This window comes from Flavobacterium sp. J372, assembly GCF_024699965.1.
Taxonomy (GTDB): Bacteria; Bacteroidota; Bacteroidia; order Flavobacteriales; family Flavobacteriaceae; genus Flavobacterium.
Window position 1 is genome coordinate 57,672 of sequence record NZ_JAJOMZ010000004.1, and the last position, 57,671, is coordinate 115,342.

At 43.4% G+C, this 57,671-nt stretch carries 56 protein-coding genes, 2 tRNA genes and 3 pseudogenes (1 of these 61 only partly in view); 11 read left to right on the forward strand and 50 right to left on the reverse strand.

The genetic code is table 11. The features are described 5' to 3' along the window. Positions 1–3: 3 nt before the first annotated feature. Positions 4–1,107 carry a DUF4407 domain-containing protein gene (locus tag LRS05_RS00665; protein WP_257866548.1) on the forward strand — a complete coding sequence of 368 codons (1,104 nt, stop codon included), beginning with the start codon at positions 4–6 and terminating at the stop codon, positions 1,105–1,107. A 96-nt stretch (positions 1,108–1,203) separates the two neighbouring features. On the opposite strand, the gene LRS05_RS00670 is transcribed toward LRS05_RS00665, so the two are convergent. The 22 genes and pseudogenes from LRS05_RS00670 to mraZ form a co-directional block, all read right to left on the reverse strand. Beyond that, positions 1,204–1,950 carry a PH domain-containing protein gene (locus LRS05_RS00670; RefSeq protein WP_257866549.1) on the reverse strand — a complete coding sequence of 249 codons (747 nt, stop codon included), beginning with the start codon at positions 1,948–1,950 and terminating at the stop codon, positions 1,204–1,206. A 59-nt stretch (positions 1,951–2,009) separates the two neighbouring features. Further along, complete coding sequence (locus tag LRS05_RS00675) at positions 2,010–3,299, reverse strand: NAD(P)/FAD-dependent oxidoreductase (protein WP_257866550.1); 1,290 nt, start codon at positions 3,297–3,299, stop codon at positions 2,010–2,012. A 130-nt stretch (positions 3,300–3,429) separates the two neighbouring features. Next, the gene (locus LRS05_RS00680) at positions 3,430–4,323 is read right to left on the reverse strand and encodes an AraC family transcriptional regulator (protein ID WP_257866551.1); all 894 of its coding nucleotides are present in this window, start codon (positions 4,321–4,323) and stop codon (positions 3,430–3,432) included. A gap of 47 nt (positions 4,324–4,370) precedes the next feature. Next, positions 4,371–4,622: an aldo/keto reductase gene (locus LRS05_RS00685; RefSeq protein WP_257866552.1), complete on the reverse strand. Its 252-nt coding sequence runs from the start codon at positions 4,620–4,622 to the stop codon at positions 4,371–4,373. A gap of 10 nt (positions 4,623–4,632) precedes the next feature. Then, positions 4,633–5,370 carry an aldo/keto reductase gene (locus LRS05_RS00690; protein WP_257866553.1) on the reverse strand — a complete coding sequence of 246 codons (738 nt, stop codon included), beginning with the start codon at positions 5,368–5,370 and terminating at the stop codon, positions 4,633–4,635. A gap of 247 nt (positions 5,371–5,617) precedes the next feature. After that, a complete protein-coding gene (locus tag LRS05_RS00695; protein WP_308224786.1) occupies positions 5,618–5,911 on the reverse strand; it encodes a GIY-YIG nuclease family protein in 294 nt (97 codons plus the stop codon). After that, positions 5,903–5,974: transfer RNA gene (locus LRS05_RS00700), tRNA-Arg, on the reverse strand. Before LRS05_RS00700 ends, LRS05_RS00695 begins: the two co-directional genes overlap by 9 nt. 474 nt (positions 5,975–6,448) lie before the next feature. Next, complete coding sequence (locus LRS05_RS00705; RefSeq protein WP_257866554.1) at positions 6,449–6,898, reverse strand: GatB/YqeY domain-containing protein; 450 nt, start codon at positions 6,896–6,898, stop codon at positions 6,449–6,451. A gap of 93 nt (positions 6,899–6,991) precedes the next feature. Beyond that, complete coding sequence (ftsZ, locus tag LRS05_RS00710; protein ID WP_257866555.1) at positions 6,992–8,959, reverse strand: cell division protein FtsZ; 1,968 nt, start codon at positions 8,957–8,959, stop codon at positions 6,992–6,994. A gap of 12 nt (positions 8,960–8,971) precedes the next feature. Then, positions 8,972–10,397 (reverse strand): annotated as a pseudogene (gene ftsA / locus LRS05_RS00715) (cell division protein FtsA). Next, entirely contained in the window at positions 10,373–10,789 is a 417-nt protein-coding gene (locus LRS05_RS17155; protein WP_308224788.1) for a hypothetical protein, read from the reverse strand. The pseudogene ftsA and the gene LRS05_RS17155 overlap by 25 nt, the downstream one beginning before the upstream one ends. Continuing rightward, a complete protein-coding gene (locus LRS05_RS17160) occupies positions 10,732–11,124 on the reverse strand; it encodes a hypothetical protein (RefSeq protein ID WP_308224790.1) in 393 nt (130 codons plus the stop codon). The genes LRS05_RS17155 and LRS05_RS17160 overlap by 58 nt, the downstream gene beginning before the upstream one ends. Then, positions 11,111–12,463 carry a UDP-N-acetylmuramate--L-alanine ligase gene (gene murC, locus LRS05_RS00725; protein WP_257866556.1) on the reverse strand — a complete coding sequence of 451 codons (1,353 nt, stop codon included), beginning with the start codon at positions 12,461–12,463 and terminating at the stop codon, positions 11,111–11,113. Before murC ends, LRS05_RS17160 begins: the two co-directional genes overlap by 14 nt. Before the next feature lie 180 nt (positions 12,464–12,643). After that, the gene (gene murG, locus LRS05_RS00730; RefSeq protein ID WP_257866557.1) at positions 12,644–13,732 is read right to left on the reverse strand and encodes an undecaprenyldiphospho-muramoylpentapeptide beta-N-acetylglucosaminyltransferase; all 1,089 of its coding nucleotides are present in this window, start codon (positions 13,730–13,732) and stop codon (positions 12,644–12,646) included. A gap of 146 nt (positions 13,733–13,878) precedes the next feature. After that, positions 13,879–15,191, reverse strand: a pseudogene (locus tag LRS05_RS00735) (FtsW/RodA/SpoVE family cell cycle protein). A 48-nt stretch (positions 15,192–15,239) separates the two neighbouring features. After that, the gene (gene murD / locus LRS05_RS00740; RefSeq protein WP_257866558.1) at positions 15,240–16,577 is read right to left on the reverse strand and encodes a UDP-N-acetylmuramoyl-L-alanine--D-glutamate ligase; all 1,338 of its coding nucleotides are present in this window, start codon (positions 16,575–16,577) and stop codon (positions 15,240–15,242) included. A 1-nt stretch (position 16,578) separates the two neighbouring features. Further along, positions 16,579–17,802: a phospho-N-acetylmuramoyl-pentapeptide-transferase gene (gene mraY / locus LRS05_RS00745; protein ID WP_257866559.1), complete on the reverse strand. Its 1,224-nt coding sequence runs from the start codon at positions 17,800–17,802 to the stop codon at positions 16,579–16,581. Positions 17,803–17,807: 5 nt separating this feature from the next. Then, on the reverse strand, positions 17,808–19,268 hold the full coding sequence (locus tag LRS05_RS00750; protein ID WP_257866560.1) for a UDP-N-acetylmuramoyl-L-alanyl-D-glutamate--2,6-diaminopimelate ligase: 1,461 nt from the start codon (positions 19,266–19,268) through the stop codon (positions 17,808–17,810). Then, positions 19,269–21,281: a penicillin-binding protein gene (locus tag LRS05_RS00755; RefSeq protein WP_257866561.1), complete on the reverse strand. Its 2,013-nt coding sequence runs from the start codon at positions 21,279–21,281 to the stop codon at positions 19,269–19,271. It lies immediately after the preceding gene. Next, entirely contained in the window at positions 21,272–21,619 is a 348-nt protein-coding gene (locus LRS05_RS00760; RefSeq protein WP_257866562.1) for an FtsL-like putative cell division protein, read from the reverse strand. The genes LRS05_RS00755 and LRS05_RS00760 overlap by 10 nt, the downstream gene beginning before the upstream one ends. A 3-nt stretch (positions 21,620–21,622) precedes the next feature. Further along, positions 21,623–22,531, reverse strand: coding sequence for a 16S rRNA (cytosine(1402)-N(4))-methyltransferase RsmH (rsmH, locus tag LRS05_RS00765; protein ID WP_257866563.1), 909 nt, complete (start codon positions 22,529–22,531; stop codon positions 21,623–21,625). Continuing rightward, on the reverse strand, positions 22,506–22,979 hold the full coding sequence (gene mraZ / locus LRS05_RS00770) for a division/cell wall cluster transcriptional repressor MraZ (protein WP_257866564.1): 474 nt from the start codon (positions 22,977–22,979) through the stop codon (positions 22,506–22,508). The genes rsmH and mraZ overlap by 26 nt, the downstream gene beginning before the upstream one ends. A gap of 224 nt (positions 22,980–23,203) precedes the next feature. Between mraZ and LRS05_RS00775 the strand changes: the two genes are divergently transcribed. From LRS05_RS00775 to yihA, 4 genes are read left to right on the forward strand one after another with little or no spacing between them, the layout of a single operon-like run. Then, positions 23,204–23,965 carry an alpha/beta fold hydrolase gene (locus LRS05_RS00775; protein ID WP_257866565.1) on the forward strand — a complete coding sequence of 254 codons (762 nt, stop codon included), beginning with the start codon at positions 23,204–23,206 and terminating at the stop codon, positions 23,963–23,965. Between the two features lie 14 nt (positions 23,966–23,979). After that, complete coding sequence (locus LRS05_RS00780; protein WP_257866566.1) at positions 23,980–24,282, forward strand: nucleotidyltransferase family protein; 303 nt, start codon at positions 23,980–23,982, stop codon at positions 24,280–24,282. Then, entirely contained in the window at positions 24,279–24,623 is a 345-nt protein-coding gene (locus LRS05_RS00785; protein WP_257866567.1) for a DUF86 domain-containing protein, read from the forward strand. Before LRS05_RS00780 ends, LRS05_RS00785 begins: the two co-directional genes overlap by 4 nt. Beyond that, positions 24,613–25,233, forward strand: coding sequence for a ribosome biogenesis GTP-binding protein YihA/YsxC (yihA, locus tag LRS05_RS00790; RefSeq protein ID WP_257866568.1), 621 nt, complete (start codon positions 24,613–24,615; stop codon positions 25,231–25,233). The genes LRS05_RS00785 and yihA overlap by 11 nt, the downstream gene beginning before the upstream one ends. On the opposite strand, the gene LRS05_RS00795 is transcribed toward yihA, so the two are convergent. From LRS05_RS00795 to gldB, 3 genes are read right to left on the reverse strand one after another with little or no spacing between them, the layout of a single operon-like run. Next, complete coding sequence (locus LRS05_RS00795; protein WP_257866569.1) at positions 25,226–25,708, reverse strand: GNAT family N-acetyltransferase; 483 nt, start codon at positions 25,706–25,708, stop codon at positions 25,226–25,228. The two genes, yihA and LRS05_RS00795, sit on opposite strands and share 8 nt — an antisense overlap. Positions 25,709–25,710: 2 nt before the next feature. After that, positions 25,711–26,052 carry a gliding motility protein GldC gene (gene gldC / locus LRS05_RS00800; RefSeq protein WP_257866570.1) on the reverse strand — a complete coding sequence of 114 codons (342 nt, stop codon included), beginning with the start codon at positions 26,050–26,052 and terminating at the stop codon, positions 25,711–25,713. Next, positions 26,045–27,019: a gliding motility lipoprotein GldB gene (gene gldB / locus LRS05_RS00805; RefSeq protein ID WP_257866571.1), complete on the reverse strand. Its 975-nt coding sequence runs from the start codon at positions 27,017–27,019 to the stop codon at positions 26,045–26,047. Before gldB ends, gldC begins: the two co-directional genes overlap by 8 nt. Positions 27,020–27,119: 100 nt before the next feature. Here gldB and nadE point away from each other — a divergent pair, with 100 nt between their 5' ends. Both nadE and LRS05_RS00815 read left to right on the forward strand, forming a co-directional pair. Further along, complete coding sequence (gene nadE, locus LRS05_RS00810; protein WP_257866572.1) at positions 27,120–27,923, forward strand: NAD(+) synthase; 804 nt, start codon at positions 27,120–27,122, stop codon at positions 27,921–27,923. A gap of 76 nt (positions 27,924–27,999) precedes the next feature. After that, complete coding sequence (locus LRS05_RS00815) at positions 28,000–28,629, forward strand: response regulator transcription factor (RefSeq protein WP_257866573.1); 630 nt, start codon at positions 28,000–28,002, stop codon at positions 28,627–28,629. Positions 28,630–28,635: 6 nt separating this feature from the next. Here the strand turns inward: LRS05_RS00815 and dnaG are convergent, their stop codons facing one another. The 10 genes from dnaG to rlmN all read right to left on the reverse strand — a co-directional run bounded on the left by dnaG (position 28,636) and on the right by rlmN (position 39,046). Then, positions 28,636–30,627 (reverse strand): DNA primase, encoded by a 1,992-nt coding sequence (gene dnaG, locus LRS05_RS00820; protein WP_257866574.1) that lies wholly within the window; start codon positions 30,625–30,627, stop codon positions 28,636–28,638. A gap of 84 nt (positions 30,628–30,711) precedes the next feature. After that, positions 30,712–31,104, reverse strand: a complete 393-nt coding sequence (locus LRS05_RS00825) for a hypothetical protein (RefSeq protein ID WP_257866575.1) — start codon at positions 31,102–31,104, stop codon at positions 30,712–30,714. An 80-nt stretch (positions 31,105–31,184) separates the two neighbouring features. After that, the gene (locus LRS05_RS00830) at positions 31,185–32,237 is read right to left on the reverse strand and encodes an arabinogalactan endo-1,4-beta-galactosidase (protein WP_257866576.1); all 1,053 of its coding nucleotides are present in this window, start codon (positions 32,235–32,237) and stop codon (positions 31,185–31,187) included. 86 nt (positions 32,238–32,323) lie between these two features. After that, positions 32,324–33,364 (reverse strand): hypothetical protein, encoded by a 1,041-nt coding sequence (locus LRS05_RS00835; RefSeq protein ID WP_257866577.1) that lies wholly within the window; start codon positions 33,362–33,364, stop codon positions 32,324–32,326. 34 nt (positions 33,365–33,398) lie between these two features. Then, complete coding sequence (locus LRS05_RS00840; protein ID WP_257866578.1) at positions 33,399–34,112, reverse strand: hypothetical protein; 714 nt, start codon at positions 34,110–34,112, stop codon at positions 33,399–33,401. Beyond that, positions 34,099–34,659 carry an RNA polymerase sigma factor gene (locus tag LRS05_RS00845; RefSeq protein WP_257866579.1) on the reverse strand — a complete coding sequence of 187 codons (561 nt, stop codon included), beginning with the start codon at positions 34,657–34,659 and terminating at the stop codon, positions 34,099–34,101. The genes LRS05_RS00840 and LRS05_RS00845 overlap by 14 nt, the downstream gene beginning before the upstream one ends. 211 nt (positions 34,660–34,870) lie before the next feature. Continuing rightward, the gene (locus LRS05_RS00850; RefSeq protein WP_257866580.1) at positions 34,871–36,181 is read right to left on the reverse strand and encodes a T9SS type A sorting domain-containing protein; all 1,311 of its coding nucleotides are present in this window, start codon (positions 36,179–36,181) and stop codon (positions 34,871–34,873) included. A gap of 272 nt (positions 36,182–36,453) precedes the next feature. Beyond that, positions 36,454–37,431, reverse strand: a complete 978-nt coding sequence (locus tag LRS05_RS00855; protein ID WP_257866581.1) for a polyprenyl synthetase family protein — start codon at positions 37,429–37,431, stop codon at positions 36,454–36,456. 303 nt (positions 37,432–37,734) lie between these two features. Then, positions 37,735–38,004: a hypothetical protein gene (locus LRS05_RS00860; protein WP_257866582.1), complete on the reverse strand. Its 270-nt coding sequence runs from the start codon at positions 38,002–38,004 to the stop codon at positions 37,735–37,737. Further along, complete coding sequence (gene rlmN, locus LRS05_RS00865; RefSeq protein WP_257866583.1) at positions 37,997–39,046, reverse strand: 23S rRNA (adenine(2503)-C(2))-methyltransferase RlmN; 1,050 nt, start codon at positions 39,044–39,046, stop codon at positions 37,997–37,999. Before rlmN ends, LRS05_RS00860 begins: the two co-directional genes overlap by 8 nt. Positions 39,047–39,119: 73 nt before the next feature. Here rlmN and LRS05_RS00870 point away from each other — a divergent pair, with 73 nt between their 5' ends. Next, the gene (locus LRS05_RS00870) at positions 39,120–39,761 is read left to right on the forward strand and encodes an O-methyltransferase (RefSeq protein ID WP_257866584.1); all 642 of its coding nucleotides are present in this window, start codon (positions 39,120–39,122) and stop codon (positions 39,759–39,761) included. Here LRS05_RS00870 and LRS05_RS00875 read toward each other — a convergent pair. The 6 genes and pseudogenes from LRS05_RS00875 to LRS05_RS00900 form a co-directional block, all read right to left on the reverse strand. After that, positions 39,720–40,335, reverse strand: a pseudogene (locus LRS05_RS00875) (phosphatase PAP2 family protein). The gene LRS05_RS00870 and the pseudogene LRS05_RS00875 sit on opposite strands and share 42 nt — an antisense overlap. Beyond that, positions 40,335–40,628 carry a twin-arginine translocase TatA/TatE family subunit gene (locus LRS05_RS00880; protein WP_257866585.1) on the reverse strand — a complete coding sequence of 98 codons (294 nt, stop codon included), beginning with the start codon at positions 40,626–40,628 and terminating at the stop codon, positions 40,335–40,337. The pseudogene LRS05_RS00875 and the gene LRS05_RS00880 overlap by 1 nt, the downstream one beginning before the upstream one ends. Before the next feature lie 86 nt (positions 40,629–40,714). Next, entirely contained in the window at positions 40,715–42,985 is a 2,271-nt protein-coding gene (locus LRS05_RS00885; RefSeq protein WP_257866586.1) for a M1 family metallopeptidase, read from the reverse strand. A 3-nt stretch (positions 42,986–42,988) separates the two neighbouring features. Further along, positions 42,989–43,492: a DUF6702 family protein gene (locus LRS05_RS00890; RefSeq protein WP_257866587.1), complete on the reverse strand. Its 504-nt coding sequence runs from the start codon at positions 43,490–43,492 to the stop codon at positions 42,989–42,991. A gap of 34 nt (positions 43,493–43,526) precedes the next feature. Next, positions 43,527–44,711: a pyridoxal phosphate-dependent aminotransferase gene (locus LRS05_RS00895; RefSeq protein WP_257866588.1), complete on the reverse strand. Its 1,185-nt coding sequence runs from the start codon at positions 44,709–44,711 to the stop codon at positions 43,527–43,529. Between the two features lie 33 nt (positions 44,712–44,744). Beyond that, the gene (locus tag LRS05_RS00900) at positions 44,745–45,839 is read right to left on the reverse strand and encodes an acyl-CoA desaturase (protein WP_257866589.1); all 1,095 of its coding nucleotides are present in this window, start codon (positions 45,837–45,839) and stop codon (positions 44,745–44,747) included. Positions 45,840–45,940: 101 nt separating this feature from the next. Here LRS05_RS00900 and rsmG point away from each other — a divergent pair, with 101 nt between their 5' ends. Beyond that, positions 45,941–46,570 (forward strand): 16S rRNA (guanine(527)-N(7))-methyltransferase RsmG, encoded by a 630-nt coding sequence (rsmG, locus tag LRS05_RS00905; RefSeq protein WP_257869214.1) that lies wholly within the window; start codon positions 45,941–45,943, stop codon positions 46,568–46,570. A 125-nt stretch (positions 46,571–46,695) separates the two neighbouring features. Here rsmG and pruA read toward each other — a convergent pair whose 3' ends face one another. The 7 genes from pruA to LRS05_RS00940 all read right to left on the reverse strand — a co-directional run bounded on the left by pruA (position 46,696) and on the right by LRS05_RS00940 (position 56,030). Further along, the gene (pruA, locus tag LRS05_RS00910; protein ID WP_257866590.1) at positions 46,696–48,321 is read right to left on the reverse strand and encodes an L-glutamate gamma-semialdehyde dehydrogenase; all 1,626 of its coding nucleotides are present in this window, start codon (positions 48,319–48,321) and stop codon (positions 46,696–46,698) included. Positions 48,322–48,521: 200 nt separating this feature from the next. Further along, positions 48,522–48,908 (reverse strand): Co2+/Mg2+ efflux protein ApaG, encoded by a 387-nt coding sequence (apaG, locus tag LRS05_RS00915; RefSeq protein WP_257866591.1) that lies wholly within the window; start codon positions 48,906–48,908, stop codon positions 48,522–48,524. Between the two features lie 109 nt (positions 48,909–49,017). Next, the gene (locus LRS05_RS00920) at positions 49,018–50,277 is read right to left on the reverse strand and encodes a DUF5103 domain-containing protein (RefSeq protein WP_257866592.1); all 1,260 of its coding nucleotides are present in this window, start codon (positions 50,275–50,277) and stop codon (positions 49,018–49,020) included. A gap of 69 nt (positions 50,278–50,346) precedes the next feature. After that, entirely contained in the window at positions 50,347–51,111 is a 765-nt protein-coding gene (locus tag LRS05_RS00925) for a class I SAM-dependent methyltransferase (protein WP_257866593.1), read from the reverse strand. A 1-nt stretch (position 51,112) separates the two neighbouring features. Further along, entirely contained in the window at positions 51,113–51,934 is an 822-nt protein-coding gene (gene map / locus LRS05_RS00930) for a type I methionyl aminopeptidase (protein ID WP_257866594.1), read from the reverse strand. Between the two features lie 166 nt (positions 51,935–52,100). Then, positions 52,101–53,624, reverse strand: coding sequence for a 2,3-bisphosphoglycerate-independent phosphoglycerate mutase (gpmI, locus tag LRS05_RS00935; protein WP_257866595.1), 1,524 nt, complete (start codon positions 53,622–53,624; stop codon positions 52,101–52,103). 12 nt (positions 53,625–53,636) lie between these two features. Continuing rightward, positions 53,637–56,030 carry a carbohydrate binding family 9 domain-containing protein gene (locus LRS05_RS00940; protein WP_257866596.1) on the reverse strand — a complete coding sequence of 798 codons (2,394 nt, stop codon included), beginning with the start codon at positions 56,028–56,030 and terminating at the stop codon, positions 53,637–53,639. Positions 56,031–56,261: 231 nt separating this feature from the next. On the opposite strand from LRS05_RS00940, the gene LRS05_RS00945 reads away from it, so the two are divergent. Then, positions 56,262–56,963 (forward strand): murein L,D-transpeptidase catalytic domain family protein, encoded by a 702-nt coding sequence (locus tag LRS05_RS00945; protein ID WP_257866597.1) that lies wholly within the window; start codon positions 56,262–56,264, stop codon positions 56,961–56,963. On the opposite strand, the gene LRS05_RS00950 is transcribed toward LRS05_RS00945, so the two are convergent. Continuing rightward, positions 56,964–57,401, reverse strand: a complete 438-nt coding sequence (locus tag LRS05_RS00950; protein ID WP_257866598.1) for a GNAT family N-acetyltransferase — start codon at positions 57,399–57,401, stop codon at positions 56,964–56,966. 113 nt (positions 57,402–57,514) lie between these two features. Between LRS05_RS00950 and LRS05_RS00955 the strand changes: the two genes are divergently transcribed. Continuing rightward, positions 57,515–57,587 (forward strand) — tRNA-Gly (locus tag LRS05_RS00955). Positions 57,588–57,616: 29 nt separating this feature from the next. On the opposite strand, the gene pepE is transcribed toward LRS05_RS00955, so the two are convergent. Further along, positions 57,617–57,671: the end of a dipeptidase PepE gene (pepE, locus tag LRS05_RS00960; protein ID WP_257866599.1), read on the reverse strand. The gene runs 653 nt beyond the window's last position; the window shows 55 of its 708 coding nt (coding positions 654–708); its start codon lies off the right edge, out of view; its stop codon occupies positions 57,617–57,619.

A 57,671-nucleotide genomic window follows, 5' to 3' on the forward strand; every position in this document is an offset into this window, starting at 1 on the left:
ATCATGGTAAAACAATTTTTCATTACCTGCTCCGGGGCAGATAAGGATATTATCTACTCCTGCTCCAACGGTGAGCAAAACAAGTATGCCGGCATTGGTGCTACAGTTTTCTTCACAGCACTATTAGCCTGGATAGCTTCGGCTTATGCGCTTTATACTGTTTTCGACAATGTTTATCTCGCCACGTTTTTCGGTTTTATCTGGGGTGTACTAATATTTAATCTCGACAGGTTTATTGTATCAACTATCCGCAAGCGTGAGCGATTCGGGCAGGAATTGCTGCAGGCTACCCCGCGTATTGTCCTCGCCATGATAATAGCAATCGTTATCTCAAAGCCTTTAGAAATTAAGATTTTTCAAAAGGAAATTGATGCTGTGTTACTGAAAGAAAAGAATGAAATGGCAATGGCCAACAAAAAGCAGGTAGCCGACTACTACAAAGGCGACCTCGATAAAAATAAGGCTGAAACCAAAGACCTTAAAGATGCCATCGCTAAAAAGGAAAAAGAGGTAAGCGACTTATACAGCACGTACATTACCGAAGCGGAAGGCACAAAAGGCACTATGAAAATGGGTAAAGGCCCTGTTTATGAAGAAAAACGGCAGAAGCACGACGCAGCTTTGAAAGAACTGGATACCCTTCGCAAAAATAACCTTGCTAAAATTGCTGCGAAAGAAAAAGAAGCTGCAACGTTACAGGCAGGCCTCGATAAAAAAGTGAAAGACACCCAGCCTGTAATCGATGGGTTTGACGGGCTGATGGCGCGGATAAACGCCCTGAATAAATTGCCGTTTTTGCCTTCGCTGTTTATCATGCTGCTTTTCCTTGCCATTGAAACATCGCCTATAATCGCTAAACTTTTATCTCCTAAGGGTGAGTATGACTTTAAGCTTGAAGACACCGAGACTGCGCTTAAAACTAGCCTGGAGCAGAATAATTACCAACGTACATTACTTAAGAACACCGACGCAGGCATTTATGATGATGTGTATGCTGAAATACGCAGCGACAGGGAACTATACAATTACAAAAAGAAGAAAGCCATCGAGCTATTAGAAATGCAGGCCGACAGCTTTAGCGAAAAGCAAAAGAGCGCAATGCTTTAAGAAAAGCGCCTTAGTTACTAAGCTACTGAGGTTATCAACACCGTCGTGAGTGAAGCTGCTCAGAGGCTAAGCTGCTAAGGAACTCAGTAGCTTTAACTACAAATGAGCAAGAATCTCTTTCTTTAAAGTATCGTACTCTCCCTGAAGAATAAGCCCGTTATCCAGGAGTTTCTTGTAGTTCTGCAGTTTCTCAAACAATTCTTCTTTTGAAAGATTTGCCAGGCTGCTGTCTTTGGCAGGCACAGGTGTTGCTGACTGTTCTTCAGGCTGCGGAGGGAAGTATTGAGGCGCATCAAGGTGAGCCGGCATAATTTCTGCAAAATCGTTCACCTCTTCTGTCTCTACCTCTTCCACTTCATTAACTTCAGGAGTTGCCTGTGCAAACTGCGACTGTGACTGTGACTGAGCTGAAGGTTCAGCAAACTGTGACTGCGACTGAACAGTGCCTTCTTTCAGAAGTTCAAGCTGCTCTTTTGCAAAAGTATATATTTTGCGTGCCTGTGTTTTTGGCAGATAGTCAATAGAGATGGTAATATCGGTATTTGTCGTGAATGAAAATTCGGAGCCGAGAATGTTTTCTTTCACAAAGGTAGCGCCGACATTCTCCCAAGGGTAATCGGTAAAATCCATTGACAGGCCAAGGTTTTTAGGCTTGCACATGATGATGCGCTTGTTGGTAAGCACAATACTGTCAGGAAACACATTGATTGCCGGTTTCTTCTGCACACCGATGTAGCCTACCTCTTCATTCCGCATCAGCAGGTCATTCAGCTTATTGGTAATTTTTTCAATCGCTTTCGGGTCCTGCTCCTCGTTCAGGAAACTCTTTATATGTTCTTTCATTTTTGCAATGTTTGTGGTGTAAAGTTACAAAACAGTATTATTTCCTAATTATTGTAACGTCATTTTTGGTTAAACGCGTCGGCAATTTTCTCGGCAACATCCTTGCCGCTGGTTAGCGCAGCCTCAACCGTGCCTATTGCAGGGCCGTCATATAAATATTCTCCTGCGAAATAAACAGTGTCATCCACCGGCTTTAGAAGGGTCTTTCGGGCTTTGCTGCTCTCAAGTTTGTTGTATGAGTAAGAACCGAGTGTATAGGGATCTGATGTCCAGTTGGCTACATGCCAGGCAGTAAGCTTATTTTTCAGTTCTGCTGATGATATACCATATACTTTACTGAGCGAATCAAGCGTCAGCTGCAGGATTTCTTCATCTGGAGAATTTTTTCGTTGATTAGCAGGAAGCCCGCCCAGCCAGCCGGTAAGCTGTTTGCTGCCGGCCTGTGACCAAAACGTTGGCACAGCCTGGCTTGTGAAGAAAAAACGCGTTACAGGCTCTTTTCCTGAGTGATGAGTTACACCATTATTTTCCCAGAATACTTCATCAAAATCAAGCAGGATTTTTATAAGCCAGCCAAAGCCAATATCGTTGATGGCATTACTATGCGGCAAATCCGGTTGAAACTTTATAGTACCCGACTGAAGCACACCCAGGGGCAGCGCGATTACTGCTTTATCAGCTTCATAGGCGGTATTTTCAGCGGTGCTCACTTTTACGCTGCCCTGTTTCCATTCAATATTGGTGACTGTAGCATTCAGGACTATTTCATTTCCTGTGTTCCCGATTTCAGCAGCGAGATAATCAACCATTGCCCCATACCCACCTTCAATGAGTTGCTGCGCATCATCGTCTTCATTGTTCCATTCTTCACGCAAAGCAAAAGCAGAAGCATCACGCGGATTAGCCGTGTCATAACCTGCAATGTAGTTTTCTACCCTTTTACGCAATTCTGCATTCGCTTCGCCTGGGAAATATTTTTGCAAGAAATCGTGCATAGTCATGTCCTCCTGCAACTCATCCAGCTTTTCCAGAAATTCGCCCCAGCCTTTTACAAATTCTTCATTCTGAGTAAATCTTCCGCCCTTGTATTGCCACATCTCAAAACCTGACTTATAGTACTTAATACCGGCTTCGTCAAGCAGCCGCTTTGTTACCGGAAGGTCGCCATGAATGAATTCAGCGCCAAGTTCAGCGCGCTCTGATGAGCCGTCATTGTGAATTGTATGTATGCGCCCGCCCAGGCGATTACGTGCTTCAAGTACTGTAACCTTGTACCCGGCTTTTACAAGCTTGTAGCCTGCCATAAGGCCGGCAGCGCCGCCACCGATGATGAGAATTTCAGTTTTCATTCGTTACTATGTATGGCCTAAATTACTCATTTTACGAATTACAAATGTTAGTATTTTACTAAGTTTATAGCAATAAAAAACCGCTTACTCCCATAAGCGGTTTTTTGTTGCTAACTTATAAATACGATTATCAGTTAAACGCCTTACGGAATTCTAAAGGTGACAGATTGGTTTTTTTCTTAAACAATGTACTGAATGATTGCGCATGTTCAAACCCTAATGCATAAGCAATTTCACTCACCGATAAATTTGTAGTAGAAAGTTTCTCCTTTGCCTTATCAATAAGTTTCTGGTGTATGTGCTGCTGGGTATTCTGCCCTGTGTGCATCCGCAGCAAATCACTCAGGTAGTTAGGTGAAAGATTCATAAGCTCTGCCATACGCTGTACAGTTAGCAGTTCAGGGTTTGTAGTGTTATTGTCAAAATATTCATCAATCTGTTGTTCAAACTTTACCAGCAGCTGGTTGTTGTGGTTTTTACGTGTAATAAACTGCCGCTCGTAAAATCGGTTTGAATAGTTAAGCAAAAGCTCAATTTGCGACAATATAATTTCCTGGGTATATTTATCAATGTGCCTGCATTCCCTGTTAATCCTGTCTAAAATTGTCAGGAGATCATGCTCTTCTTCCGCAGAAAGGTGCAATGCTTCATTTACAGCATAAGAGAAAAAGTTATAATTGCTGATATTGGCTGCCAGTGGGTGGGCCATTAAAAAATCAGGGTGAAAAATGAGTAAATACCCTGACCCGCATTCTATATTGCCAACATCAAGATACTGGACCTGATTTGGCGCAGTAAAGCTGAGAACACCTTTATCATAATCATAATGCTGCTGGCCATACCGAATTTTACCAGTGGCCTCTCTTTTAAGGGCAACGCAGTAAAAGCTGTTCACAAATCCTTTCCATATATCATCATCCTGAAAAACGCACTCCGCAAGGTTAATTACGCTCACTAACGGATGCCGTGGCTCGGGCAACGAGATTAATTTGTGGAACTGTGAAATTGATTTAATAGTATTCATACATCTAATTTAAGCATAAATATAGAATGTTGCCGATGCACAACAACTTAGTCAATAAGCCCCATGCTGAACTCATCATACGGGTTGCCGGTATCTGTGCCAAGCGGCACAATGCTCTCCAGCTTTGCTATGTCAGCTTCAGTTAAATCAATATTTGCAGCCGCAATATTCTGCTCTAAATATTTTCTTCGTTTGGTGCCCGGTATAGGTAAAATATCCTTACCTATAATCCATGCAAGCGCCAATTGTGATGGAGTTACTTGTTTCTCCCCTGCCATTGCCTCAATAGCGTTAACCAACTCAATATTTTTATAAAAATGAGTTTCCTGAAAAACGTGGAATAGCCCGGCGAAAATCATTTTCAGGTAAGTCATCAATCGTACGGATTTGTCCTGATAAAAAACCCCGACCTAATGGCGAATATGCTACAAAACCAATACCCATTTCGCTTAAAGTATTTAAAATGCCCCGCTCTTCAACAGTTCGCTCAAACAGTGAATACTCACTTTGCACCGCTGTAATTGGGTGAACCGCATGAGCCCTTCGTATAGTTTCTGATGACACTTCCGATAGCCCTATGTAACCTACTTTGCCTTCTTTAACCAGTTCACTCATGGCTTCAACGGTTTCTTCAACAGGTGTGCTTTTATCAAGGCGATGCATATAGTACAAGTCAATAAAATCTGTATTGAGATTTTTTAGGGAACGCTCAACAGCCTTCTTTACATATTCCTTCTTGCCATTAATTGCCCAGGTTACCTTGTTATTATCATCTATTTCCCACCCGAATTTTGTAGCAATAATATATTTATCTCTCTTGCCATCTACCGCTTTAGCAATCAATTGCTCATTTTTAAAAGGGCCGTACAAATCTGCAGTGTCTAAAAAATTACCACCCATCTCAAGCGAACGATGAATCGTGGCAATAGCTTCCTGCTCGTCTGCCACTCCATACATATTTCCATCTTCAAAACCCGTCATACCCATACAGCCCAGACCCATAACGGGCACAACCAGACCTTCGCTTCCTAAATTTACTTTTTTCATTGTCATCGTATTGTTTTATATGACAAAGTTAGCCAGAGAGATTATTATGGATGTATGCAGACCCCTGATAGTTGTATGTAAATTACAGAATAACAGATCGCTAACGTGTTTGCATTGAGTATAAAAAAAGCACAGCAGATGCTGTGCTTTAGTGACTCCATCGGGATTCGAACCCAAATCTTCAGAACCGGAATCTGAAATTCCCCGCCCGAACGTACCTTTTCGGGACGGGCGGGTATCCATTGAACTATGAGGAGAGGTTCTGCTTTCGCCAACGCCTGCCGGCAGCAGATTTTAGATATTTCTCTCTGGCTCGTGCTGCGTCAAGTGTAGCAAATTCTTCCTGGTGTATAATTATCCAGGGCATATATGCTTTCGTTGAAGTTGTCTTACCCTCATTATGTTCTTGAAGACGTTTGACTGTGTCTTGTGACATCCCAACATAAAACCTATCACTGTTGAGGCTCTTTAAAATATACGTGAAATACATATTGCAATATAAATAAAAAGCACAGCAGATGCTGTGCTTTAGTGACTCCATCGGGATTCGAACCCAAATCTTCAGAACCGGAATCTGAAATTCTATCCATTGAACTATGGAGCCGATATTTTTTATTTAAACATTTTCCATTGCGACCTAGATGGGATTTGAACCCAAATCTTCAGAACCGGAATCTGAAATTCCCCGCCCGAACGTACCCTTCGGGACGGGCGGGTATCCATTGAACTATGGAGCCGATACTTTTTTATTTAAACATTTTCAATTGCGATCTCGAAGGGATTAAAACCCAATCTTCAGAACCGGAATCTGAAATTCCCCGCCCGAACGTACCCTTCGGGACGGGCGGGTATCCATTGAACTATGGAGCCGATACTTTTTATTTAAACATTTTCCATTGCGACTTAGATGGGATTTGAACCCAAATCTTCAGAACCGGAATCTGAAATTCCCCGCCCGAACGTACCCTTCGGGACGGGCGGGTATCCATTGAACTATGGAGCCGTTATCTCGATATTTAGATTGTTAGAATTTTCGACTGTAATGACTGGTCGAATAAGCTAACAATCGAGAAGTCGACTACGCCAAAACTCTCTTGACCACTGTCGAAATAGTCTTACCATCGGCGCTGCCGGCTAGTTCTTTACTGGCTATACCCATGACTTTGCCCATATCGGCCATACCTGCAAAGCCATTGTCGGCTACAATGCGCTTCACTACAGCCTCTACCTCTTCTTCGCTAAGCTGTGCCGGAAGGAATTTCTCGATTACGGCTGCTTGTTCAATCTCGGGGTCCGCCAGGTCCTGGCGCCCTTGCTGTATATATATATTGGCGCTGTCTTTACGCTGTTTCACCAGTCTTTGCAGCAGTTTTATCTCGTCTTCTTCAGATATTTCTTCTTTAGCGCCACTTTCGGTCTGGGCAAGCAAAATAGCCGACTTAATAGCCCTGAGCGACTCAAGCGTTACAGTATCTTTTGCCCTCATAGCGTCTTTCATGGCTTCCATGATCTTTGCTGATAAACTCATATCGAAGATTTTAAAATTGTGGTGCGAAGATAAAAAAATAACCCGAAAACATTACGTCTCCGGGTTACAAATCACATTTGGGTTAGTTAAGCTTTAGTCTACGTTGTCATGCAGAAACGAGTTGTTTGATCGCAACTGCAGGTCGTCATTACTGTCTGTGCCCAATGAAAAGCGCGACTTACTGTTGTCTGTACGCGAATCACTAAGGTCTATGCCCATTCTCTTGTAAGCGGGTTCTCTTTCTATTTCGTCAATTCTTGAAGCGCTGTTGTGGAATTTATAGTTAAATTCCTTCATCTTCCTGCGGCGCTCTTCTGCACGCATCCTTAAGGTCTCTTCAATAGTCATTTCAACCGGGTTGAACTCATCATGTGCAGCAGGCTGGCTATAAGCAGGCTTGGCAGGCTCCTCTTCCTTTTTAAGGGTAAAGTTCAGCTCAGGGCTTACAGGCTCCTGAACCGGGGCAGCAGGCTTAGAGTTTAGCAGTTCGTTCTCTTTCTCAAGGTAATCTTCAAGTGAGTAGCGTACCACACCGCCCTGGTTCACTTCTGTAACAGGGATTACCTGTACAGGTTCATTAACCTTCATATTACGAAGCTCATCCGTAAGGCTGAAAAGTACTTTCTCCTCACGCTTTACATTGTCAGCACTCAGGTCGAATGAAAAGGTGATTTGCTCTTCAACTTTTGGCGCTACAACAACATATTCTGCATCTATCACTTCAATTTCACGAACGTCTTTTACTACAGGCTGCGCAGGCTCTTCTTTAACCGGGGCAACTATTTCAAAGAATACGTCAAGGCTGTTGATGAACTCTGAAGTAGGAAGTGTGTCTACTTCAGCTATCGGCTTTTTTTCGATTACGTCCTCCTCAAGCGCAAAAACTATTTTTTCTTCTTTCGCTTCAGCAACAGGCTCTTCTGTAACCTGCGGTTTTGGCTGTTCTGCCACAGGCGCTGAAAAATCAAATGCCTGTACTATCGGCCTGCTTGTAGTAAGGTCGTGAGTAAGCTTCTGGCCTTCCTCAAGCGCGTGTATTATCTTTTTAGGTTCGGTGTTTACTATCTCATTCTGCTGCTCTACATTAAAGCCTGTAGCGATAATGGTTACGGCAATAGCATCTCCAAGCGACTCGTCTTCACCTACACCCATGATGATGTTGGCATTGTAGCCCGCCTCTGTCTGGATATGGTCATTAATCTCACCAATTTCGTCAATGGTGATCTCGCTGGTACCTGACACGATAAGCAACAGTACATTCTTCGCGCCTGTAATCTTATTATCGTTCAACAGCGGAGAGTCAAGAGCATCTACAATGGCGTCTTTGGCGCGGTTATCTCCCGATGCGATAGCCGAACCCATTATTGCCGTACCACTATTTGATAGTACTGTTTTAGCATCTTTAAGGTCGATGTTTTGTGTGTAGTGGTGCGTAATAACCTCTGCAATACCACGCGAAGCTGTTGCCAACACTTCATCCGCTTTAGAGAAACCGGCCTTAAAACCAAGGTTGCCATATACTTCACGAAGCTTATTATTGTTAATTACGATAAGCGAGTCTACCTGCTTGCGAAGCCGCTCTACACCCTGCAATGCCTGATCTGAACGTACCTTACCTTCAAACTGGAAGGGTATTGTAACGATACCAACGGTAAGGATATCCCTTTCTTTTGCAAGCTGTGCAATAACAGGCGCCGCACCGGTACCCGTACCACCACCCATACCTGCCGTGATGAACACCATCTTTGTATTCACGTCAAGCATCTTCTCAATCTCAGCAATGCTCTCTAACGCAGACTGCTGCCCTACCTCCGGGTTTGCACCCGCACCAAGGCCTTCAGTAAGGCTTACGCCCAGCTGTATCTTATTTGGCACAGGGCTGTTCTGCAATGCCTGGCTGTCGGTATTGCACACCACGAAGTCTACACCCTTTATCCCTTGCTTAAACATATGGTTTATAGCATTGCTGCCGCCACCTCCTACACCAATTACCTTGATCACGTTTGATTGATTCTTTGGTAAATCAAACGAGATGCTTCCAAATTCTGAATTGTTCATCATATCAATCGGGTTTTATTCTGCGTTATCTAAAAAATCTTTAATCTTGTCTATATACTTGTCGAAGAACGACCTCTTCACTTTTTTCTCGGTTGATTCCTGCATGTTTTGCGCCACAGGCTGCTCTACTGTTACAGGTTCGCGTTCTTCATAAGATGGTTCTTCATATACCGGCGCCTGTGTAACCGTTTCCGTAGGCTGTACCGGAATTTGTACTGGCTGCTGCCTTACAGGTTCTGCAGGCTTTTGTAATTCTACCAGCGGTGTTGCGCTCATGGTGTTGTTACGAAGGCTGTTCATCACAAGGCCAACTGCCGTGGCATAAAGCGGGCTTGATATTTCCTCATCGCTGTTACCTGCCAGGTGCTCATTAGGGTAACCTATACGGGTATCCATACCGGTTATGTACTCAACAAGCTGCTTTATGTGCTGCAATTGTGAGCCGCCGCCTGTAAGCACTATACCTGCTATAAGTTTCTTGCGAGGGGTCCTCATGGCCGTACGCTTTTATCTCGGCGAACACCTGCTCGATGATTTCCACTACGCGGGCATGAATTATTTTTGAAAGGTTCTTAAGCGAGATTTCTTTCGGCTCCCTGCCGCGTAGGCCCGGGATAGAAACGATCTCGTTATCCTTGTTTTCGCCCGGCCATGCCGAACCGAATTTCACCTTCAGCAATTCTGCCTGCTTTTCTATGATAGAGCATCCTTCCTTGATGTCTTCAGTTATAACATTTCCACCGAAAGGAATCACAGCTGTATGGCGGATGATGCCGTCTTTAAATATGGCAAGATCTGTGGTGCCGCCACCTATGTCGATAAGCGCCACACCGGCCTCTTTTTCTTCCTGGCTTAATACCGCATCTGCAGAAGCAAGCGGCTCAAGCGTAAGGCCCGAAAGGTCTAAACCTGAACTCTTGATGCACCTGCCCACATTGCGGATAGAAGAAGCCTGGCCTACTACCACGTGGAAGCTGCTTTCCAGCCTGCCGCCGTACATGCCTATCGGCTCTTTTATCTCGGCCTGCCCATCTATCTTAAACTCCTGCGGAAGCACGTGTATTATCTCTTCACCCGGAAGCATTGCCAGCTTGTGCACCTGGTTTATCAGCATGTCAATATCGGCATCGCCAATCACCTCTTCAGGGTTGCTGCGGCTTACATAGTCGCTGTGCTGTATGCTGCGTATGTGCTGGCCGGCAATGCCCACCACCACGTCGTTTATCTTATACCCGCTGTCAGCTTCAGCCTCCTGTACTGCCTGCTGGATAGATTGTATGGTTTGCGTAATATTGTTTACAACACCCCTGGCCACGCCAAGGCTCTTGGACTTACCAACGCCCAGTATTTCCAGTTTTCCATACTCATTCTTCTTGCCTATCATCGCAACAATCTTTGTTGTCCCGATGTCTAAACCTACTGCAATGCTGTTTCTTTCCATTCTCCTGTTTTTTTGGTGCACACAACCTGTTGTGTAAATTTCAGATTTATTGTTTCGTACTGCCCTATCAGCGTATCTTTTACAGCGTTCTGAAAAAACGCTTTATAATTATTAAATTTCTTTTCTACATTCACTATGCGCCCGAACATGATCTCGTAATCATAATTGCGGTTCATCATGCTTATGCCGCCCGTTGGCCTTACTACCATCCCTGTAATGTTCTTCTTCAGGAACGGGTCATCATAAATATACCTAAGCAGCGATGCAAACTTCTTCTTGTCAAGCGCGTCAACCGATCCGGTTACAATTGGCACCCTCGCGGTGTAGTTATCGCTTAGCGGCATCCTGCCCCCGTTATAATCAACATAGTAAGAACTGTCTCCTTCAAACACCCTTGCAACAGGTTTTTTTGGCGTACTACTGCCTTAAGTTTGCCATCAACCGTTGTGTAGATTTCCGCCTTTTCAACCATAGGGTTTTTATTGATGCGTTTTTCCACATTATTCAAATTTAACCTGTCTTTACGGATGGTATTAACCTGCCCTAAATTTTGTATTAACAAGTTATTAACCTCGTCAATCGTTATAAAATTCTCATTACCAGAGATTTCAATATCGGCCTTTGTTAATTTCCTCGTTTCATTGCGTTTTGACGAAAACGAATAAAGAAACACGACCGCGCCCAGTATAAGCACCAGCCTTACGTCATGCCATTTAATTTTTTTCATCTATAATCTTTTTAATATCAGGCACCATTTCACCTATATCACCGGCGCCTATGGTTACTATCACTTCGGCATCGGTATGCTTCACCAGCTGCAGCAAATCATTCTTGCTTACCAGCAGCTTATTTTCGTTCTCAATTTTGTCCAACAGCCATTGGGATGTTACCCCTTCCATCGGCAGTTCGCGTGCCGGATAAATATCCAGCAGCACTATATTTTCAAATGCAGAGAGGCTTTTTGCAAACCCTTCTATAAAGTCGCGCGTACGGCTGAAAAGGTGCGGCTGGAAAATCGCCAGTACTTTTTTGCCGGGATACAATTCACTTACCGCCTGATATACTGCGTCAATCTCCGTGGGGTGGTGCGCATAGTCGTCTATATACACTACTTCCGGCTTTCGAACCTGGTAAGAGAACCTACGACGCACGCCTTTAAACGTTTTCAGCGCTTTGCCGATTTCGCTGCCCGCTACGCCATAAGTATAGGCCATAGCAAACGCCAGTAAAGCATTCGTCAGGTTGTGCCTGCCCGGGAGCCCGAAGCGCACTCCTGTTATGGTCTCGCGCGGAGTCTCCACATCAAACACATACCAGCCATCCTGCACTTTTATGTTCTTTGCCGTGAAGGCCGAACCATCTTCTATGCCAATCCTTATCCCTTCGAGTGGAAGGCTGCCTGTGTAAAACAGGTTGTTCTTATCTTCTACTTTCGACGCAAATTCCTGAAACGACGCCTCAATGGAAGCCGTATCGCCATAGATATCCAAATGGTCGGCATCCATTGATGTGATGCAGGCAATATTGGGGTGCAGGTGCAGGAATGAGCGGTCAAACTCATCTGCCTCTACCACCGTCACTGTCTTGCCACTGCCAATCAGGTTGCTGTTGTAGTTCTCTACAATTCCGCCCAGGAAAGCCGTTACGTCAACGCCGCATTCATAAAGCACGTGGCCCAAAATGCTGCTCGTAGTGGTCTTGCCATGTGTTCCCGCCACCGCAAAGCAGTACGTGTCTTTGGTGATGATGCCCAATACCTCGGCACGTTTCTTTACCGTAAAACCGTTCTGCACAAAATAGTTCCACTGCAGGTGGTCTTTAGGCACGGCCGGGGTTACTACAACCAGCGTATTTTCTTTATTGAGGAACTTAAGGTCAATCAGCTCAACGACATCATCAAAATGGATGTGGATACCGTCATGCTTCAGTTCATCAGTAAGGTGCGTAGGTGTCTTGTCATAGCCCGCCACATTTTTACCAATAAAACGGAAATAGCGCGCCAGGGCACTCATGCCGATGCCGCCAATCCCGATGAAGTAAACGTTTTCTATTTGTTTGATGTCCATTTCTCTAAAAGCTTCTTAGCTGCTGAGCTACTTAGCCCCTTAGCTTTTTCTTACTCATACCTTTTATAGCTCCTGAGCTACTTAGCTTCTAAGCTTTTCTTCTTATATTGTTGTAGTTAAACTATTTAGCTTTTTGTAGCTTCCGCTCAGTAGCTTAGTGGCTAAGTAGCTCAGTAGCTTCTAAAGCAGCTTCGCCACTTCCTCAACAATATCCTTCGTGGCATTTACTTTTGCCAGTTTTGCTATATTTTCACTCAGCTTTCGCTGCTTGTCTGCATTATTTAGTAAATCTTCAAACACGGGCTGAAACTGCGTATTCAACTGTGCTTCCTTAAGCAATATTGCTCCACCCTTGTCTACCACTGCCTGCGCGTTCTTTGTCTGGTGGTCTTCGGCTACGTTAGGCGACGGGATAAAGATTACCGGCTTGCCCACGATGCACAACTCTGACACAGATGATGCGCCTGAGCGTGAAATCACCACATCTGCGGCGGCATAGACCAAATCCATCCTGTCAATAAACGAAAGTACCTTTACATCATCTTTATCACCGTAGTGTTGGTATTCTTCAAAATAGAACTTGCCACACTGCCATATCACCTGCACATTCTGGGCCTGCAGCCACGACAGCTCTTTGGCAATAAGCTGATTTATGCGGCGTGAGCCAAGGCTGCCACCGAGCACTAATAATGTCTTTTTATCAGGGTTCAGCTGGAATCTGTTGATTGCCTCTGCCCTGCTATTCTCTTCCAAAATGATATCAGAACGTACAGGGTTACCCGTAAATACTATCTTTTCTTTCGGGAAGAAACGCTCAAGCCCTTCATACGCCACGCATATCTTATGTGCCGTTTTTGCAAGCCATTTGTTGGTGATGCCCGGATAGGAATTTTGCTCCTGAATAACCGTCGGCACCCCGTTAGCTGCTGCTGCCCTTAAAAGCGGACCGCTCGCAAACCCCCCCGTGCCTATTACCACGTCGGGCTTAAAGCTTTTGACAATGCTTCGTGACTTCCACAAGCTGCTTATCAGCTTCAGCGGAAACATAGCATTGTCAAACGTAAGCCTGCGCTGTATGCCACTTATCCATAAACCCTCTATTTTATATCCTGCCTGCGGCACTTTTTGCATTTCCATCTTATCGCTTGCCCCAACAAACAGTATCTCGCAGTCGGGGTAGCGCACCTTTAATTCATCTGCAATAGCAATCGCAGGGTAGATATGCCCCCCTGTACCGCCGCCGCTAAGTATGAATTTTTGCTTACTCATTTTCTTTATAGCTTCTTAGCTACTGAGCCGCTTAGCTCCTTAGCTTTCCTTACTCATTTTCTTTATAAATTCTTAACTGCTGAGCCTCTTAGCTCCGTAGCTTTTTTCTACCCTCCTTAAGGCTAAGTAGCTTAGCAGCTAAGCGCTTACAGCTTTCCTCTAACCGCATCCATCGGGTTGCTTGTGTCTTCTATTGAATAGCCTGCCGGTTGTGCAAGGCCTAATGCTTCGGCTTCTTCTTGCTGCTTTTCGCGAAGCAGGTGTTCGTCTATTATACGCTGCAACGCTGCCTCACGCATTTCTTTCTCTTCTATCTCTGCTGCTATCTCTTCTTCTTTCTTGGTTACGCTGATGATGATGCCTATTGCGATACACGTCATCCAGACCGAACTACCTCCGGAACTTATCAGCGGGAGCGTTTGCCCCGTTACCGGAAGCAGCTCTACCGCTACGCCCATGTTGATGAGCGCCTGGAAGATAATAGGGAAGCCGAGCCCGACTATCAACAGCTTGCCGAACAGCGAGCGAGCCTTGTGTGCCGTTACCAGAAACCGGAAGAATAGCATGAGATACAGGAATATTACTCCAAGACCTCCAATAAGCCCGTATTCTTCAATAATTATGGCAAAGATGAAATCGGATGACGATTGCGGAAGGAAGTTTTTCTGCACGCTTTTGCCCGGTCGAGGCCATATATTTGTCCGGACGCGATGGCTATTTTAGCCTTTTCTATCTGGTAATCGTCTTCATTAGGCTCATCACTTGTAAAGCGGTCAATCCGGTTCATCCAGGTGTCAACCCTGTTGGGCATGGCATCCGGGAAGGCTTTTGCAAACAATATGAACAGCGTGAGCATACTTACCCCAATCCCGATGATAATGCCTAAATACCTGAGCGGATATTTCCCCACATATACCAGCATGCATACCATGCTGAAGATGAGGGCTGCCGTAGAAAAGTTAGCCGGAAGAATAAGCGCCAGTATACAGAAAACCGGAACCCATAATTCGAAGAACGATGATTTAAAGGTTATCTCTTTATCATGCACTTTGGCCAGGTACCGGGCCACATAAATCATAAGTACGATTGATGCCAGCGCCGATGTCTGGAATGTAACACCTATGAACGGCACTTTTATCCAGCGGCTGGCGTTGGCGCCATCTATCACCGTTCCCTGGAAAAAGGTGTAGATGAGCAATAATCCCACAATAGGCAGGGCGATTTGTGAGATACCCTTGTAATAGTGGTATGGCACTTTATGCACGAAATATATCAGCGCAAAGCCGATGAACACGTGCACCAGATGCTTCATGAGGTAGCCTATGGTTGAGCCCTTACCAACAACATACACCAGGTTTGAGCTGGCGCTGAACACCGGCATAAACGAGATGAGCGCAAGCAGCATCACGAATGACCAGATGCCCTTGTCGCCTTTTAAGTTATTGATTAGCTCTTTCATTTTTATCTTGTATTTGTCCCCCTGACTGAAGTCAGGGGCTATTGATGCTTACAAATTCTGGACTGCCAGTTTAAATTGCTTGCCCCTGTCTTCATAGTTCTCAAACAGGTCAAAGCTTGCGCATGCTGGTGAAAGTAATACGGTATCGCCCTTTTCAGAAAGCCTTTGTGCCATTTTCACACATTCCTGCATGCTGGTAGTTTCCACTAAAACATCCACAACATTGGCAAAAGCATTTATTATTTTTTGATTATCCACGCCCAGGCAAATGATGGCTTTTACTTTTTCGCGGACAAGCGGCATCAACTCGTCATAATCATTGCCTTTGTCAACACCACCTACAATCCACACCGTTGGCGTAATCATGCTCTCCAAAGCAAAAAAAGTGGCGTTTGTGTTGGTTGCCTTGCTGTCATTGATGTACTGCACGTTCTGTATCTTCAGCACTTTTTCAAGCCTGTGTTCCACCCCCTGGAAATTTGAAAGGCTCTCACGGATGGTATCCTTCCTTATCCTCATCAGCTGCGCAACAGCTGTAGCTGCCATGGCATTCTTTACATTGTGTTTCCCTTCAAGTGCGAGTTCGTTTATTGGCATGGTAAATTCTTCGTTTGTTATATTGCTTACTATTGTGTTGTCTTTTATGTAAATGCCTTCTTCCAAAATTTTTGTTAAAGAAAACGGTATTGCTTTACTCCTTGTTTTATTAGTTTCGAGCCACTTTGTTATCATTTCATCATCGGCATCATAAATCAGGAAATCATCCTCTGTCTGGTTCATGGTTATCCTGAACTTCGCCGCTATGTACTTCCCATAATCATACTCATACCTGTCAAGATGGTCAGGGCTTATGTTGGTTATCACCGCTATGTGCGGTGCATAATCCACTATCCCGTCAAGCTGAAAGCTGCTTAATTCCAGCACATAACCTTCAAACTTACCTTCAGCCACCTGCCATGCAAAGCTTTTCCCGATATTGCCCGCCAGCCCCATGTTGAGCCCGCCCTGTTTTATGAGATGGTGCATCAGCATGGTTGTCGTGGTCTTGCCATTGCTTCCCGTTATACCAATTGTCTGTAAGTCGATGAACTGCGATGCAAACTCAATTTCACTGATTACCGATATACCCTTAGCCTTCAAAGCTGTCACAATTGGCGATTTATCAGGTATGCCGGGGCTTTTCATCACCACATCTGCATTCAGCACCAGTTCTTCCGTATGCTTACCTTCTTCCCAATTCAGGCCGTTAAGCGCCAGAACTTCTTTATAGTTATCCTGTATCTTTCCGAAGTCAGACACAAAAACATCATATCCCTTTTTCTTCCCGAGAATGGCCGTGCCTACGCCGCTCTCGCCCCCACCCAATACCACAAGCCGCTTTGCCATACTACCTTAGTTTTAGTGATACCAGTGAAAAAATTGCCAGTAATATCGCCACAATCCAGAAGCGGGTTACAATCTTGCTCTCGTGGTAGCCTTTCTTCTGGTAGTGGTGGTGCAGCGGTGACATTAGGAATATCCTGCGGCCTTCGCCGTATTTCTTTTTCGTATATTTAAAATAGCTTACCTGCAGCACAACCGATAGATTCTCAGCCAGGAAGATGCCGCAAAGCACCGGTATCAGCAACTCTTTACGGACCGCGATGGCCAATACTGCTATGATTCCGCCAATGGTTAAACTACCCGTATCTCCCATAAATACTGATGCCGGATATGTGTTGTACCACAAGAACCCGATGAGCGAACCTACGAAGGCCGCTATGTAGACTGTCATCTCACCGGAGTTGGGTATATACATGATATTCAGGTAATTTGAGAATATAATATTACCTGAAACGAATGCAAATATCCCCAAAGCAAGGACGGAGATTGCAGACGTTCCTGCCGCGAGCCCGTCAATACCATCAGTCAGGTTAGCGCCGTTTGACACTGCCGTGATGATGAAAATCACTATCGGGATGAATATCAGCCAGGCATAATCCTGGTAGCCGTCACCCATAAACGACAGAATCTCAGCATAGTCAAACTCATTGTTTTTAAAGAACGGAATGGTAGTAGCTGTCGACTTTTCTTCAAGCCCGCCCTGTGAAATTACATTCTGCGTTGTATTGAAGATGTCAATACGCCCAGTATCTGTTCGAACCGTTACTGAGGGGTGGAAATACAGGATGTAACCTACAATCAACCCGAGGCCAATCTGCCCTACAACTTTAAACTTTCCTTTTAGACCCTCCTTATCTTTTTTGAATATCTTGATGTAATCGTCTATAAAACCGATAGTTCCCATCCAAAGCGTTGTAACGATAAGCAGCATCACGTAAATGTTATCAAGCTTGGCAAGCAACAACACAGGTATCAGTGTTGAGATAATGATGATAAGCCCTCCCATGGTTGGTGTACCTGCTTTTTGCGACTGTCCTTCAAGGCCCAGCTCGCGAACCGTCTCGCCAATTTGCTGCCTGCGCAGGAAGTTAATGATGCGCTTACCAAACACCGTTGAAATAAGCAGCGACAGTATAATTGCCATCCCCGAGCGGAAGGTAATGTACTGGAACACTCCCGTTCCGGGAACATCCATTCTATTCAGATACTCAAACAGATAGTATAGCATACTGCTTATTTATTAAGTTGCTCTAATAATTCTTTTACCACAGCCATATCATCAAAATCATGACGCACGCCGTTTATCTCCTGATAGGTTTCATGCCCTTTTCCGGCTATCAATATAATATCATTGGGCCTCGCCAGCTGGCACGCTATCTTTATAGCCTGTTTACGGTCAACCACAGATAGTGTCCGTTTGTAATTCTGTGGCTCCACGCCTTTTTCCATGTCTTCAATGATGTCTTCAGGCACTTCAGTCCTAGGGTTATCGCTGGTAAAAATGGCTTTATCACTCATTGATGATGCTATATGTGCCATCACCGGGCGCTTAGCCTTGTCACGATCGCCACCACAGCCTACAACAGTTATCACCTGCTCATTGCGCGTCCTGATGCCGTCAATTGTTTTCAATACATTCTCCAGTGCATCAGGAGTATGGGCGTAGTCTACAATAGCTGTAATTTTTGTGTCTGATATAATAAACTGAAACCTTCCGGAAACGCTTTCAAGCGTACTCATCAATCTCAATACTTCATTCTCTTCAAGGCCCAGATTAACTGCTGCTGCATAAATCGCCAGTAAATTATAAGCATTAAACGTACCTATAAGCTTCACCCACAGCTCATGCCCGTTTATCTTCAACAGCAGGCCTGAAAGCTGGTTTTCCAGTATCTGTGCCTTATAATCAGCATAAGTTTTCAACGCATAGGTCAGCTTTTTTGCAATGGTATTCTGCAGCATCACAATACCATTCTTATCGTCAATATTCGTCAGTGCAAAAGCCGTTTTCGGCAGCTGATCAAAGAACGTTTTCTTTACATCACGGTATTCGGCAAACGTAGCGTGATAGTCAAGGTGGTCATGGCTCAGATTAGTGAAAATACCTCCGGCGAACACCAGTCCTTCCGTCCTGTTTTGGTGTATGCCGTGTGAGCTTACTTCCATAAAACAGTAAGCTACACCTTCTTCTTCCATGTGCTTCAGGTAGCGGTTTATGGTAAGCGAATCAGGAGTGGTATGGGTTGCCTTAAATTCTTTCTTGTCAACCATAATCTTCACGGTTGAAAGCAGACCTGTTTTATAGCCCGCATTCATGAATAGCTGGTAAAGCAGTGAAGCTATGGTAGTCTTACCATTTGTACCAGTAACCCCAACAAGTTTGATATTCGATGATGGGTTTCCGTAAAAATTCGCAGCCATGTATGCCAGCGCTGCCGAAGCATTTTTTACCGTAACGTAAGTAACACTATCTTTAAGTTCGTCAGGAAGTGTTTCGCATACAACAGCCACAGCCCCAAGGCTTATAGCTTTATCAATGAAATTATGCCCGTCAGCCTGCGTACCGCGTATGGCTACAAAAACATCACCCGCAGCTATGTTGCGAGAATCAAACTCTATTTTGTTCACAGTAATATCTGTCGGCCCGTTAACCGATTCAATCGCTGTTCTGTATAGTATATCTTTTAAAACCATTTATGACAATTCAAGTGTTATGGTTTGTTGTTTTTTAAATGCGGTGCCCGGTGTAAGCGATTGTTTTTTTACTTTGCCTACGCCTATCACCTGTACCTTAAAGCCCATATTGCCAAGCAGTGCCACGGCATCCATACCGCTCATGCCTACAATGTTCGGCACAACGTTGCTATTTGTTTCTTTGCTCTTCTGCTCTCTGGCATAATACTGCGCATATAACTGTTCCTGCTTTGCAATTTTACTTTCAAGCTTTTTCACTTGGTTGGTAGAAGGCACATCGGTAAATATCTTTTGGGCAATACGCTTAAACACCGGCCCTGAAACGTCTGCTCCATAGTAACCTTTGCTTGTACTTGGCTTATGGATAATTACAATGCATGAATATTGCGGGTTATCTGCCGGGAAATAGCCTGCAAAAGATGACGAATAGAACATGCCTTCACCCTTACCGCCACCGTAATTCATCTGCGCTGTACCTGTCTTGCCTGCCATAGAGAAATCTTTTGAATACAGCTTAGAGCCTGTACCCTTCTTCACCACGTTCTCAAGTACAGCTTTCACTTTTTTTATTGTCGCCTGCGAACATATTTTTGGGTTGATGACTTCTTTATCAAACTTCTTGATTGTCCTGTCCCATTCTTTTATTTCCTGTACAAAAAGCGGCTTTACCATTTCACCATCGTTAGCTATTGCATTATAGAACGTCAGCGTTTGCAATGGGGTCATAGATACGTTATAGCCAAATGCCATCCAGGGAAGCGCAAGTTTCGACCATGATGCATCTCCGGGTTGAGGAATCATAGGCCTGCCCTCACCTTTTAGCGAGATGCCCAGTCTTTTGTTAAGCCCGAAATCATTCAGGTGGTCTACAAACTCCTGCGGGTTGTCTTTGTAATTTTCATAAACCGCCTGCACCAGCACCGTATTTGACGATACTTCAAAACCTCGTGCAAGTGATATTTTCCCGTATCCGCCCTTTTTTGAATCGCGCACATGGCGGCCGAAATAGGTAATATCCCCACCTTTAGAATCATATACCTGGCTGGTATCAACCTTCTTATCTTCAAGCAACGCTACAAGTCCGGCCAGTTTAAAAGTAGAACCCGGCTCATGCGACTCCCATACTGCATAATTAACGGTTTCCGCATAGCTTCCATCCTTTTGCCTGCCCAGGTTTGATATCGCTTTTACATAGCCTGTTTTCGTCTCCATAACTACCACACAACCATGGTCAGCCTCATAATACTCCAGCTGCTTCAGCAGGGCGTGGTGTGCAATATCCTGTATATAAACATCAATGGTAGAAACTACATCATACCCATCTACAGGCTCAACTTCATTGTTATCACCAATAGGCTTCCACTGCTTTTTGGCAATTTTCTGCATCATCCTGCGGCCATCTTTTCCATTCAAATATTTTGAAAAAGCGCCTTCAATACCTACCGTCAGGTTTTCACCTTTGTGGTCAACACGCTCATAACCAATGGTACGTTCGGCTATCCGGCCGATAGGATGCTCGCGGATGGTGCGTTGCTCCGTAATAATACCGCCTTTATAAGCCCCAAGCCTGAATAGCGGGAAGCTTTTAACGCGCATATATTCAGTATAGCTAAGGTTTCGCGCCACGAGATAATACCTGTTTTTGTTTGCACGAGCCTTGCGCAATTCGTTATAATAATGGCCCGAAGGCTTGCCAAACATTGCCGAAAGAGAATCAGCCAGCGGCTTTACATATTGTTTAAAATCTTCAGCCTTGGGTGCAAGCGCATCAAACCTTACTTTGTAATTAGGGATAGATGTGGCCAGCAAACTACCGTCAGCCGAATACACATTACCTTTGTTTGCCGGAATCACGAAGTCGCGCACTGTACGCTCTTTTGCCAGCTGGCGGTAATGGTCGCCATGCACCCACTGTATATTAGTAAGCTTTACTGTAATAAGGATAGCCATGATAAAAATCACGGCGGCAAGGATGTACATCCTGAAAGAGATATTTTTATCTTCTATTGCCATATCCTGTCAACAAGGCTTTTTTCTTCTTCTTTTAAAACTTTAATCTTTTTCGGCGGAACTGATGAAGGAAATATCTCCTTTACCTCCATTTTACGTGAGATAGTACTTTCCATCTTTAATTCCATAAGCTCTGAACGGCGGTCTACAAACTCTGATCTCAATTCTTTCACTTCATTTTCCAGTTCACTGATCCTGAACAGTTTCTCTTCGTAATTGTGCGAGTTGCCAATCATGATAATCGCAATGATGATAAGGAAAATAATGAAGCGCCAGTTACGCATAGACCCTTCATCTACAAGGTATTTTGCTTTTAAAAGGCTGTAAACACTGCTTTTCATCACTTATAACTTTTCAGCCACCCTAAGCTTTGCGCTGCGGGCACGGTTATTTACTGCAATCTCTTCATCTGTAGGCACAATCAGCTTTTCAATACTCCTGAAAGGCACCTCAAAATTCCCGAACACATCACGCTCCGGCTCACCTTCAAACATACCATTGCGCATAAAGCGTTTTACAAGCCTGTCTTCAAGTGAATGGTATGAAATGATACTCAGCCTCCCGCCGGTCTTTAAAACTTCCAGGGACTGTACTAAAAACTCCTTAAGCACCTCAATCTCCTGGTTTACCTCAATGCGGATAGCCTGGTATATCTGCGCCAATATTTTGTTGCTTTTATGCGCCGGCAGAAATTTTGCCAGCACCTGCTTCAGCTGCTCAGAATTTTTTATCGGGTGGCTTCTTCGTGCTGAAACAATGGTATTTGCTAAAGCCCCTGCATTCTTAAGCTCGCCAAAGTCATAAAAAACCCTCTTAAGTTCAGCCTCATCATATTCATTAACCACCACATAGGCATTAAGCTCATTCTTTTTACTCATCCGCATGTCAAGCTCGGCCTCAAAACGGGTAGAAAAACCGCGTTCCGGCACATCAAACTGATGCGATGACACACCAAGGTCAGCCAATATACCGTCAACCTGCTTCACGCCGTGAAAGCGCAAAAACCTTTTTATAAACCTAAAATTTTCCAGAATCAGCACAAAACGTTCATCTTTCAGCGCATTAGCATGCGCATCTTCATCCTGGTCAAAGGCAAAAAGTTTCCCGTTTTCACCAAGCCTGCTCAAAATTTCTTTTGAGTGCCCGCCGCCACCAAAGGTTACGTCTACATACACGCCGTCAGGCTTAATATTAAGCCCGTCAACAGTTTCCTTTAAAAGCACAGGGTTATGATATTCCATCTTCGCCATCATTTAGGTTACCCATCACTTCTTCAGCCAGGTCAGCAAAATCAACCACCGAGTCATCAATAGATTTCTCGTATTTGTCTTTATCCCAGATTTCTACAATATTCACCGCTGATGACAGCACCACATCTTTATCGATTTCCGCAAAAACCACAAGGTCGCGCGGAATTAAAAGTCTGCCAGCAGCGTCAATTTCCACTATTTTTACACCCGCCGTAAACCTCCGGATGAAATCATTATTCTTTTTCACAAACCTGTTCAGCTTGTTGATTTTAGCCATCATGACATTCCACTCTGCCATCGGATACAATTCAAGGCACGGCTGGAAAACAGAACGCTTCAGCACAAAACCGGCATCAAGCCCGGATGCAAGCTGCTTCTTCAAAGGCGCCGGAAGCATCAGCCTCCCCTTTGAATCCGCTTTACATTCGTATGTTCCTACTATGGCATTCAAGCAGTTACGTGTTTAATCATGATTAACGCAAATATAAAACAATATTTCCCACTCATTACCACTTTCTACCACTTTGTTGATAAGTTTTTCCATTTTAGATGGTTAGGAAAGGTACAGGTCCGAAATTAACACAGCTTTAACAGGAAAATTTAAACAATCAAAAACTCTGAAGTTTTGAAATTTTAAAATCATATATTTGCCGATATTGAATAGTTGCCCTATATATGCAAAGCACACACAAGGAAGGAAAGTACAGTTATTTTGAAGCCGGAGAAGGCACACCCATAATCATCCTTCACGGCCTTATGGGAGGTCTGAGTAATTTTGACGGCGTTGCCAATTATTTTCCGCAGCATGGATATAAAGTGGTGATTCCCGAATTGCCGATTTACACCCAAAGTATATTGAAAACCAATGTGAAGGCTTTTGCAAAGTGGGTTAAAGATTTCATTACCTATAAAGGTTTTGACAGGGTGATATTGCTGGGCAATTCTTTGGGAGGCCATATAGCGCTGTACCACACAAAAATGTACCCTGAAAAAATGCTTGGCCTTGTAATTACGGGAAGCTCAGGTCTTTACGAGAGCGCTATGGGTGACAGTTATCCGCGCCGCGGCGATTATGACTATATCCGGAAAAAAGCGCAGGATGTATTTTATGACCCGGCTGTTGCAACAAAAGAAATTGTTGATGAAGTATATGCGGTGGCGAATGACAGGATAAAGCTGATTAAAACACTGACTATTGCAAAGAGCGCCATACGCCACAACATGGCGAAGGATTTGCCGAAAATGCATGTGCCAACAGGTATAATCTGGGGTAAGAATGATAACGTAACGCCGCCGGAAGTAGCCGAGGAATTCCACACGTTGCTGCCAAACTCAACATTGTATTGGATTTACAAGTGCGGCCACGCTGCCATGATGGAGCACCCTGATGAGTTTAACCGCCTGATGCATGAATGGCTGAAGAAAACCGGATTGTAATTAAAATTAATTAAATGGTTAATGTTGTTGCAAATAAACTACCCCAGATAAAAGAACTTTTCAGAAAGTATCAGGCTGAAAGGGCATATTTGTTTGGCAGTGCTGCAACAGGAAAATTCAATGAAAAAAGCGATGTAGATTTTCTATTCAGTTTTCCCGAAAACATTGATTACGAGGTTTATGCAAATAATTACTTTGGTTTATTACATGAGCTTCAAACACTTTTAGAGCGTGATGTAGAACTTGTAGCTGAAAAGACATTAAAAAATCCTTTTTTGATTGAAAGCATAAATCAAAGTAAAATTGCATTACTATGAGCACGCTCCAAGAAAAAAAATTACTCATTGATATTCTTAATGCAGTAAACTCTATTGACGAGCATCTTGAATCGAAGCGTGTGTTTGAAGAGTATCTTTCAAATAAAACAAAACGCAGGGCTGTTGAACGTGAGCTTGAGATAATTGGCGAAGCCATGACAAAACTCTTGAAAATTAATCCTTCAATTTCCATATCTTATTCAAGGCTGATTGTTGACCTTCGAAATAAAGTCATTCATGCTTATGACAACATTGATGATATCCTGATATGGAAAGTTATAATGAAAGATATTCCTGTTCTTAAATCTGAAGTTGAAAAACTGTTATCCGATGAAAATTAATACTGCCGAGTTTGTAATTAGCAATTCTGATGTGAGCAAATGCCCTGCTGAGCGTTTGCCGGAGTATGCTTTTATCGGCAGGTCAAATGTTGGTAAGTCATCGCTTATCAATATGCTGACGAACCATAAAAGCCTTGCAAAAACATCGGGAAAGCCCGGTAAAACACAGCTTATCAATCATTTCAAGATAAACAGCAATTGGTTTTTGGTAGACTTACCGGGATATGGTTATGCACGGGTATCAAAGAAAACCAAGGAAACATTCCAAAAGTTCATCACCGACTATTTCGAAAGGCGCGAGCAGCTGGTTTGTGCTTTCGTGCTTATCGATATCAGGCACGAAGCCCAGAAAATTGACCTGGAGTTCATTACTTACCTTGGCGAAACTGAAGTGCCGTTCTGCATTGTATTTACCAAAGCCGACAAAATAAGCCGCGGACGTGCCGAGCAGCACGTTGCCGCTTATAAAAAAGCGCTCTTAGCCAATAACTGGGAAGATATGCCACAGTACTTCATCACCTCATCAGAAGACGGTACAGGCCGCGATGCCTTATTAGCTTATATTGATGAAGTGAACCAGGGAATTTTTGATAACCAGGATTTTATTTAATCACCGTGACTTGTTTCTTCATGGCGTAGTTGGTAAAGCGCTGGCCATTATACTCCACTTCCTGCTGTTTAACTAATTCGTATCCTTGCTTAAGAAAAAAAGGCCTAGCGGTAATTGAAACATTTACCGTGATTGTTTTGACTTCTGACTGAGTCGCAAAAGCTTCGACAGCTTTTACCAATTCCTTAGCTATACCCCTGCCCTGATAATCTTTATGCACAAAAAGATGGTCAAAATATCCCGTGCCATCTATATCGGCAAAGCCGCATAATACACCATCCATTTCGGCAACTATAGTGTAATGTTGCAGAAGTTTGGGACCCCAGCGCTCCGCATCAATATCTACAGGTGCCCAGGCATCTAGCTGTGCCTGTGTATAATCTTTCGCATTGATAGCATGTACCGTTCCACGAAATAATTCTATCAAGGCATACAGATCTTCAGCACGATACCGGCGCAAAACAACATCGCTCATGATTACTTCTGCTTCAGCTCCAGCTTTTCTGCAAAGTAATCGCAGAAATCTTTCATAGTGTCAGCCATCTTTTTGTCGCCGGTAGCACGCTCATAGGTATCGCTCATAGATACCAATGTCTGGTGGAAGAAGGTTTTCATCTCATCAACCGGCATATCTTTCGTCCACAGGTCAATACGCATGCTTTCCTGTGGCTTGCTGTCCCATACGGATAGCATCACGGCTTTGGTCTCCTGGTTTACCACGCCGCCGTCACGGGCAGTCCACCACAATTTTTCCGGTACGCGGTTTTCATCAAGTTCAACAAGAAAGTTTATTTCAGATTTTAAGTTTGTCTTAGCCATTCGTCTTTTTTGGTTTGTATTTAGAGTTTTCAAAGATGGTCTTCGCGTCCATCATCAGCAATTGCTGCAAAGGTACATCTTTATGGTTTTGGGCGTAGGCCCGTACAATATGCCAGCCAATCCACTGCCCAATCCTGCCGGGCGATTCATTATCTATCTCCAGGTAAAATTTAGAGAACGGCGCCGGGTTTATAAAGCGGCCCGGCAATTTTGAGTCGGTATCATACAGTATTTTGTTCTCTACAAAATAGCGCCATATTTCTTCCTCGTTGGCCTCGGCCCACTTCTGCTGCTCTTCGGTATAGCCCATTTTTTCAGCATCAGTATAATCAGGTATCAGCAGGTCTTTCATATATAGCTGTTTGCCATAGTATATCATCTGGCTCAGCAGGTCACGGTCGCGTACAGGCGGTATTTTAGTTTCAGCAAAAGCTTTTGCTGCATCAGGCATAATCTGCCTCGGTTCAAAGTTCTGTTTCTGGTAAGTCGGGAATTCGTAAAACCTGTGGCCTTTACCAAGGTAGAGGTCAAGCGATACCAGCATAAGCGAATCGGCATAGATAACCTTAGATTCATAATCCATTTCCGAAATCAGCGTAATGACTTTTGGCGTACGGAAATCAGGATAGTAATATTTTATATGCTGGAAAAGTGAATAAAAATCTTCTTGTAATGCCGTAGTATTCGGGAATTTCTTTTCTACTTCCTGATGAAGCTCCTGAAGCAAAGGGTCTTTAATTTTGTCAGTCCAAACCGCGTCAGGATTGCCGGCCGGGAAAAAGAAAGGATATTTTTGCTTTACAGCGCTTATATCATTTGGGTTGCTTTCGTAAAATTCTTTATCAAAACGCTCTATGTCAATTTTACCAACTTTTACGGCAGCTACTTTTTCTTCTACTTTCTCTTTCTCGTCTTTACATGATGCTGCCATTATTAGTACAAAAGCCAAAAGAAAAAACTTCTTCATAATTTAAAATTTTATTAAGAAAAATCCCGAATTAATATGTCTAACTTTAAAAATTATTTTGGTGCAAATATACGCCACCCCAACCAAACAAAATAAGTTTATGCCAACTACTACTTTTAAAGCAGAAGAAATAACCAAACATATTGTTGACTGGCTGCGAAGCTATGCAGAGAACGCTAAAGTGAAAGGATTTGTTGTAGGCATCTCAGGCGGGATAGATTCTGCCGTAACCTCAACGCTTTGTGCGCTTACAGGGATGCCAACCCTTTGCATTGAAATGCCCATACACCAGGCGCCGAGCCACGTAACGCGCGCACAGGAACATATTACAGCACTAAAAAAGCGCTTCAGCAATGTAAGCGATGCCCGGGCCGACCTTACCCCTGTTTTTGATACTTTTAAACATCATGTGCCTGAAGGTGACGATAAAGCACGCCTTGACCTTACGCTGGCTAATACCCGTGCAAGGCTAAGGATGACTACACTGTATTACTTTGCCGGGCTGCACCAGGCGCTTGTAGCAGGTACAGGCAATAAGGTGGAAGATTTTGGTGTGGGATTTTTTACTAAATATGGTGATGGCGGGGTTGACCTGAGCCCGATTGCCGACCTGAAGAAAAGCCAGGTGCGCGAACTGGCAAAATACCTTATGGTGCCTGACAGCATTGTGCAGGCTAAGCCTACTGACGGTTTATTTGGTGATGACCGCAGTGATGAAGACCAGCTGGGTGCAAGCTATGATGAGCTGGAATGGGCTATGGAACAGATGGAAGCAGGTAAAGACGAAAATGAATTTGCAGGAAGACAACAGGAAGTTTTTAAAATATACAAAAGGCTCAACACTATAAACCAGCATAAGATGCAGCCGATACCTGTATGTGAGATTCCCTTAAATTTGACATAAAATTCTTTCATTCACAATACTTTAAGATAATAATTAGGTAACTTTACTATATAAGTTTTAATTAAAAATTGCAATCATGATTAAACTATGTCTGGCAGATAATCATCCGGTAGTGCACTACGGCATGAAGACCTACTTTAAAGAGAATGCGGAAATAAGTTTTGTTGGTGTTGTAAATAATCTTGACAGCCTGATTGACGTGCTTTCAAAGAAAACGGTTGATGCCGCTGTGGTTGACCTTGAGCTTGAAGGCCTCACCAGCATCAGCGCTGTAAAATCGCTTGTAAAAGAATTTCCTGATACCAGAATAATAATTTTCACCAACCTTGCCGAACAGATTTATGCGCCAAATGCATTAAAAGCAGGCGTATCTGCATACCTGCATAAAAGCGCTAAGATGGAAGACCTTGAAGCTGCCATTAAAAAAGTAAATGAGGGCGAAATCATTTTTAGCGATGCCGTGAAGAAAAACCTTGCGCTGCTTAATAAAGGCAAAAAGTCGGAAAGGCTGTACCGCAAGCTGTCATCGCGCGAAATTGAGGTGCTGCGCTACCTCAGCGAAGGCAAAAAAAATAAGGAAATTGCGAAGTTGCTTGACCTGAACGAAAAAACAATAAGCACCTACAAGCTGCGCCTGCTTACGAAACTGCATGTAACTAACCTTGTAGATTTGGTGAATAAGGCGAAAACACTTGATATTGTTTAAAATCAGCTACGAGCTATAACGCGACATTACCCTGCCTAATCTTACAGAAAACGAATTAACCAGCTTTTGGTAATCCATTGCCATAGAGAGGGTTTCGGTATTATCATCTTCAGGTTTGGTATTGGCAAGGCTGTTACGCAGCTCATTAATGATGCTGTCAACTAGGTACCAACGCAGCGTAAGTATGGTTTCCTGTACGTATTGTGCTATGGTTTGGCCTTTTTGTTTTACAATGATTTGCTGGCCTTCCCAGTTGTGCAGCAGTTCACGTTCTTCTTCCATTAAAATATCGGTAACTTCACGGGCAAGTTCAGGCTCAAGGTGCATGAGGTATTGCTCTGTTTCAAACTTCTCGTTAGCCTGGTAATAGGCTATCAGGCTTTCATATATAGCTTTAAAGAGAGGATTGGCCAATTCAGTCTCATCTTCCTGCAGACTTAAGAAAATGCGCTCATAGACCTTATATTCCTTTTTTTCGGTTACTTGTTTCAGCTCACCGTCTTCATCTGCCTTAAGCAAAATATCTTCAAACTCTTCTGTTTCCCCGCCGTAAAGCAAAAGTATTTCAATAATTTTTCGCTCAAGCTCGTACAGCACATCAACTTTTGCAGCTGTTTGCTGTGACTCACTCTTTACAACATCAAAAGCCTTTTCCCTCTGTTCTTCCTTAAACTTCTTACCAGCATCGGCCAAATCTTTCTGCACCAGCTGCGCCAGTGTACTTGACAATACCTGCTCGGAAATATCCATGATCCTGGCAACTTCCTGTATATAAATTTCCCGCTGGATACGGTCTGGTATCTTACCAATACTGGTAACCATATCACGTATGAGCCCTGCTTTTTTTACAGGGTCGTTTGCTGCTTCGTCCATAAGTAATGATGCTTTGAACTGGATAAAGTCTTTGGCATTATTCTCCAGGTGGTTTACAAGCGCTTCATAGGTATTATTCTTCGCAAAACTGTCAGGATCTTCGCCTTCCGGGAAAGTGCATACCTTTACGTTCATTCCTTCTTCCAGAATAAGGTCGATACCACGTATAGCAGCGCGTAAACCTGCTGCGTCACCATCAAAAAGTACGGTGATGTTTTTGGTAAGGCGGTTGATAAGCCTAATCTGGTCGGGTGTTAATGCTGTCCCTGATGATGCCACCACGTTCTCCACACCTGCCTGGTGCAGCTGTATCACATCTGTATAGCCCTCTACTAAATAGCAGTTATCCTGTTTAGCAATAGCCTGCTTAGCGTGATAAATACCGTACAGCACTTTGCTTTTGTGGTAGATATCGCTTTCAGGGGAATTAAGGTATTTGGCAACTTTCTTATCATTACCAAGAATCCTCCCACCAAAGCCTAATACTCTGCCCGACATGCTTTGGATGGGAAACATCACCCTGCCCCGGAAACGGTCAATATGCCTGCCATCTTCACGCAGGATAGACAACCCGGTTTTCTCAAGATATTCAGCCTTATACCCTTTTCCTAAAGCTTCCGCAGTAAATGCGTCCCAAACTTCAGGTGAATAGCCCAGCCCAAACTTCTTTATTGTTTCACCTGTAAAGCCACGCTCTTTGAAATACGAGTAGCCAATAGCACGGCCTTCATCAGTATTTAGCAATGTATTGTGGAAATACTTTTGTGCAAATTCAGACACCAGGTACATGCTTTCGCGCTCATCGGCCTGTTCACGGTCCTGGTCGGTTTGCTGGGTCTCCTCAATCTCTATGTTATATTTTTTGGCAAGATAGCGTATGGCTTCAGGATAAGTAAAATGCTCATGTTCCATAAGGAATGCTACAGCATTTCCGCCTTTCCCGGAACTAAAATCTTTCCAAATCTGTTTTACAGGAGATACCATGAACGAGGGCGACTTTTCATTACTGAAGGGGCTAAGGCCTTTGAGGTTGCTGCCCGCACGTTTCAATTGCACAAAATCACCGATAACCTCCTCAACACGGGCGGTTTCAAATACGGTATCAATTGTAGCTTTAGATATCACTTTGGATCAAGTTTCAAAGTGTCAAAGTTACAAAGTTTACATACATTAGGCCTTACGAACTTTGAAAGTTCACACATATGTAAATTAAGCCGCTTTTTTACCATCAACTTCAAAACAGATTATGCTTTGCAGCATACCCAGTTTTGCATTCTCATTTTCGTAAGCTTTGCAAAGCTTCAGGTGGTTTTCCTTCATTTCAATAAGGCAACGTTCATATATTGCCTCACGCGACTGCAGGTCTTTCCGGGTAAGGTTAGTCTTAATCTCCAGTATGCACCTGTGCAGGTAAGGGTCGCTTATGTAGGTTTCGGCATAGTCTTCCTGGTAATTCTCCGTCAGGTTAAAATCTATGAGTTCAAACTCGTGGGCCTCGAGCTTTTGAAGCACCATTCCCGGTACAGATTTGTCACGCTTTCCCGGGTCGTTAGGCAGGTCAAAGTCCCCGTCATACTTAAAAGTTACAGTGTAATTATCCATGGCGGCAATTTTTATTTAAAATTAGCAAGCGCGCCTGAAATCCTGAAACGGATTAACATTACACTATGATAATTAAATAGTTAATTTCTAAAAACACTCATAGCCGGGAGTGCTTTTGCATCAAAATCCCATAGCGCCTGATTCTCATATGCAGAACCATTTGTAGCTTCAGGGCCGTTGAAGGAAATCCACTCACCTCCCCAATAACAAAAGCCAAGGCCATATTCCACAGATATTTCTTTAATCTTAGCCAGATAAGCTGCCTGTCCCTCAGGGGTTGCGGGGTATTGCGGCAATATCTGGTCCTGGCTGCCAATAATGTTGTTTGTAAAGTCATTATACCCAAACGTAAATGGGTATGATGTTTCGGCAATTACAACAGGTTTACTATGGGCAAGAAACAGTGCCTGCATATTTGCCTGTAACTGGTTCAGGTTTTTGCCGTGCCACATAGGGTAATAAGACAAACCAATAAGATCGTAGTCTAAATCAATAAAATTGCTGTAGAAACTCGCAGCCCCTTCATACCCTGCATAATGGAGCATAATCACCGCATCTGAATTTTCCCTTACCGCACGGCAGCCTTCTGCCAAAAGGCCTTTAAGTTGTTCCATATTAGCATAAGCTCCTTCAGGAAACAGGAACCCTGCGTTTATCTCATTGCCGATTTGAATATAGTCCGGACCAATCCCTGTAACAATTTGTTTTGTATAGTTGTAAACACTTGCTTTAAGCTGTGCATAGCTTTGCCCCGACCACTCTGCAGGCTTTTCCTGATGCGCGGGATCTGCCCAAGTGTCACTGTAATGCACCGTGAGCCATACTTTCATTCCCTTGTTTCTTATTTCTTCGGCGAAAGTCTTTACTTCATTAAAGCCTGAATGCCCGTCAGCCGGGTTTTTAAACAGGCGCAGGCGTATGGTATTTACCCCTGCATTTTTAAGCGTTGTAAGCATATCTTCCGGTTGCCCGGCCGCGTTCTTGACAATAACTCCTGATGTACGCACCTGCGATATAAAAGAGCCATCTGCAGCTATAATGTACTCTGGAAAATATGTACCTATATTCTCAACTTCCGTACCTGTGCACGAAATTATTATAGCGAAAAACAAATACAACGCAATTTGTTTCATAATTATCTTTTGATGACAAGGTATTAAAAAAGGCGCCCCAACCGGAGCGCCTTCTCTCAAAAAGTACAAAACTAACCCTAACGTAATTAATTGAAATCGAATCTTACACCCATTGAAAGGTTTTGTGCATCAACAGTATTGTTTGCAAATACCGGCTGCAGGTCATACTTGGCATATAGCGCTACCTCACCAAAACCTATGTAAGCGCTAAGCCCGTATGTAAAGTCATTCACATTGAAATCACCTTTTTCTTTATGCTTCACTTTGTGGTCATCCTGAGTATACTTCAGTATTTGCTTCTCTTTTACGTTTATCCCTGCATAACCGCCAAAACCAATACGAAGGCTTTTGTGCGAAGGGAAGTAAGTAACATCACCGTTAACTTTCTTCGGTGTAAAATCAAACTCAAGGTGCACCGGTACAACAAGGTTTACGTAACGGAAACGGCTAACTTTAAGATCAAGGCCTGAGTCTGCAAGTGTTGTCTGCCCATCAGGTGTTGTTACAAACTTACGGTTGTTTTCAGGGCGCAGGTTGTTATATTGTAATGATAGCCCGTACTTGATATGCAGTAAGTTATTGTTTTTAAGCATCCTTGTATTAAAACTGATACCCCACTCATAAAAATCAGACCTGTCTTTAAAGTTATCATGGTCAATCTTATCGTCAACTACCAATCGGTTCAACCCTAGTGCGAAAACAAATTGTGATGTTGTTCTCTTGTAGCTGTATTGCTTTAGTGTATCATTTTCATTCTCTTTCTTATCGCCCTTCTTAAAAGAGAAAACAAATTTGTCATTTTCTTTCGGCAGCTTGCCTTCAACTTTATCGTTTATAAGCTGTTCAAGTTTAGCCTGTTCAGCATTTAAGCCATCTTCAATTTTTTTAGCGCGCATGTCGGCAAGTTGCTGTTTTCTCGTTTCAGCTTGTGCGGCAGTAATTGTTCCGGCTGAGAGTTGCTGGTTTACCTGTTCAACCTCAATTTTAAGCGAATCTTTCTGTGTTTTGGTTATGGTTTCCATGTTTTTAGAAATGGCATCTACCCTTTCGCTGAATGTTTCCTGTGCTTTAAGTTTGGTAGCTGCAAGGCATAGCAGTGCCGCTACATAAAAAGTAATCGTTTTCATGTTCTTGATGATTTAAATATGTAATTAATGATTGTTACTTATGGTTTCTGTTTGCTACAGATGTTTTTACGGTGTTGTAATTTTTTACAATGGCCTGCATAGCCTTATTCCTGAAGCTGCTGTCAAGTTCACCCTCAACAGATGAAAGCAATGATTTAGCATTAACCTTTACAGCAGGCTTTTTAGCTTCATCAGTATCAGCGGCGGCTGCAAGCAGTATTTCGGCTTCGTTGGCTACCGGTTTCTCTACAATAATTTCATTTTTAGTGGCTTGAGCAACAGCTCCTTCAATATTTACCGGGTACTGTACTGCTACTGCTGGCTTATGTTTTTTTTGAAGGACATTTGGTGCAGCAGTTCCGGTTTTGGTTTCAGATGCAGTTGTTACAGCCACTGCCTCTTCTTTAGCATTTATAGCCTGGTTTACTACTGCAGACTCTGTTTCGGTTTTAGCAGCTTCTTGCATCAATGGCTCCTCTGTTGCTGTAGCTACCTGTACGTCAGTACTTTTTACTTCAGTAGCGTCATTATTATCTCCCTGCTTCAGGAAAATCGTCCCCAGCAAAAGGAACCCCAAAAAACTAGCAGCAATATACATCCATGCCCTCTTGCTTTTCTTTGGTTTTGCAGTTTTTTCTTCAGCAACCGAAAGCATCGCATCAAGCCTGTCCCACGCCATTTCCCGTGGCTGTATAGTGCGCTTTTCAAGCTTTTCCCTAACTATATCATCAAACTTATTCGGTTCCATTTACGTAATTTTTTTGTTTGTTAATCTGCTCCTGCAGCATTTTCCTTGCATGCGATAATTGAGATTTTGATGTCCCTTCACTAATCCCCAGCATTTTTGCAATTTCCTGGTGCTTAAAACCTTCTATCGCATAAAGGTTAAAAACCATTTTATATCCGTCCGGCAGGCTGTCTATCAGCGTTTGTATGTCTTCTACCGAAAAGTGGCTTTCAATGTTATTGAACGTATCTTCTACATAAAACTCATCTTCCAGAAACCCGACCTTCTTCTGCACCCTGATGTATGAAATACATTCATTTACCATTATCCGCCGTATCCAACCTTCAAAACTGCCCTTGTGCTCAAATGCTTTCAGGTTGGTAAAGACTTTCATAAATGCTGTAATCATTATGTCTTCAGCCTGGTGCAGGTCTTTTATATATTGCCTGCAAATACTCAGCATCTTAGGCGAATACTTTGAGTATATCTTCTGCTGGGCATGCCGGTTGCTTTCGGCGGCCAGCCTTATGATATCTTTTTCTTCCTGGTGTAATGCTATTACTTTCAAAACAAGTCTTATTGGTTAGTGGCCTGTTCGTCTCACCGCTTTCAGCCGGACTTCTAAATACATAGACGAGCCGTTTCCAAAAATGGTTGCATGGCCATCAAAAAAATTTACACAAAAGTATCAATTATTTAATATCTTATTGAAAACAAGGTTCTTACATAAATAAAAAAAGCTGCCCTTTCAGGCAGCTTCTCCCCTAAAATATGAAAAACTACTCTTTGATGAATTTCTGTGTTGATGAATTACCGTTAACAACAGTATTAATAACATATATACCGCTTTGCAGGTTACTTACGTTAACAGCTGCTTCGGTAACTTTCGGGCTGGCCTTCAAAACCTGCTGCCCAAGTGTATTGTACACCGTTATCTCATCTATTGACGAACCTGATTTAATTGTTAACACTTCTTTAACAGGATTGGGATACAGGGAAGTTTTTACATTTGCGAAGTCGCTTGTACCTGCGGTTGAATCAGTACTGAAATAAATGTTATCCATAAAAACAGTACCTGCATTATTTGTCGAGAAAATAATTTGCTGGATGTTTGCTCTTGCAGTCATATTTACAAAATCAGTCATAGGTATGCTGTAATGAAGCCATTCGCCTACAGGCGGTGTTGCATACGTTATTTCATGCTCGCTGTCATCCCCACCCTGGTAAGCGCCATTCGGGCCAAAGTCAACCAGCTTGATTCGCAGTTGGGTAAAATCTGCCGACCATACATCAAAATTGAAATAGTTCATATTTGTGGCATTGATATTAGCGGCAGGCTCTATCCCTGCAAAATTAAGAGACGAGTATTTCTTAGTCAGGTTGCCTTGTATCTGCACTTCAGCATGTGCCGCCTGAGACCAAACTGTAAGCCATGTACTCATGTTAATGCCGGCATATGCATCGCTGAAAAGCGAGATAACCTGTGATGACGGTGCTGTTGGTGTTGGCGCAGCAGTTAGCGGAGCCGGCGGTGGCGGCGCGGCACCAAATGTAATGTTGTCAAAATAAACCACATTGTCCTGAGTGCGCGGGCCCGTACCAAAGTCAGGAAAAACAACTATCTGGTCATACGGGCTAAGGGCGCCTACATAATCAGCGAAGTTGAAGGTAAGCTGTTCCCATTGGTTTACCAGCGTGTTTGTAACTGATTTCTCCGGAAGTGCATCTCCGGTAGGCGTCACAAGCTTAATCTTCACCGGACTGATTACGGTTTTGTAAACCATAATTTTAATCTGCGCATTGCTGTTGGTCAGAACCCAGTCGGGCATCCCATTTTCATGGTTTATTTCTGTTCCTGCCCATGGCATACCCGCTTGCAGTGCTGTAAATTTTGCTACGTTGGCAGATGTATTGATACCACCCGGGAAAGGGTTGGCAACCACCTCAAGTGCAGGGTTGGTAGCATTTTCAAATACATTCCATACATAATTTGCCCCGGCGCCTCCCGGTTCAAAGTCAATTGCCTGTTGTGCAATGGCTGCACCTGAAAAGGCAATTATTGATAATAATGAATAGTAAAGTTTTTTCATGAGTGATTGTTTTAATGTTTCGGTAAGCTATGTTACGAATTTTATTACATCAAAATAATCACCGGGGCAATACAAATACTATACAAAAAATAATACCATAATTTTTTGTACAAATAAATACGAAATCTCTAATAAATTGAGAAGTTGTTGAGTATTGAGAAAGCCTATAATTAAACAATCTATATCGTTGTTGTTGTGGTAATGTATAGTTATTTAAAAGAGAGCAGAACTATTGTTGTACTAAAAACGTGATTACGAAAACGATATATTAATCATATTTTTCGCTCTATAACATAATTCACCATCAATGTGAGGGCATCTTTATATTCCGATGGCGGGAAGCTTTCTATAAGCTGAAGGGCTTCAACCTGAAACTGCTTCATCTTTTGTTCGGCATAGCCCAAGCCATTTTTGTCTTTTACAAACTGTATTACTTCTTTTACCCGTTTGCGATCTTTATTGTGGTTTTTGATGGAATTTATCACCCAGCGCTTTTCTTTATCTGTGCAATTATTCAGTGCATAAATAAGCGGTAATGTCATCTTTTGTTCTTTAATGTCGATACCCGTCGGTTTACCTATGGCATCATCAGTATAGTCAAACAGGTCATCCTTTATCTGGAAGGCCATACCAATTAATTCACCAAACTTACGCATGGTCTCCACATGTGGCCCTTCGGGGTCAACCGATGCCGCCCCAAGCGAGCAGCAGGCTGCAATAAGTGTTGCTGTTTTCTGCCTGATGATTTCGTAATACACATCTTCAGTTATATCGAGACGACGCGCTTTTTCAATCTGCAACAGTTCACCCTCACTCATCTCGCGTACAGCAACCGATATTATCCGAAGCAGGTCAAAATCGCCATGGTCGATGGAAAGCAGTAAGCCTTTTGACAGCAGGTAATCGCCAACCAAAACGGCAATCTTATTTTTCCATAAAGCGTTGATTGAGAAAAAACCGCGGCGCTTGTTGCTGTCATCCACCACATCGTCGTGCACAAGGGTGGCTGTATGGATAAGCTCTATTACCGATGCACCGCGATACGTACGCTCATTCACCATCCCTCCCGATACCATTTTGGCGGTAAGGAACACGAACATAGGGCGCATTTGCTTACCCTTGCGGTTTACTATGTAATAGGTTATCCTGTTGAGCAGCGCCACTTTTGATGACATCGACTCATGGAACTTTTTCTCAAAAAGTTCCATTTCGCGCACTATGGGCTGCTTTATCTGTTCAACAACTTTCATGTGCCCCAAAAGTACGGAAAAAGGAGCATATACAGGTAGTATTTTTCCATTTCGAGCGGAGCTTGCTAGGTTAAAATGCCACGATAGTTAAGCTTTAGCCGCCTTACTGGATTTAACGTAAAAATCAAGGATAGGATTGCGCGCCGGAAGAAGGGAAGCGATCCGCGAGTGAGCGGTGAAGCAAGCGAACGGCTCGGGTCGCGTTGGCAAAAATCTTGACGTAGATTTTAAGTTAAATCCGGTCAGGCTTGAATTTTTGTTTCTTTTGTTTCAAGACAAAAGAAAAAAGATCAGCTTAATTTATTAATTATAACCTCTATCAATCACTTTTAGAGACTCGTTGAAAACCACATAGAAATCATAGTCAGAAAAAATTTCAACTTCGCTATAACTAATCTTACGTATAAAATTTCCATCGGCATTGGTGTAAGCGCTCGAATCACTTGGCTTACCTATCATATTTATAACTTCATTATAATGCATGCCATGTTTTACATCTTTCCGTAAATCCTTAACATTATTACAGCATGTAATTATCAGCGTAAGTATTGTTATTAGAGAGGTTCTAAGCATCACTCTCTTTATTCGCCAGCTGCCCGCATGCAGCATCAATATCTTTACCACGGCTGCGGCGCACTTTCGCAACAATATCATTACGTTCTAAAGCACGGATATAAGCATCAATAACCTCAGGGTCGGCCTGCTGAAATTCGCCATCATCAATAGGATTATACTCGATAAGGTTTACCTTGCACGGTACATATCTGCAGAACTTCACCAGCGCATCAATATCCTCCTTCCGGTCATTGATACCTTTCCACACCACATATTCATACGTAATTCGGCTCTTGGTTTTACTATACCAGTATTGCAATGCTTCGCGCAATTCTTTCAACGGAAAGTTTTCGCTAAAAGGCATAATGGATGAACGCACCTCATCTATAGCTGAGTGCAGCGACACCGCCAGCTTAAACTTTACGCCATCATCTGCCAGCTTCTTTATCATTTTAGGAATACCCGATGTGCTTAGTGTAATACGCTTGGGCGACATCCCCAAGCCTTCCGGGGAAGTGATCTTATCAATAGCCTTGATTACATTGTTGTAGTTCATAAGCGGTTCGCCCATGCCCATAAATACTATATTGCTTAACGGACGATTGTGTGTACGGCGGCTCTCGTTATCAATAGCCACAACCTGGTCATAAATCTCATCTGGATTGAGGTTGCGCATGCGTTTTAGCCTGGCTGTCGCACAAAAGTTACAGTCAAGACTGCACCCTACCTGGCTACTTACACAGGCTGTAGTACGTGTTTCGGTAGGTATCAGCACACTTTCCACCACAAGCCCGTCATGCAGCCGCACAGCGTTCTTTACGGTGCCGTCACTGCTGCGCTGCATCTGGTCAACGCTTATATGGTTTATGGCAAAGTTGTCTTCCAGCATCTGCCGGGTGCTTTTGGCAACGTTGGTCATATCATCAAAACTGTGCGCACCTTTACTCCACAGCCATTCATAAACCTGGTCGCCGCGGAAAGCCTTATCTCCATTTGCTGCAAAAAAATCACGTAACTGTTCTTTTGTCAGCGCCCTTATGTCCCTTTTTTCCGTTTGCATGGCGCAAAGTTACAACTATTTGGTTAGTAATGAAAAGTTGCTGCTATTGCCGTAAATTTGCAAAAAACATACCATGCATTTTATATCTGAAGCGCTTGAAGATTATGCTGCAAACCACAGCGAAAACGAACCTGCCCTGCTTACGGCGCTAAATAAAGAAACCCACCAGAAGATACTGCAGCCGCGTATGCTTAGCGGGCATTTCCAGGGGCGGGTGCTCAGTATGATTTCAAAGCTGGTAAACCCAAAACACATTCTTGAAATAGGCACCTACACAGGTTACGCAGCCCTATGTCTTGCCGAAGGATTGCAGGCAGACGGCACATTAGATACCATCGACAATAACGAAGAGCTTTACGACTTCCAGAAAAAGTTTTTCGATAAAAGTGACTGGAGCAGGCAGATCACGCAGCATTTAGGCAATGCCCTGGAAATCATCCCAACATTGGGTAAGAAATTCGACTTGGTTTTTATTGATGCCGATAAGGAGAATTACATCAATTACTTCCATATGGTTGTGCCGATGATGAACAAAGGCGGTATCATACTAAGTGATAATGTGCTATGGAGCGGCAAGGTGCTCGAGCCGGTAAAAGCCAATGATAAAAGCACTAAGATTCTGCTGGAATACAATCAGCTGCTGAAAAACGACCCGCGTGTGGAAACAGTACTGCTACCTATCAGAGATGGGCTCACTGTTAGTAGGGTGGTCTAAGTTTTCTTTTTGTTTAGGGAAGAATTTATCCCGAAGAATACGATACACCCAAAGCATTATACATGCCATTAAAATTCCCCACAAGTAACCAGTAAGTATATCTCCTGGATAATGCAGCCCAAGATAAATACGGCTGTAAGCAAATATAAGTGGCCATAAAAATATGAAGCCCATGTACTTGAGATACGGCCGCAGCACATGGAATAAAAAAGAACGCCACGGCCATACTGTTGGATGCGTGACCCGATATGAAACTGAAAGAGTTACGGGTTTGCACAGCGCGGATAAAGCCGGCAATCTCCGGGTCATTACCAGGCCTCAGCCTTTCAAAGCCTTTCTTAAAAAGATTAGTTGTTTGGTCGGTAAGCGTGATAAGAGCCGCGATTATGAGTATAATTAACACAGCGTGGCGCCACCCCAGCCTTTTAAAGGTAAGATATAAGATGATGGCAAAAACCGGAATCCAATTGAGTTGCTTGGTGATGAATTCCCAAAATGGGTCGAATGTTTCAGACCCTAATGAGTTGAGCCATACAAACAGGTCCCTGTCTATTTCAAGCAGCTTTTCAAGCATTAATATTGCCTTTTTATTGGGCCCGACATATCTTCAATATCTTCTTTCACTTTGGCAATCTCCTCGCTTACAGATGTTGCGGTATCGTTATTGCCTATTTCGGTAAAGGTTTTCTTAATCCCGTCTACATCAGCGCTTTTATGTATCTCACTTTTAATGTCATTAGTAGCATCTTTGAGCTGGCGCATGCCTTTGCCTAGCGTACGGGCAATTTCCGGGATTTTATCGCTCCCGAAAAGCATCAGCACTACTATTATTATAAAGAAAAGCTCTCCCCCACCTATTCCGAACATAATTCTAGCGTTTAAAAGACAAAGTTAAGGATAAATACGTTTTTGCAGCCGATGCCGTTTGACGATTTACCCTTTTTCTGAATTAATTAACGTCGGTTACTTTTTTCCAGCTGGTCAAACTTCGATTTAACTGCTTCCGCAGGCCAGGTGTTGTTTGTTACATCAATATCGGCAGTTTCAAGCTTCGGGTCAAGTACAATGCGCTTCACCGGTTTTTCTGTAGCAAACACGCGTGATGCTGTCTGGTTGCCCTTTCTCCATATTTGTACAGGGAAACGGTGTATCTCGGTAGTGTTGTCGTCAAAAGTAAGCTCTACGATTATCGGCATCAGCATACCTCCCGGCTTATTGAATGTCACCTCATAGAAATACTTAGGAGCCCTTAGTTTAGCCCTTTCTTCTTTGGTGAATTTTTCCTGAACGTAGTTGTTCAGCAATTTCACATCGGCCACAGCAAGCGGCTTTTTCAGGTTTTTATTGAAGTCAGGGCCTTCAGCAACCATGTAAACAAACGGGCCTTTATCTTCATTAAACCTGCCGCGCTTTACGGCATAGTCTTTCATTTCTTTTGTCTGCTGCTCGCTCACGTAGTATTGTTTCACTTCCTGTATTCCCATATCAACATAATCGGTTGAGTAGAACCATCCCCTCCAGAACCAGTCTAAATCAACCGCTGAGGCATCTTCCATCGTCCGGAAGAAATCTTCCGGTGTAGGGTGTTTAAACATCCAGCGTTGCGAATAGGTTTTGAATGCATGGTCAAACAGCTCATGCCCCATTATGGTTTCGCGCAGTATATTTAATCCGGTAGCTGGCTTGCCATAGGCATTAGATCCAAATTGGTAGATGTTCTCAGAGTTGCTCATGATAGGCTCCAGAAACTTCTGGTCGCCGCTCATGTAGGGTACTATTTTGGCAGCGGGGCCGCGATTGCTAGGGTAGTTGGCATCCCATTCCTTTTCAGTCAGGTACTGGAGGAAGGTATTAAGACCTTCATCCATCCACGTCCACTGGCGCTCATCAGAATTCACGATCATCGGGAAGAAGTTGTGCCCTACCTCGTGAATGATCACGCTCATCATGCCATATTTTATCCTGTCACTAACAAAGCCTTTTTCATCAGGGCGGCCATAGTTCCAGCAAATCATCGGGTATTCCATCCCCTGGTCTTCTGCAGAAATTGAAATAGCTTTCGGGTACGGGTAATCAAAAGTGTATTTTGAATATGTCTTTAACGTATGTGCTACAATCCGTGTAGAAGTTTCACCCCAAAGCGGATTACTTTCTTTGGGATAAAGGGATATCGCCATCACATTCTTGCCGCCAAGCTTTACAGCCATAGCATCGTAAATAAACTTGCGTGACGTTGAGAATCCAAAGTCTCTTACATTCTTCGCATTGAATTTCCATGTTTTCTTTTTTCCTGAAAAACCTTTCTCTGCTGCTTCAGCTTCGGCTTGCGTTACAACCACAACAGGTTTGTCGAATGTCTTTTCCGCCAATTGATAGCGTTGCAGTTGCGCCGGTGTCAGCACTTCCGAACGGTTCATCAAGTCGCCTGTGCCTTCCATGATATGGTCGGCAGGTACGGTAATGTTCACTTCAAAGTTACCGAATGGCAGAGCAAATTCACCTGCGCCCCAAAACTGCATGTTTTGCCAGCCTTCCACATCATTGTATACTGCCATGCGAGGATAGAACTGTGCAATCACATAAAGGTTGTTGCCATCCTTATCAAAATGTTCGTAACCGGAGCGACCCCCTTCTACCCTGTAATTATTGATATTGTACCACCATTTTATCGAAAATGATATTTTTTCGCCATTCTTTAACGGCTTATCAAGGTCAATACGCATCATGGTGTTATTGATGGTATATTTCATCGGCTTGCCTGATGCATCGCGCACATACTCTATCTTAAAGCCACCTTCAAAAGCATCCTGCAAGTAGGTTCGCGTAAAATTATCCGGTGGGTAAGCCGGGTTCATACGCTGGCTTTCTGCCAAAGGCGATTGTGATGTTGGCGCTTTTTGGTTTTGGTCAAGCTGCACCCAAAGGTATTCGAGTGACTCAGGTGCATTGTTGTGGTATGTTATCGTCTCTGTTCCGTAGAGCTTAGTATCCTTATCATCAAGCTCTATATCCATTTTGTAATCAGCCTGCTGTTGGTAATAGGCAGGGCCCGGCGCGCCTGAAGCCGTACGGAACATATTGGGCGTTGCCAGCAGGTCATACATCTGGCTGAACTTATTATTATCATACCTGCCCGGTTCGCGTGGTGTGGCAGTTGCAGGTTTGTCTTGTGCAGCTGCAGAAAATCCTGCTGCCAATGCGATGATATAGAATGCTTTCTTCATAATTTAAAACTCTAAAGTACCTTCCTTTTTGTCATTAGTAAGCAAAAGGCTTTTTCTGTTAACGTTTTTATTTACATGTATAATATTTTGCTGCTCGCTAAAGGATTCCATTAATATTGAATTGGTCACTTTAACGGATTTCACATCATTCGGTGATGGAATTGTAAAATAACAAATCAGCACATCGTCCTCCATTTCCCTTGCGAGGAATTTTACAGGCTGTACTTTCCCGTTGATGCTGACTTCCATTTTCTCCGCCAGGTATTTTTTCAGGTATTCTTCCGCTTCCGGCAGCTCCTGCTTAGAACTAAAGTAGAACTTTTTACCATATTTTGCGTTAAGCGTTTTCTCTACATCATCTATAAAAAGGCGCGAAGTAAGCTGCACCTGTTTTTTTGCCGGAACGTACTCCATCTGGAAAACACCCACATAAAACTTATGCGCCACAGCAGACGTAAGTCCGCTCACGATGATAAACAAGATCAATATTTGAACAATCCTTTTCATAAACTGAAAAACTCCGCTATTGCGGATCTGTATGTTATTCCAAAGCCTCTTTAATACGCTTTATCGCTTCAGTAAGCTGTTCTTCACTTGTAGCATATGATAAACGGAGGCAGTCAGGATTGCCAAAGGCATCGCCTGTTACGGTTGCTACATTGGCTTCAGAAAGCAGGTACATTGAGAGGTCTTCCGCGTTGTTTATCGTCCTGCCGCGCAACGTTTTACCGAACAATGATGATACATCCGGGAATACATAAAACGCTCCTTCCGGCACATTTAGCTTTATACCCGGAATTTCCTTCATCAGCCCAACAACAAGATCACGCCTTTTGTGGAACGCTTCCACCATGTGGCTAAGCACTTTCGGGTCGGCATCAACCGCGGCTATGGTAGCGCGCTGCGCAATGCTGTTTGCACCGCTGGTTACCTGCCCCTGCATTTTGGTACATGCCTTAGCAATGAATTCAGGTGCGCCTATATAACCAATCCTCCAGCCCGTCATAGCAAATGCCTTGGCTACACCGTTTACAGTTATTGTCCTGTCCATCATCCCCGGTATAGAGGCTATACTGCAGAAAGTTCCCGAGAAGTTGATATGCTCATATATTTCGTCTGACACCACAAAAATTTGTTGATGCTTTGAAAGCACACGCACGAGGCCTGTAAGCTCTTCACGGTTGTAAACCGAGCCGCTTGGGTTACATGGCGAGCTAAACCACATCATCTTTGTCTTTGGAGTTATTGCCGCCTCAAGCTGTTCAGGCGTTATCTTAAAATCATTTTCAACAGTTGTTGGCACCTCAACAGGTATACCGCCCGCCATTTTGATGATTTCATAATAGCTTACCCAGTAAGGCGCCGGCAATATCACTTCATCACCATCATTAATCATTACCTGTGCAATATTATAAAGCGATTGCTTGGCTCCTGTAGAAACTACAATTTGCGATGGCTTGTAGTCAAGGTTGTTGTCTCTTTTGAATTTGCGGCAGATGGCTTCTTTAAGCTCCATATAACCGTCAACCGGAGGGTATGTGCTGTAATTTTCGTCGATAGCCTTCTTGGCGGCTTCTTTTATAAAATCGGGTGTGTTAAAATCAGGTTCACCCAGGCTTAAACTGATGATGTCTTTCCCCTGTGCCTTAAGTTCGCGTGCAAGTGCCGCCATGGCAAGTGTTTGTGAAGTGGAAAGATTATTAATCCTGTCAGAAAGCTGGTTCATTTGTGTACTATTTTGGTTAAGGTTTTAAGCTAATTAATTCATCGCAGGCTTCATACCCAGTTCTTTCAGGTGCCTGAAGTGGGCTGCCACCGCGCCGCGCATAGTTTTGAACTCGTGATACGGCAGGTTGTGCTCGCGGGCAGTTTGCTTTACAATTTCAGCAATCTTGCCATAATGTATGTGGCTTATGTTCGGGAAAATGTGGTGTTCAATCTGGTGATTGAGCCCTCCTGTAAACCAGTTCACTATTTTATTTTTTGGAGCGAAGTTGGCTGTGGTGTACAATTGGTGTATCGCCCATGTATTTTCCATTTCGCCATTTTCATCCGGCAGCGGATTGGCCGTTTCCTCTACAATATGCGCGAGCTGGAACACTATGCTAAGTATTAAGCCTGCAGTGTAGTGCATCACGAAAAAGCCCAGTAATACCTTCCACCAGGTTATACCTAGTAATATCGGAAGCACTATCCAGATAGATATGTATATAAGCTTTGTGATCACCAGGACTGTCCATTGCTTCACCGGACTCTGGAATTTGCCATAGGACAAGCCCTTCTTTATGTAGCGGCGCATCTGCTTGATATCGGTTGTAATAGCCCAGTTAAATGTAAGCAAGCCATACAGGAACACCGAATAATAGTGCTGGAATTTGTGCACCCACATCCATTTGGCAGTGTGGGTAAAACGGATGATTCGGCCTGCATCAAGGTCTTCATCGTGACCGTGAATATTGGTGTAAGTATGGTGCAATACATTGTGCTGCACCTGCCAGTTGTTCACATTTCCGGCAAGCACATAAATGCTTCCGCCCATAAATTTATTGAGCCATGACTTTTCTGAATAAGAGCCGTGGTTACCGTCGTGCATTACATTCATACCCACGCCTGCCATGCCTATACCCATTACAACCGTAAGCAACAATTGTAGCCACGGCGACATGTCACGGGTAAGTATGAGGAAATAAGGAGCAAGGAATAGCGAAAACATCACAATTGTCTTCAGGTGAAGTTTCCAGTTGCCCGTTTTTTTGAGGTTATTTTCTTTGAAATAGTCGTTGACACGCTTATTTAGTGTACGGAAAAATTTTATAGAATCGGTTTTTGAAAATACAGGGGGATTGATATGCATATATAACGTTGTAATCTTGTTTGTAAAGGTAAAGATAATACCATGCCAAAACAAAACAATTCAGCCTCAAATCGTTACTTTTGCAGGCAAATAAAAACCTGATGGAGGAAATACTGAAGCAATTCCCGAACCTTACCGACCTGCAAAAGAGCCAGTTCGCGAAACTGGAAGCCCTATATACTGAATGGAACGGTAAGATAAACGTGATTTCGCGCAAGGATATTGAGGAACTCTACACCCGACATGTACTGCACTCGCTGGGCATTGCCAAAGTAATGGAGTTTTTACCCGGCGCTAAAGTGCTCGACGTAGGCACAGGCGGCGGCTTCCCGGGTATACCATTGGCGATACTATTCCCTGAAACAGATTTTTACCTGGTGGATGTGATTGCTAAAAAGATAAAGGTGGTACAGGAAGTAGCTAAAGCGCTTGGGTTGAAAAATGTACGTGCTGAGCAGAAACGCGCCGAGAATATTAACGAAGAGTTTGATTTTATTGTGAGCCGTGCCGTGACCAACATGCCCGACTTTGTAAAATGGGTACGAGGTAAAGTAAAAAAAGAACAAAAACACGGGTTGCCAAACGGAATACTTTACCTGAAAGGCGGCGACCTTACTGAAGAGCTGAGTGTTTTCCAAAAAGTGACGCTTTATAACCTTTCGGATTATTTTGCTGATGAGTTTTTTGAGACGAAGAAAGTAGTGCACCTCGCGATGAAGTATAAGGTATAGTTTATGGAACGCGCCTGCCCGAATGGTACAGGCGGGGATTACGCGGATTTGGCAGATTGACGCGGATTTAAAGTAAAAAGGCTCCCATTAATTATGGAAGCCTTTTCTTTTATAGCAAACAGATACTATCCCAAAAACGGATACCTGTAATCTGTTGGTGTTACAAATGTTTCTTTAATGGTGCGCGGCGATACCCAACGAAGAAGGTTAAGGATAGAACCTGCCTTATCATTAGTACCTGATGCCCTTGCCCCACCGAAAGGCTGCTGGCCAACAACGGCGCCGGTAGGCTTATCGTTGATATAGAAGTTACCTGCAGCATTCTCAAGAGCTTTTGCAGCTTGCTCAATAGCATAACGGTCCTGGCTGAAAATTGCCCCTGTAAGTGCGTATGGTGACGTTTCATCCACCAGCTTCAGGGTTTCTTCCCACTTGGCATCGTCATACACATGTATGGTAAGCACCGGCCCGAACAACTCTTCGCACATGGTGTCATATTTAGGGCTTGTAGTTACGATAACCGTCGGCTCAATAAAGTAACCTTTAGATTTATCATAACCCCCACCTGCAATGATTTCGGCATCAGTTGCGTTTTTGGCAGCATCAATATACTTGGCAAGCTTATCAAAAGAGCCTTCAGTAATAACTGCTGAAATAAAGTTACCCATATCTTCAGGCGAACCCATTTTCATTGATTTCAGGTCGGCAATTAGCAGGTCTTTCACTTCAGGCCAGATAGATTTGGCTATGTACGCACGTGATGCCGCAGAACATTTCTGTCCTTGATACTCAAACGCACCGCGTGATAATGCCGTAGCAACCTGTGCCGGGCGTGCTGACGGGTGAGCAAGAACAAAGTCTTTACCGCCTGTTTCACCTACTATGCGAGGGTATGTTTTATACCTGCTGATGTTTTGTCCTATCTTAGCCCAAATGTCATTAAATACACCAGTTGAGCCGGTAAAGTGTACGCCTGCCAAATCAGGGCTTGAAAGCAACACATCACTTACCATTGCCGAGTTACCTGATACCATATTGATGACACCTGCAGGAAGCCCCGCTTCTTTAAACACTTCCATGATCACGTAAGCCGAATACATTTGTGTAGCGCTTGGTTTCCAAACCACCACGTTACCCATAAGTGCAGGTGATGCAGGAAGGTTACCGGCAATAGCTGTAAAGTTGAAAGGAGTAATAGCGTATACAAACCCTTCAAGCGGGCGGTGTTCCATCCTGTTCCATACACCTTCAGATGATATTGGCTGTTCAGCGTAAATCCTTGTCATGAACTCTACGTTAAAACGCAGGAAATCGATAAACTCACAAGCCGAGTCAATTTCTGCCTGGTGTACCGTTTTGGCCTGGCCAATCATGGTAGCGGCATTAATCCTTGCACGCCAGGGGCCGGCAAGCAATTCTGCAGCCTTCAGGAAAATTGATGCACGGTGTTCCCAAGCCATGGCAGCCCATTGCTTTTTAGCGGCAAGGGCAGCTTCAACAGCCTGCTCAATATGTTGCTTTTCTGCCTGGTGATAATGGCCCACAACTTTTTTGTGGTCAAACGGCGGATTGATTTGTTTTGTATTCCCGGTACGGATTTCCTCTGCACCAATATATAGCGGCACATCAACTGTGCTGTTGTACATTTCTTTAAACTTGGCAGCAACCTGCTCCCTTTCCGGTGTGCCCGGCGCATAAGACTTTACAGGTTCGTTTATGGCTTTCGGCACATTGTATATCCCTTTTGGCATAATGCAATAATTTAGTTGATAATTATTTAAGCATTGCAAATATACGGGAAATTATCAAACCCTAATTTGAAGAAAATTTATGAAATGAAGTATGTTACGGAAAGATTCGCAAAGGAGACACGAAGGTGCAAGAAGATTTTATGGAACGTGGATTTTTTAAATACGAGTGAAGCTAAATTCCCCCTTCGGGGTTAGGGGGCTCAGTTCAACGCAAAATCTGCGCTTAAGCGAAAAGCAGGTATAACTACCTTGAAAGTTTTTGTTGTGGCAAAATTAACCATTTCATAGTGGCCTTTCATAGCGCCAAATGGTGATGAAAGCAGGCACCCTGAACTATAGGTATGCTTTTCTCCTGGCTTAAGTACAGGTTTTTTACCGATAACACCCTCGCCATCTACAATTTCTACATCATTGAGTGAATCATAAATTTCCCAATGGCGGCTGTTGAGCTGTACCGAATCTTTACCTTGATTCTCAATGGTAACCTCATAGGTAAAAGCAAACTGTACACGGTAGTTCCTGAAGTATGTGCCTTCAAAACTGGTACTTACCGATATTTTTATGCCTCTTGTTATTTGTGATACCATACAGTAAATATTCTTTGCTGCTTATAAATCCAAAATTACAACTTTATTGCTAACCAAGCCACACAAAAAATATTAAATTAACCTCAACTGAATATTAAATAGCTGATTGCTAATTAATAATATTCTCTGAGTTTGCTGAGCCTATACCTATAACCCTGTCATACCTGGCATTGTATTCACGGTAGTAGACGAAAACGTTATAATCATTTTCAGTTTGGTAAAAGTTCCCGTCAATATTATTTTTACCATCTACCCTTCCGGCTTTATCAGCTACAACATATTGAAAATTTGTAAAACCCTGCTTTATCATAACGGCCTTTTCCCAAAGATTGCTCTTAGGGTTGAATTCCATCTTGTATTCGTCAGTCTTAGCATAGTTATTAAACATACCATTGATGTAAATATCTTTCTTCTCAAAAAATGAAGGTGCACTCAGGCTAAAGAAAACCCATGTATAGTCGGCCTCCAAGTCCTGGTTGCTAACGCTCAGGTTAACATTACGTACTACAAATTTGCCGTTTACATCCGGCCAAAAGGTATATGGCACATTAGCACGTGCTTCGTTAGTATAAAGTATAGTATTATATATTTCACCGGCAGTAATACGCACTACATTATTTACAGCATTGCGAATGTCTTTATTGTCAAAATACAAGTATTCATTCCCTGCCCAAAACTGCGTTTCTTTATCATATTTATAAATCAGGTCGTTCCCGATGGTGTATTGCGGCTTAATGTTATAAATGGCATTGTCAAACCTGCCGTTTTGGGTAAGCAGTACTTTCACGGTCTGCAACGGATTCTGGAAAACCGTACCTCCTGGCCTTATCGCAAAATCCATATTGTGCTTTTCATTTATATCTCCCATTCCCCGCGCCCGTTTCACCTGCAATGGCACAGCTACCTGCTCTTCATAAACTATGAACCTGCGGCTGAATACTACTTCACGGTCATCATTAAGTATCCTCAAGATGTAATTTCCTGACAGCAATATCCTTGTAAACTTATTAGGGAATGAGAGTGTAAAGCGCGAGTATATCTGTAACGTATTGAGCGAGTTGGCATAGTTCTGAATCCGCTGGTTATCAAAACCGTCTACATAGTCATTAACGCTAAGCAGGTTTGAAGGTGTCCAGTCATAATTACAATGCTGCAGTGAATAATAATAATTCGCTTCGTTGCCAAAAAGGTCGTCAAACACAAACTGGAAAGGTTCATTAAGGCGGAAGTACGGATACACATTTTCGCCACCTTTCATGAATGAAACTGTTTTGATGTTATATGGGGGTGCTATTTCCTGCTGTACCTGTGCAAAAGATGAAAATGAAAGTAATATAAGAAGTATAAAAGCACGGAATGTTGTTGCCATATCCAGGAATAGTTTGTTTTGGAACGTAAATATAACGAATATATTACAACGCTCTGTAACGCATAGTCCTTAATCCTTGTAACATACCGGGATTATCTCACCTTTTGCGAGACAAAAACGCTGTACCTCTTCAGGCGAAAGTGTTTTGGTATAATCAACTTCTTCAACCCTGAAGCCAATATTGCGCAGCTTATCAAAATAATCACGCCCATAAACCCTCACATGGTCATACTGGCCAAAAATGCGTGCACGATCTTTCGGGTCAGTAATGGTATCATCCTGAAAAGTTGTTTCACGGCTAAGGTCTTGCGGAATCTGGAAAACACCCATACCGCCGGGTTTAAGCACACGATACAATTCCTGCATGGCTTTTATATCATCAGGGATATGCTCAAGCACGTGATTGCACAAGATGATATCATAGCTGTTGTCTGCAAACGGCAGGTTGCAGATATCGGCCTTTACATCAGCTAAAGGCGAATACAGGTCAGTTGTAGTGTAATCCAAATTCTTCATCTGGCGGAAGCGCTTGTAAAAAGCCTGTTCCGGAGCGAAGTGCAGCACTTTGTGCGGCGCAGTGAAAAAGTCGGTTTCATTCTTTAGGTATAGCCACAGCAGGCGGTGCCTCTCCAGCGAAAGGGTTCCCGGGGCAAGCACGTTATTGCGTTGATGCCCGTAACCGTATGGCAGGAACGAGCGAAAACTTTTGCCATCAATAGGGTCAGTGAATTTATTTCCGCTCAATGCCAGTGCCAGTACAGGGCGGGCAACATAGCTGAGCCTGATGAGCAACGGGCGGGGGATGGTGTTTAATACAAATCGGAATATCTTCATACTAACTCAATACCAGCGGCTCCATCCTGAAATCATTCTCCTCATCACTCTTTATTCCCAGAGCTTTATAGATATATGCAAAAGTTGATAGTAATTCGGGCTTACCATTTATTATTGCCACATCATGTTCGAAGTGAGCGCTTGGTTTTTTGTCTGCAGTTACAATCGTCCAGCCGTCTTTCAGCGTTTTAATATTCCTGCTACCCATATTTATCATAGGCTCGATGGCTACCACAAGACCTTCAACAAACATTTTGCCCCGGCCGCGTTTGCCGTAGTTTGGCATTTCAGGGCCTTCGTGCATTTTGCGGCCAAGGCCATGACCTACAAGTTCACGCACTACACCATAACCATGAGCTTCAGTATACCTCTGTATGGCATTGCCTACATCTTCTACCCTGTTGCCTGCACGAAATTCACGTATGCCAATATAAAGCGATTCCTTCGTAACCTGAAGCAGCTTTTTAGTTTCAGGGGCAACCTCGCCAATTTCAAAAGTATAAGCATGGTCTCCGTAAAACTCATTTTTAAGCACACCACAATCAACTGATACAATATCACCATCTTCAATAGGGCGTTTGGTAGGCAGGCCATGTACTACCTGCTCATTTACGCTGGTAAGCAATGTTGAAGGACAGCCGTATAATCCCAGAAATCCCGGAACTGCCTGGTGGTCACGTATAAATTCCTCAGCCATTTTATCAAGCTGTAGTGTAGTGATTCCCGGCTTTATCTCTCCTGCAATCATGCCCAGGGTTTTTGAAACCAAAAGGGCGCTTTCACGCATCAGTTCTATCTCTTCTCTCGTCTTTGGGATTATCATGCTCATAATTTAAAGGTGCAAAAGTACGATAATTTGTTCGAGGTTCAACTTTTGGATTTTTTCGATTGTTCGACTTCCCGACCATTCGGTTACTTAATATTTCAAAAATAAAAACCTGACAGGTTTAAAACGTATCAGGCCAATATACTTTATAAAATATTCAGTCTTAAGACACCAGTGATTCCTGTGTCATTGCAACGGGTTTCTCAATTCCCATAAGGTCAAGAATGGTTGGGGCAATGTCACCGAGTATACCATTTTTAACATGCTGTAAGTTTTTATCAACTAAAATGATCGGCACCGGGTTAGTAGTATGGGCTGTGTTAGGGCTTCCATCAGGGTTTATCATCGTTTCGCAGTTGCCGTGGTCTGCAATTACTATAGTAGTATAGCCATTATCAAGCCCTGTTTCAATCACTTTTTTAGCGCAGGCATCTACAGCTTCACAGGCTTTAATGGCTGCTTCCATCACTCCGGTATGGCCTACCATGTCGCCGTTGGCAAAGTTAAGGCACACGAAGTCAACCTCACCTTTTTGCAGTTCAGGCACTAGTGCATCGGCAAGATCGTAAGCACTCATTTCCGGCTGTAAGTCATAGGTTGCTACCTTAGGCGACGGGCACAAAATGCGCTTTTCGCCTTCAAAAGGCTCTTCACGGCCACCGCTAAAGAAAAATGTTACATGCGGGTATTTCTCAGTTTCGGCAATGCGTATCTGTTTCTTTCCGGCTTTTGAGATTACTTCCCCAAGTGTTTCGGTAAGGTTGTCTTTTCCGTAAATGAGATGCACGTTTTTGAAATTCTCATCATAGTTGGTCATCGTCACATAGTACAGATTATTCAGCTTGTGCATTCCAAATTCCGGCATATCGGTTTGTGACAGCACCTGTGTAAGCTGCCTGCCACGATCTGTACGGAAGTTGAAGAAAATCACCACATCCCCATCTTCTATTTTTGCAAGCGGAGTGCCATCCGGTTCAGTCATAACAATTGGCTTGATGAACTCGTCCGTCACACCCTCATCATAGCTTTTTTGTATAGCTTCGGCGCCATTGTGCGTATGTATTCCTTCTGCCTTTATCATAAGGTCATACGCTACTTTTACCCGTTCCCAGCGTTTATCGCGGTCCATTGCATAGTAACGCCCCACTATGCTCGCAATCTTAGCCGAACTGTCATTTATATGTTCCTGCAATTCAGTTATAAACCCAAGCCCTGATTTAGGGTCAACATCACGCCCATCAGTAAATGCGTGGATGAAAACTTTTTCTACACCCAAATCCTGCGAAACATCAACAAGGCCTTTAAGGTGGTCTATGTGCGAATGTACCCCTCCGTTTGACACAAGCCCAAGCAGGTGTACTTTCCTGTCATTATCTTTTGCGTAAGTCAAGGCATCAACAATAGCCTTTTCTTTTCCCAGCATTTTGTTTTGCACAGCCAGGTTTATGCGCACCAGATCCTGATACACTATACGGCCTGCGCCCAGATTCATGTGCCCTACTTCGCTGTTGCCCATCTGCCCTTCAGGCAATCCTACATTAAGCCCGTCAGTACGAAGTTGGGCGTTGGGATAGTTCTGGTATAATGAATCAATAAATGGCGTATTGGCATTGTCTATGGCCGATACCTTTGGGTCAGGTGATTTTCCCCAACCGTCAAGTATCATTAGTATAACTTTCTTATTCATAATTAAAAGTCTTTAAATCCAGTTTTTAGCAATGTTGTAATCTATGTAATAACGCAGGCTTATCGAGAACACGCTGGCAAGATTATCGCGGAAGAGGTTCTCGAAATTCCTGCCGTAGTTGGTGCTTACGTACTCAAGATCGGTAGCAGCGTTGTTACGGTAAAGCACCGATATCTGGCTGCCGGGTGCAAACCACCATGTGTATGACAAGTCAAAATTCCATGCGTTGTAGGTGAAGTCCCGGTTTTCGTCAAATGTTGTGTTTGCTGCCAGCGTACCGTCATCCTGCAGGGTAAGAAATTGCAGGTTTTCCCCATACGTCCAGTAATGCCTTGCTGTGAGATTTATGGTCATTTTATTATTAATGGCATATTTGCCCGAAAGGCTGTTCGTTACCGTGGTGCGGTCGCGGCGGGTAAAGATAATGTCTTCATCCTGAAACGCCACCCAGCCTTTATTATCGGTATCAAGCCCGTAATTGTATGAGTAAACCAATAGCAATTTATCATTAAACCTGTAGCGCGGACTAACCAACAGCCCGTAATAATTCCTGCCTTTTTCCTCGCTTACCCAAAGTTCCGGCTGTACATCTAGGGCAAATTTTCGGTTGTAGTTTGATGAGAAGTAAATAAACGAATACACGCTTCGAGGATTCTGCACATACCTGCCTGTAATGCGCGGCTCGTAAAAATCAAATGTTTTAAATGGGTTGATTTCCACGCCATAGCCTATGTAGTCGTTTTTACGTGTGGTAGAGTTCACATTAAAATCGATTCGGCCTGCCTGCATCTTGCCTGCATCATTATGAAACTCGCTATAAAAAGCTGTATTTAATTGAAATGTATTAAAAAGCTTTGTGGGATTAAGAATCCTGTAACTGAAACTTGGCCTTATGGTATGGTAATTTGTGGTGAAGATGATGCCGAGGTCATTGATATCAAAATCTTTTGAAACATAATAGCTTGATATACCATATCGGTACCGTCCGCTGGTTTTGCTGGCACTGATGAATGAACTGTAGCCGGTTTTATCTGTCACATCATTCAGGTAGCTGAATTTCATATCGCCCGAAAGATTATAGGTATTAGCGCGGGTATTCAGGTCATATACTATTGCTGAAACATTAGCATCGCGAAAACTGCCGTCGCGCACTACATTGGTATTTACAAACGCTACCGATGAGTTCTTACGGAAGCGTTGGTCAAATACTGTTACATTATAGTTTACCAACGGTTCTACCATTACATCACGAAACTGGCCCGTTGCCGCATTAAACACCTTAGCATATGTTCGTTCGGTAATGGCATTCATAACCCCAATGCCCAGCCCTTCAGAAGTTCGCCCCGAAACTTTTATCGCATTAAGCAGGTTTACTGCAGAGGGACGCTCCACAACCGACTCATTTTCTCCTAAAGCAACGCCACCTGTAGGTCTGCCGCCTATCCTGCGGGTATAGAGTAATCCCCCTTTATTGAAAATATCCGTACCTTCAGTAAAGAAAGGGCGGTTTTCATTAAACTGCTGCTCAAACGGACCCAAATTAAGTACCACATTGTCAAAAGCAGTCTGTCCAAAGTCCGGCACCAATATGGCGTCAAGCGTAAACGAATCGTTTATACCGTACTTGATATCCATACCCCCTTTGAGCTGAGCTTCAGCTTTTTCATTTTTGTTATCCGAAAGATAGAATGATGAATACGGAATGAAGAAAAGCCGTGTTGGCGGCTCAATCTCTCGGATGCCTTCCAGTAATCCCGTCTGCACTATAAATGAGCCTATATTACGGTCAATGGGGTTCCATGTATATTTCTGACGATCTTTACGTATTTCCCTAAAGAAATTAATACCCCAGTACTGAATGTCTTTTTCGGAAAAACGGAGCGCCCCGTAGGGTATCTTCATCTCGGCAACCCAACCGGTATCGGTTATGCGGGTTTCGCTGAACCATATTGCATCCCAGGAATAATCTTCACCGTCCTGTGTCGCCAGGCAGTCCATTTGTACACCTGCAGAGCTTACAAAAAACCGAAAGTCCTGCTGGCCGTCATTAAACCCGTTAATAAAAACACCGAAATGGTCGGCTGTCCCGAAGTTATCCCGCTGCGCCATCTCTTTGAGAATGGTTGCAGGATCGTCAAGCATTATGGCAGAGATATAGATTGCCTCATCATCATACAACACTTTTACAAAGGTTTGCCTGCTGCTGTCGGCGGGTTTGCCGTTGTCGGGCTCAAACATTACAAAGTTAGTGGCGGTGTTAGCTGTTGCCCATATCGGCTCATTCATTACACCATCTATACTAATCTTTTCAGAATTCTTTACGGCTGTAAGTGACCTCTTTTGGGCTGAGCATATAGCAAAAAGAAACAAACACAAAATCAGGAACTTAGCCTTAATAAAATTCATTTTTGGCACTGTTATTGCATTATAACAAATATATAACATAATTAAGATTTTATTGGGACACAGTACAATATAAATTAATAATTACGTTAATAAGAAAATGAAGAGGAGTAGCGGAGAGCCCGCTACACATGAAATGTTAAATTATTGATTTTAACAGCGTTGCAATTTATTTTTTAGAAATTGTTTTCTACTTTGCGCACCTGTTTCAATCTAAAAATTACTAAACGCCAAATGGTTTACAACTTTTTTACGTCAGTATTCTTTTTGTTCTTTGCATTTACAACACCGGCAATAACAACCAACAACACTACAGCGTCAACTGAAACTACAGCAGTATCTGCAGAGATGGCTGCTTACAACACTCTTGACGCAAACTCTTTTGCGATGCCCGAATTTGAATCGTTTGAGAAAGCGGTTCACGGTTATAACATCCTGAAAGCGCAGGGTAAGATCAAGAAAGAAATCCTTACGCTGGTTGATTTCAGTAAATCGTCAAACACCAAAAGGCTTTGGATTATCGATATGAAGGCTAACAAAGTGCTTTATAACACGCTTGTGGCGCACGGACGTAACAGCGGTAATGAGTTTGCAACACAATTCAGCAACAGCAACAGCAGCAATATGAGCAGCCTTGGGTTTTATACCACAGGCGAAATTTACATGGGCAAGCACGGCGAGAGCATGAAGCTTGACGGCCTTGAGCCGGGCTTTAACAGCAACGCCCGCAGCAGGGCGGTTGTTATGCACGCTGCTGATTATGTGTGTGAGTCGTTTGCAAAACAGCATCAGAGGATTGGCCGCAGCCTGGGCTGCCCGGCACTGCCAAATGCGCTGAACAAAGAAATAATCCACCTGATAAAGAACAAGTCTTGCCTGTTTATTTATCACCCGACACAAAAATACCTTAACAGCTCTAAGCTGCTTGCAGCCTAACTAAAGGTATTTAAACATAAGATAATGCGGCCCAATGGTCCCGATGAGGAACGGGCCGTTTTCTATTTTATAGCCATTGCGTTCGTAGAATTTCACTGCTATTTCACGTGCATTGAACCACAGTATCTCTGCGCCGCGCCTTCTTGCATAATCTTCCGCGGCAGCAACAAGCCTTTCGCCAAAACCTTTCTTTTGGTGGTTGGGAAGCACCGCCATACCGCGCAATTGTAGCTGGCTTAGCTCGTCTAAATCAGGATGTATGGCATTGAATACTGAGCACACGCCAGCCAGCTCGTTGTTTTCATAAATGCCGAAATGAACAGTGTCGGCATCATCATCACCGTCAAAAACACAGGCTTCAACGGGTTTACCGGGGCGGAGTACAGGATGACGGACAGGAAAAGTTTCGCGGGATGAAATTTGTTTAATGGTAATCATAGGTTTTATAAAGCTAATGATTTCTAAACAAACCGCTTGCGGGATATATTTATTTTTTTGCTAAAAATGCTTGCAACTAAAAAAAGTTATTGCTTATATTTGCATCCACAAAAGCGGAAGTAGCTCAGTTGGTAGAGCTCCAGCCTTCCAAGCTGGTTGTCGCGAGTTCGAGCCTCGTCTTCCGCTCAAAGCCTCAAACATTGTTTGAGGCTTTTTTATTTCAACCATCCCAACTCACTCCCCGCCTCCACTTCCTCCGGCTCCTGCCCC

Coding starts and splice junctions, on each gene's coding strand:
- LRS05_RS00665 (WP_257866548.1), top strand. CDS start 4: ATGGTAAAACAATTTTTCATTACCTGCTCCGGGGCAGATAAGGATATT.
- LRS05_RS00670 (WP_257866549.1), bottom strand. CDS start 1,950: ATGAAAGAACATATAAAGAGTTTCCTGAACGAGGAGCAGGACCCGAAA.
- LRS05_RS00675 (WP_257866550.1), bottom strand. CDS start 3,299: ATGAAAACTGAAATTCTCATCATCGGTGGCGGCGCTGCCGGCCTTATG.
- LRS05_RS00680 (WP_257866551.1), bottom strand. CDS start 4,323: ATGAATACTATTAAATCAATTTCACAGTTCCACAAATTAATCTCGTTG.
- LRS05_RS00690 (WP_257866553.1), bottom strand. CDS start 5,370: ATGAAAAAAGTAAATTTAGGAAGCGAAGGTCTGGTTGTGCCCGTTATG.
- LRS05_RS00695 (WP_308224786.1), bottom strand. CDS start 5,911: ATGGAGTCACTAAAGCACAGCATCTGCTGTGCTTTTTATTTATATTGC.
- LRS05_RS00705 (WP_257866554.1), bottom strand. CDS start 6,898: ATGAGTTTATCAGCAAAGATCATGGAAGCCATGAAAGACGCTATGAGG.
- ftsZ (WP_257866555.1), bottom strand. CDS start 8,959: ATGATGAACAATTCAGAATTTGGAAGCATCTCGTTTGATTTACCAAAG.
- LRS05_RS17160 (WP_308224790.1), bottom strand. CDS start 11,124: ATGAAAAAAATTAAATGGCATGACGTAAGGCTGGTGCTTATACTGGGC.
- murC (WP_257866556.1), bottom strand. CDS start 12,463: ATGGACATCAAACAAATAGAAAACGTTTACTTCATCGGGATTGGCGGC.
- murG (WP_257866557.1), bottom strand. CDS start 13,732: ATGAGTAAGCAAAAATTCATACTTAGCGGCGGCGGTACAGGGGGGCAT.
- murD (WP_257866558.1), bottom strand. CDS start 16,577: ATGGCAAAGCGGCTTGTGGTATTGGGTGGGGGCGAGAGCGGCGTAGGC.
- mraY (WP_257866559.1), bottom strand. CDS start 17,802: ATGCTATACTATCTGTTTGAGTATCTGAATAGAATGGATGTTCCCGGA.
- LRS05_RS00750 (WP_257866560.1), bottom strand. CDS start 19,268: ATGGTTTTAAAAGATATACTATACAGAACAGCGATTGAATCGGTTAAC.
- LRS05_RS00755 (WP_257866561.1), bottom strand. CDS start 21,281: ATGGCAATAGAAGATAAAAATATCTCTTTCAGGATGTACATCCTTGCC.
- LRS05_RS00760 (WP_257866562.1), bottom strand. CDS start 21,619: ATGAAAAGCAGTGTTTACAGCCTTTTAAAAGCAAAATACCTTGTAGAT.
- rsmH (WP_257866563.1), bottom strand. CDS start 22,531: ATGATGGCGAAGATGGAATATCATAACCCTGTGCTTTTAAAGGAAACT.
- LRS05_RS00775 (WP_257866565.1), top strand. CDS start 23,204: ATGCAAAGCACACACAAGGAAGGAAAGTACAGTTATTTTGAAGCCGGA.
- LRS05_RS00780 (WP_257866566.1), top strand. CDS start 23,980: ATGGTTAATGTTGTTGCAAATAAACTACCCCAGATAAAAGAACTTTTC.
- LRS05_RS00785 (WP_257866567.1), top strand. CDS start 24,279: ATGAGCACGCTCCAAGAAAAAAAATTACTCATTGATATTCTTAATGCA.
- yihA (WP_257866568.1), top strand. CDS start 24,613: ATGAAAATTAATACTGCCGAGTTTGTAATTAGCAATTCTGATGTGAGC.
- LRS05_RS00795 (WP_257866569.1), bottom strand. CDS start 25,708: ATGAGCGATGTTGTTTTGCGCCGGTATCGTGCTGAAGATCTGTATGCC.
- gldC (WP_257866570.1), bottom strand. CDS start 26,052: ATGGCTAAGACAAACTTAAAATCTGAAATAAACTTTCTTGTTGAACTT.
- gldB (WP_257866571.1), bottom strand. CDS start 27,019: ATGAAGAAGTTTTTTCTTTTGGCTTTTGTACTAATAATGGCAGCATCA.
- nadE (WP_257866572.1), top strand. CDS start 27,120: ATGCCAACTACTACTTTTAAAGCAGAAGAAATAACCAAACATATTGTT.
- LRS05_RS00815 (WP_257866573.1), top strand. CDS start 28,000: ATGATTAAACTATGTCTGGCAGATAATCATCCGGTAGTGCACTACGGC.
- LRS05_RS00825 (WP_257866575.1), bottom strand. CDS start 31,104: ATGGATAATTACACTGTAACTTTTAAGTATGACGGGGACTTTGACCTG.
- LRS05_RS00830 (WP_257866576.1), bottom strand. CDS start 32,237: ATGAAACAAATTGCGTTGTATTTGTTTTTCGCTATAATAATTTCGTGC.
- LRS05_RS00835 (WP_257866577.1), bottom strand. CDS start 33,364: ATGAAAACGATTACTTTTTATGTAGCGGCACTGCTATGCCTTGCAGCT.
- LRS05_RS00840 (WP_257866578.1), bottom strand. CDS start 34,112: ATGGAACCGAATAAGTTTGATGATATAGTTAGGGAAAAGCTTGAAAAG.
- LRS05_RS00850 (WP_257866580.1), bottom strand. CDS start 36,181: ATGAAAAAACTTTACTATTCATTATTATCAATAATTGCCTTTTCAGGT.
- LRS05_RS00855 (WP_257866581.1), bottom strand. CDS start 37,431: ATGAAAGTTGTTGAACAGATAAAGCAGCCCATAGTGCGCGAAATGGAA.
- LRS05_RS00860 (WP_257866582.1), bottom strand. CDS start 38,004: ATGCTTAGAACCTCTCTAATAACAATACTTACGCTGATAATTACATGC.
- rlmN (WP_257866583.1), bottom strand. CDS start 39,046: ATGCAAACGGAAAAAAGGGACATAAGGGCGCTGACAAAAGAACAGTTA.
- LRS05_RS00870 (WP_257866584.1), top strand. CDS start 39,120: ATGCATTTTATATCTGAAGCGCTTGAAGATTATGCTGCAAACCACAGC.
- LRS05_RS00880 (WP_257866585.1), bottom strand. CDS start 40,628: ATGTTCGGAATAGGTGGGGGAGAGCTTTTCTTTATAATAATAGTAGTG.
- LRS05_RS00885 (WP_257866586.1), bottom strand. CDS start 42,985: ATGAAGAAAGCATTCTATATCATCGCATTGGCAGCAGGATTTTCTGCA.
- LRS05_RS00890 (WP_257866587.1), bottom strand. CDS start 43,492: ATGAAAAGGATTGTTCAAATATTGATCTTGTTTATCATCGTGAGCGGA.
- LRS05_RS00895 (WP_257866588.1), bottom strand. CDS start 44,711: ATGAACCAGCTTTCTGACAGGATTAATAATCTTTCCACTTCACAAACA.
- LRS05_RS00900 (WP_257866589.1), bottom strand. CDS start 45,839: ATGCATATCAATCCCCCTGTATTTTCAAAAACCGATTCTATAAAATTT.
- rsmG (WP_257869214.1), top strand. CDS start 45,941: ATGGAGGAAATACTGAAGCAATTCCCGAACCTTACCGACCTGCAAAAG.
- pruA (WP_257866590.1), bottom strand. CDS start 48,321: ATGCCAAAAGGGATATACAATGTGCCGAAAGCCATAAACGAACCTGTA.
- apaG (WP_257866591.1), bottom strand. CDS start 48,908: ATGGTATCACAAATAACAAGAGGCATAAAAATATCGGTAAGTACCAGT.
- LRS05_RS00920 (WP_257866592.1), bottom strand. CDS start 50,277: ATGGCAACAACATTCCGTGCTTTTATACTTCTTATATTACTTTCATTT.
- LRS05_RS00925 (WP_257866593.1), bottom strand. CDS start 51,111: ATGAAGATATTCCGATTTGTATTAAACACCATCCCCCGCCCGTTGCTC.
- map (WP_257866594.1), bottom strand. CDS start 51,934: ATGATAATCCCAAAGACGAGAGAAGAGATAGAACTGATGCGTGAAAGC.
- gpmI (WP_257866595.1), bottom strand. CDS start 53,624: ATGAATAAGAAAGTTATACTAATGATACTTGACGGTTGGGGAAAATCA.
- LRS05_RS00940 (WP_257866596.1), bottom strand. CDS start 56,030: ATGAATTTTATTAAGGCTAAGTTCCTGATTTTGTGTTTGTTTCTTTTT.
- LRS05_RS00945 (WP_257866597.1), top strand. CDS start 56,262: ATGGTTTACAACTTTTTTACGTCAGTATTCTTTTTGTTCTTTGCATTT.
- LRS05_RS00950 (WP_257866598.1), bottom strand. CDS start 57,401: ATGATTACCATTAAACAAATTTCATCCCGCGAAACTTTTCCTGTCCGT.